74 protein-coding genes and 2 other annotated features (1 of these 76 running past the window's edge) are annotated in these 55616 nt (G+C 42.0%); of the genes, 3 read left to right on the forward strand and 71 right to left on the reverse strand.

Annotated features, from left to right (window positions below):
• Positions 1-376 precede the first annotated feature (376 nt).
• Positions 377-1141, forward strand: a complete 765-nt coding sequence (gene pdaB / locus ACSBQP_RS18365) for a polysaccharide deacetylase family sporulation protein PdaB (RefSeq protein WP_035389113.1) — start codon at positions 377-379, stop codon at positions 1139-1141.
• Here pdaB and ACSBQP_RS18370 read toward each other — a convergent pair.
• Positions 1134-1736 (reverse strand): KinB-signaling pathway activation protein, encoded by a 603-nt coding sequence (locus ACSBQP_RS18370; protein WP_008345196.1) that lies wholly within the window; start codon positions 1734-1736, stop codon positions 1134-1136. The two genes, pdaB and ACSBQP_RS18370, sit on opposite strands and share 8 nt — an antisense overlap.
• 90 nt (positions 1737-1826) lie before the next feature.
• Between ACSBQP_RS18370 and gerD the strand changes: the two genes are divergently transcribed.
• Complete coding sequence (gene gerD, locus ACSBQP_RS18375; RefSeq protein ID WP_017359176.1) at positions 1827-2405, forward strand: spore germination lipoprotein GerD; 579 nt, start codon at positions 1827-1829, stop codon at positions 2403-2405.
• Between the two features lie 38 nt (positions 2406-2443).
• Here the strand turns inward: gerD and ACSBQP_RS18380 are convergent, their stop codons facing one another.
• From ACSBQP_RS18380 to ACSBQP_RS18390, 3 genes are all read right to left on the reverse strand, one after another.
• Complete coding sequence (locus tag ACSBQP_RS18380; RefSeq protein ID WP_008345199.1) at positions 2444-3502, reverse strand: Mrp/NBP35 family ATP-binding protein; 1059 nt, start codon at positions 3500-3502, stop codon at positions 2444-2446.
• Between the two features lie 103 nt (positions 3503-3605).
• Complete coding sequence (gene cwlD, locus ACSBQP_RS18385; RefSeq protein WP_017359175.1) at positions 3606-4319, reverse strand: N-acetylmuramoyl-L-alanine amidase CwlD; 714 nt, start codon at positions 4317-4319, stop codon at positions 3606-3608.
• 58 nt (positions 4320-4377) lie between these two features.
• Complete coding sequence (locus ACSBQP_RS18390) at positions 4378-4821, reverse strand: YbaK family protein (RefSeq protein WP_065459689.1); 444 nt, start codon at positions 4819-4821, stop codon at positions 4378-4380.
• A gap of 147 nt (positions 4822-4968) precedes the next feature.
• Here ACSBQP_RS18390 and ACSBQP_RS18395 point away from each other — a divergent pair, with 147 nt between their 5' ends.
• Positions 4969-5541: a DUF4825 domain-containing protein gene (locus tag ACSBQP_RS18395; protein WP_435028694.1), complete on the forward strand. Its 573-nt coding sequence runs from the start codon at positions 4969-4971 to the stop codon at positions 5539-5541.
• Between the two features lie 28 nt (positions 5542-5569).
• Here the strand turns inward: ACSBQP_RS18395 and ACSBQP_RS18400 are convergent, their stop codons facing one another.
• The 67 genes from ACSBQP_RS18400 to radA all read right to left on the reverse strand — a co-directional run.
• Positions 5570-6043 (reverse strand): GNAT family N-acetyltransferase, encoded by a 474-nt coding sequence (locus ACSBQP_RS18400; protein ID WP_435028695.1) that lies wholly within the window; start codon positions 6041-6043, stop codon positions 5570-5572.
• Between the two features lie 36 nt (positions 6044-6079).
• Positions 6080-6826: an amidohydrolase family protein gene (locus ACSBQP_RS18405; RefSeq protein WP_435028696.1), complete on the reverse strand. Its 747-nt coding sequence runs from the start codon at positions 6824-6826 to the stop codon at positions 6080-6082.
• A gap of 97 nt (positions 6827-6923) precedes the next feature.
• A complete protein-coding gene (locus ACSBQP_RS18410) occupies positions 6924-7439 on the reverse strand; it encodes a GNAT family N-acetyltransferase (protein WP_046526522.1) in 516 nt (171 codons plus the stop codon).
• Between the two features lie 176 nt (positions 7440-7615).
• Positions 7616-8008, reverse strand: a complete 393-nt coding sequence (rpsI, locus tag ACSBQP_RS18415) for a 30S ribosomal protein S9 (RefSeq protein WP_007496354.1) — start codon at positions 8006-8008, stop codon at positions 7616-7618.
• A gap of 20 nt (positions 8009-8028) precedes the next feature.
• A complete protein-coding gene (rplM, locus tag ACSBQP_RS18420) occupies positions 8029-8466 on the reverse strand; it encodes a 50S ribosomal protein L13 (RefSeq protein ID WP_003217042.1) in 438 nt (145 codons plus the stop codon).
• A 164-nt stretch (positions 8467-8630) separates the two neighbouring features.
• Positions 8631-9374, reverse strand: coding sequence for a tRNA pseudouridine(38-40) synthase TruA (truA, locus tag ACSBQP_RS18425; RefSeq protein ID WP_046526523.1), 744 nt, complete (start codon positions 9372-9374; stop codon positions 8631-8633).
• An 11-nt stretch (positions 9375-9385) separates the two neighbouring features.
• Positions 9386-10183, reverse strand: a complete 798-nt coding sequence (locus ACSBQP_RS18430; protein WP_008345215.1) for an energy-coupling factor transporter transmembrane component T family protein — start codon at positions 10181-10183, stop codon at positions 9386-9388.
• The gene (locus tag ACSBQP_RS18435) at positions 10180-11049 is read right to left on the reverse strand and encodes an energy-coupling factor ABC transporter ATP-binding protein (protein WP_060780681.1); all 870 of its coding nucleotides are present in this window, start codon (positions 11047-11049) and stop codon (positions 10180-10182) included. The genes ACSBQP_RS18430 and ACSBQP_RS18435 overlap by 4 nt, the downstream gene beginning before the upstream one ends.
• Entirely contained in the window at positions 11025-11867 is an 843-nt protein-coding gene (locus tag ACSBQP_RS18440; protein ID WP_008345218.1) for an energy-coupling factor ABC transporter ATP-binding protein, read from the reverse strand. The genes ACSBQP_RS18435 and ACSBQP_RS18440 overlap by 25 nt, the downstream gene beginning before the upstream one ends.
• Before the next feature lie 124 nt (positions 11868-11991).
• Positions 11992-12354 carry a 50S ribosomal protein L17 gene (gene rplQ / locus ACSBQP_RS18445; protein WP_003216944.1) on the reverse strand — a complete coding sequence of 121 codons (363 nt, stop codon included), beginning with the start codon at positions 12352-12354 and terminating at the stop codon, positions 11992-11994.
• A 75-nt stretch (positions 12355-12429) separates the two neighbouring features.
• Positions 12430-13374: a DNA-directed RNA polymerase subunit alpha gene (locus ACSBQP_RS18450; protein WP_003217009.1), complete on the reverse strand. Its 945-nt coding sequence runs from the start codon at positions 13372-13374 to the stop codon at positions 12430-12432.
• 175 nt (positions 13375-13549) lie between these two features.
• The gene (gene rpsK / locus ACSBQP_RS18455) at positions 13550-13945 is read right to left on the reverse strand and encodes a 30S ribosomal protein S11 (RefSeq protein ID WP_003217231.1); all 396 of its coding nucleotides are present in this window, start codon (positions 13943-13945) and stop codon (positions 13550-13552) included.
• A 20-nt stretch (positions 13946-13965) separates the two neighbouring features.
• The gene (gene rpsM / locus ACSBQP_RS18460; RefSeq protein ID WP_003217023.1) at positions 13966-14331 is read right to left on the reverse strand and encodes a 30S ribosomal protein S13; all 366 of its coding nucleotides are present in this window, start codon (positions 14329-14331) and stop codon (positions 13966-13968) included.
• Between the two features lie 21 nt (positions 14332-14352).
• Positions 14353-14466: a 50S ribosomal protein L36 gene (rpmJ, locus tag ACSBQP_RS18465; RefSeq protein ID WP_003156543.1), complete on the reverse strand. Its 114-nt coding sequence runs from the start codon at positions 14464-14466 to the stop codon at positions 14353-14355.
• A 31-nt stretch (positions 14467-14497) separates the two neighbouring features.
• Positions 14498-14716 (reverse strand): translation initiation factor IF-1, encoded by a 219-nt coding sequence (infA, locus tag ACSBQP_RS18470; protein ID WP_003217190.1) that lies wholly within the window; start codon positions 14714-14716, stop codon positions 14498-14500.
• Between the two features lie 310 nt (positions 14717-15026).
• A complete protein-coding gene (gene map, locus ACSBQP_RS18475) occupies positions 15027-15773 on the reverse strand; it encodes a type I methionyl aminopeptidase (protein WP_007496338.1) in 747 nt (248 codons plus the stop codon).
• Positions 15770-16423, reverse strand: a complete 654-nt coding sequence (locus ACSBQP_RS18480) for an adenylate kinase (protein WP_046526525.1) — start codon at positions 16421-16423, stop codon at positions 15770-15772. The genes map and ACSBQP_RS18480 overlap by 4 nt, the downstream gene beginning before the upstream one ends.
• 55 nt (positions 16424-16478) lie before the next feature.
• Positions 16479-17771, reverse strand: coding sequence for a preprotein translocase subunit SecY (secY, locus tag ACSBQP_RS18485; protein ID WP_007496334.1), 1293 nt, complete (start codon positions 17769-17771; stop codon positions 16479-16481).
• A 1-nt stretch (position 17772) separates the two neighbouring features.
• Positions 17773-18213, reverse strand: coding sequence for a 50S ribosomal protein L15 (rplO, locus tag ACSBQP_RS18490; RefSeq protein ID WP_003216888.1), 441 nt, complete (start codon positions 18211-18213; stop codon positions 17773-17775).
• A 30-nt stretch (positions 18214-18243) separates the two neighbouring features.
• Positions 18244-18426, reverse strand: a complete 183-nt coding sequence (rpmD, locus tag ACSBQP_RS18495; RefSeq protein ID WP_003217067.1) for a 50S ribosomal protein L30 — start codon at positions 18424-18426, stop codon at positions 18244-18246.
• 13 nt (positions 18427-18439) lie between these two features.
• The gene (gene rpsE / locus ACSBQP_RS18500; protein WP_007496332.1) at positions 18440-18940 is read right to left on the reverse strand and encodes a 30S ribosomal protein S5; all 501 of its coding nucleotides are present in this window, start codon (positions 18938-18940) and stop codon (positions 18440-18442) included.
• A gap of 24 nt (positions 18941-18964) precedes the next feature.
• Positions 18965-19327 (reverse strand): 50S ribosomal protein L18, encoded by a 363-nt coding sequence (gene rplR / locus ACSBQP_RS18505; RefSeq protein ID WP_003216951.1) that lies wholly within the window; start codon positions 19325-19327, stop codon positions 18965-18967.
• Between the two features lie 32 nt (positions 19328-19359).
• Entirely contained in the window at positions 19360-19896 is a 537-nt protein-coding gene (rplF, locus tag ACSBQP_RS18510) for a 50S ribosomal protein L6 (protein ID WP_008345395.1), read from the reverse strand.
• A 31-nt stretch (positions 19897-19927) separates the two neighbouring features.
• Positions 19928-20326, reverse strand: coding sequence for a 30S ribosomal protein S8 (gene rpsH, locus ACSBQP_RS18515; protein WP_007496327.1), 399 nt, complete (start codon positions 20324-20326; stop codon positions 19928-19930).
• A gap of 31 nt (positions 20327-20357) precedes the next feature.
• Complete coding sequence (gene rpsN, locus ACSBQP_RS18520) at positions 20358-20543, reverse strand: 30S ribosomal protein S14 (RefSeq protein WP_008356542.1); 186 nt, start codon at positions 20541-20543, stop codon at positions 20358-20360.
• Between the two features lie 22 nt (positions 20544-20565).
• Positions 20566-21105, reverse strand: a complete 540-nt coding sequence (gene rplE, locus ACSBQP_RS18525; protein ID WP_003217159.1) for a 50S ribosomal protein L5 — start codon at positions 21103-21105, stop codon at positions 20566-20568.
• Between the two features lie 25 nt (positions 21106-21130).
• Positions 21131-21442 (reverse strand): 50S ribosomal protein L24, encoded by a 312-nt coding sequence (gene rplX / locus ACSBQP_RS18530; protein ID WP_007496325.1) that lies wholly within the window; start codon positions 21440-21442, stop codon positions 21131-21133.
• Positions 21443-21477: 35 nt separating this feature from the next.
• Positions 21478-21846, reverse strand: a complete 369-nt coding sequence (gene rplN / locus ACSBQP_RS18535) for a 50S ribosomal protein L14 (RefSeq protein ID WP_003216882.1) — start codon at positions 21844-21846, stop codon at positions 21478-21480.
• A 39-nt stretch (positions 21847-21885) separates the two neighbouring features.
• On the reverse strand, positions 21886-22149 hold the full coding sequence (gene rpsQ / locus ACSBQP_RS18540) for a 30S ribosomal protein S17 (RefSeq protein ID WP_003216906.1): 264 nt from the start codon (positions 22147-22149) through the stop codon (positions 21886-21888).
• Positions 22150-22174: 25 nt separating this feature from the next.
• Entirely contained in the window at positions 22175-22375 is a 201-nt protein-coding gene (gene rpmC / locus ACSBQP_RS18545) for a 50S ribosomal protein L29 (protein ID WP_003217155.1), read from the reverse strand.
• Positions 22365-22799 (reverse strand): 50S ribosomal protein L16, encoded by a 435-nt coding sequence (gene rplP, locus ACSBQP_RS18550; RefSeq protein WP_003225801.1) that lies wholly within the window; start codon positions 22797-22799, stop codon positions 22365-22367. Before rplP ends, rpmC begins: the two co-directional genes overlap by 11 nt.
• 1 nt (position 22800) lies before the next feature.
• Positions 22801-23457, reverse strand: coding sequence for a 30S ribosomal protein S3 (rpsC, locus tag ACSBQP_RS18555; protein WP_003217241.1), 657 nt, complete (start codon positions 23455-23457; stop codon positions 22801-22803).
• 3 nt (positions 23458-23460) lie between these two features.
• Positions 23461-23802 (reverse strand): 50S ribosomal protein L22, encoded by a 342-nt coding sequence (gene rplV / locus ACSBQP_RS18560; RefSeq protein ID WP_007496316.1) that lies wholly within the window; start codon positions 23800-23802, stop codon positions 23461-23463.
• A gap of 17 nt (positions 23803-23819) precedes the next feature.
• The gene (rpsS, locus tag ACSBQP_RS18565) at positions 23820-24098 is read right to left on the reverse strand and encodes a 30S ribosomal protein S19 (protein ID WP_003216920.1); all 279 of its coding nucleotides are present in this window, start codon (positions 24096-24098) and stop codon (positions 23820-23822) included.
• 57 nt (positions 24099-24155) lie between these two features.
• Positions 24156-24989, reverse strand: a complete 834-nt coding sequence (gene rplB, locus ACSBQP_RS18570; protein ID WP_007496314.1) for a 50S ribosomal protein L2 — start codon at positions 24987-24989, stop codon at positions 24156-24158.
• A gap of 28 nt (positions 24990-25017) precedes the next feature.
• Positions 25018-25305 (reverse strand): 50S ribosomal protein L23, encoded by a 288-nt coding sequence (rplW, locus tag ACSBQP_RS18575; RefSeq protein ID WP_003217016.1) that lies wholly within the window; start codon positions 25303-25305, stop codon positions 25018-25020.
• Entirely contained in the window at positions 25305-25928 is a 624-nt protein-coding gene (rplD, locus tag ACSBQP_RS18580) for a 50S ribosomal protein L4 (RefSeq protein WP_007496312.1), read from the reverse strand. Before rplD ends, rplW begins: the two co-directional genes overlap by 1 nt.
• 27 nt (positions 25929-25955) lie before the next feature.
• Entirely contained in the window at positions 25956-26585 is a 630-nt protein-coding gene (rplC, locus tag ACSBQP_RS18585) for a 50S ribosomal protein L3 (protein ID WP_007496311.1), read from the reverse strand.
• Positions 26586-26622: 37 nt separating this feature from the next.
• Positions 26623-26931 (reverse strand): 30S ribosomal protein S10, encoded by a 309-nt coding sequence (gene rpsJ / locus ACSBQP_RS18590; RefSeq protein ID WP_003156464.1) that lies wholly within the window; start codon positions 26929-26931, stop codon positions 26623-26625.
• 218 nt (positions 26932-27149) lie between these two features.
• Positions 27150-28109 carry an alpha/beta fold hydrolase gene (locus tag ACSBQP_RS18595; protein WP_046526526.1) on the reverse strand — a complete coding sequence of 320 codons (960 nt, stop codon included), beginning with the start codon at positions 28107-28109 and terminating at the stop codon, positions 27150-27152.
• Between the two features lie 109 nt (positions 28110-28218).
• Complete coding sequence (gene tuf, locus ACSBQP_RS18600; RefSeq protein WP_007496302.1) at positions 28219-29409, reverse strand: elongation factor Tu; 1191 nt, start codon at positions 29407-29409, stop codon at positions 28219-28221.
• 117 nt (positions 29410-29526) lie between these two features.
• Positions 29527-31605 carry an elongation factor G gene (gene fusA, locus ACSBQP_RS18605; protein WP_007496301.1) on the reverse strand — a complete coding sequence of 693 codons (2079 nt, stop codon included), beginning with the start codon at positions 31603-31605 and terminating at the stop codon, positions 29527-29529.
• Positions 31606-31659: 54 nt separating this feature from the next.
• Positions 31660-32130 (reverse strand): 30S ribosomal protein S7, encoded by a 471-nt coding sequence (gene rpsG / locus ACSBQP_RS18610; RefSeq protein WP_003216884.1) that lies wholly within the window; start codon positions 32128-32130, stop codon positions 31660-31662.
• 120 nt (positions 32131-32250) lie between these two features.
• Entirely contained in the window at positions 32251-32670 is a 420-nt protein-coding gene (gene rpsL, locus ACSBQP_RS18615; protein WP_003216962.1) for a 30S ribosomal protein S12, read from the reverse strand.
• Between the two features lie 113 nt (positions 32671-32783).
• Complete coding sequence (locus ACSBQP_RS18620) at positions 32784-33032, reverse strand: 50S ribosomal protein L7ae-like protein (protein WP_008345416.1); 249 nt, start codon at positions 33030-33032, stop codon at positions 32784-32786.
• A gap of 146 nt (positions 33033-33178) precedes the next feature.
• Positions 33179-36778 carry a DNA-directed RNA polymerase subunit beta' gene (rpoC, locus tag ACSBQP_RS18625; protein WP_057078723.1) on the reverse strand — a complete coding sequence of 1200 codons (3600 nt, stop codon included), beginning with the start codon at positions 36776-36778 and terminating at the stop codon, positions 33179-33181.
• A gap of 61 nt (positions 36779-36839) precedes the next feature.
• Positions 36840-40421, reverse strand: coding sequence for a DNA-directed RNA polymerase subunit beta (gene rpoB / locus ACSBQP_RS18630; RefSeq protein ID WP_007496297.1), 3582 nt, complete (start codon positions 40419-40421; stop codon positions 36840-36842).
• A gap of 255 nt (positions 40422-40676) precedes the next feature.
• Positions 40677-41282, reverse strand: coding sequence for a class I SAM-dependent methyltransferase (locus ACSBQP_RS18635; protein WP_007496296.1), 606 nt, complete (start codon positions 41280-41282; stop codon positions 40677-40679).
• 96 nt (positions 41283-41378) lie between these two features.
• A complete protein-coding gene (rplL, locus tag ACSBQP_RS18640; protein WP_008345418.1) occupies positions 41379-41744 on the reverse strand; it encodes a 50S ribosomal protein L7/L12 in 366 nt (121 codons plus the stop codon).
• A gap of 42 nt (positions 41745-41786) precedes the next feature.
• Positions 41787-42287: a 50S ribosomal protein L10 gene (gene rplJ, locus ACSBQP_RS18645; RefSeq protein ID WP_003217048.1), complete on the reverse strand. Its 501-nt coding sequence runs from the start codon at positions 42285-42287 to the stop codon at positions 41787-41789.
• Positions 42288-42356: 69 nt separating this feature from the next.
• Positions 42357-42497 (reverse strand) — a sequence feature (ribosomal protein L10 leader region).
• 46 nt (positions 42498-42543) lie between these two features.
• Positions 42544-43242, reverse strand: a complete 699-nt coding sequence (rplA, locus tag ACSBQP_RS18650; protein WP_017359164.1) for a 50S ribosomal protein L1 — start codon at positions 43240-43242, stop codon at positions 42544-42546.
• A 99-nt stretch (positions 43243-43341) separates the two neighbouring features.
• Positions 43342-43767, reverse strand: coding sequence for a 50S ribosomal protein L11 (rplK, locus tag ACSBQP_RS18655; protein ID WP_003216956.1), 426 nt, complete (start codon positions 43765-43767; stop codon positions 43342-43344).
• A gap of 171 nt (positions 43768-43938) precedes the next feature.
• Positions 43939-44472 carry a transcription termination/antitermination protein NusG gene (nusG, locus tag ACSBQP_RS18660; protein WP_003217197.1) on the reverse strand — a complete coding sequence of 178 codons (534 nt, stop codon included), beginning with the start codon at positions 44470-44472 and terminating at the stop codon, positions 43939-43941.
• Positions 44473-44643: 171 nt separating this feature from the next.
• The gene (gene secE / locus ACSBQP_RS18665; RefSeq protein ID WP_008345422.1) at positions 44644-44820 is read right to left on the reverse strand and encodes a preprotein translocase subunit SecE; all 177 of its coding nucleotides are present in this window, start codon (positions 44818-44820) and stop codon (positions 44644-44646) included.
• A 34-nt stretch (positions 44821-44854) separates the two neighbouring features.
• Positions 44855-45004 (reverse strand): 50S ribosomal protein L33, encoded by a 150-nt coding sequence (gene rpmG, locus ACSBQP_RS18670; RefSeq protein WP_008356502.1) that lies wholly within the window; start codon positions 45002-45004, stop codon positions 44855-44857.
• Between the two features lie 76 nt (positions 45005-45080).
• Positions 45081-45737 carry an RNA polymerase sporulation sigma factor SigH gene (gene sigH, locus ACSBQP_RS18675; RefSeq protein WP_008345424.1) on the reverse strand — a complete coding sequence of 219 codons (657 nt, stop codon included), beginning with the start codon at positions 45735-45737 and terminating at the stop codon, positions 45081-45083.
• 63 nt (positions 45738-45800) lie between these two features.
• Positions 45801-46313, reverse strand: a complete 513-nt coding sequence (gene rae1 / locus ACSBQP_RS18680; RefSeq protein ID WP_007496285.1) for a ribosome-dependent mRNA decay endonuclease Rae1/YacP — start codon at positions 46311-46313, stop codon at positions 45801-45803.
• Positions 46314-46315: 2 nt separating this feature from the next.
• Positions 46316-47065: a 23S rRNA (guanosine(2251)-2'-O)-methyltransferase RlmB gene (rlmB, locus tag ACSBQP_RS18685; RefSeq protein WP_017359163.1), complete on the reverse strand. Its 750-nt coding sequence runs from the start codon at positions 47063-47065 to the stop codon at positions 46316-46318.
• On the reverse strand, positions 47049-47480 hold the full coding sequence (locus tag ACSBQP_RS18690) for a Mini-ribonuclease 3 (protein ID WP_008345428.1): 432 nt from the start codon (positions 47478-47480) through the stop codon (positions 47049-47051). The genes rlmB and ACSBQP_RS18690 overlap by 17 nt, the downstream gene beginning before the upstream one ends.
• A gap of 3 nt (positions 47481-47483) precedes the next feature.
• Positions 47484-48884, reverse strand: a complete 1401-nt coding sequence (gene cysS, locus ACSBQP_RS18695; RefSeq protein ID WP_212357611.1) for a cysteine--tRNA ligase — start codon at positions 48882-48884, stop codon at positions 47484-47486.
• Positions 48881-49534 (reverse strand): serine O-acetyltransferase, encoded by a 654-nt coding sequence (gene cysE, locus ACSBQP_RS18700; RefSeq protein WP_017366453.1) that lies wholly within the window; start codon positions 49532-49534, stop codon positions 48881-48883. Before cysE ends, cysS begins: the two co-directional genes overlap by 4 nt.
• Positions 49535-49615: 81 nt before the next feature.
• Positions 49616-49845 (reverse strand) — a binding site (T-box leader).
• Complete coding sequence (gltX, locus tag ACSBQP_RS18705) at positions 49846-51297, reverse strand: glutamate--tRNA ligase (RefSeq protein ID WP_035391581.1); 1452 nt, start codon at positions 51295-51297, stop codon at positions 49846-49848.
• A 94-nt stretch (positions 51298-51391) separates the two neighbouring features.
• Positions 51392-51868, reverse strand: a complete 477-nt coding sequence (gene ispF / locus ACSBQP_RS18710; protein ID WP_007496273.1) for a 2-C-methyl-D-erythritol 2,4-cyclodiphosphate synthase — start codon at positions 51866-51868, stop codon at positions 51392-51394.
• Positions 51869-51871: 3 nt separating this feature from the next.
• Complete coding sequence (gene ispD / locus ACSBQP_RS18715) at positions 51872-52561, reverse strand: 2-C-methyl-D-erythritol 4-phosphate cytidylyltransferase (protein WP_008345432.1); 690 nt, start codon at positions 52559-52561, stop codon at positions 51872-51874.
• A gap of 13 nt (positions 52562-52574) precedes the next feature.
• Positions 52575-53675 carry a PIN/TRAM domain-containing protein gene (locus ACSBQP_RS18720; protein ID WP_003217214.1) on the reverse strand — a complete coding sequence of 367 codons (1101 nt, stop codon included), beginning with the start codon at positions 53673-53675 and terminating at the stop codon, positions 52575-52577.
• 153 nt (positions 53676-53828) lie between these two features.
• Entirely contained in the window at positions 53829-54908 is a 1080-nt protein-coding gene (gene disA, locus ACSBQP_RS18725; RefSeq protein ID WP_007496267.1) for a DNA integrity scanning diadenylate cyclase DisA, read from the reverse strand.
• Between the two features lie 2 nt (positions 54909-54910).
• Positions 54911-55616, reverse strand: partial view of a DNA repair protein RadA gene (radA, locus tag ACSBQP_RS18730; RefSeq protein WP_017359160.1) — the 3' portion only. It continues 674 nt past the right edge of the window; only the last 706 of its 1380 coding nucleotides appear in the window; its start codon lies off the right edge, out of view; the stop codon is at positions 54911-54913.

Raw genomic sequence — 55616 nt, forward strand, 5'->3', positions numbered from 1 at the left:
TTAGCATGTGATCATTTCCTGCCTCGTCAGCGTTTGACTGACTACCTATGATGTATCATAGGATTTTTTTATAAAAACTCGAATTAACAGGTACGTTTTGTCTTGTTTAGTTTTCAAAGATCATCTTTGCCGTTCTTAGCGGCTTTAATAATATAACATTTCGCTTCATCTTATGTCAACAACTTTTTTCAAGTTTATTTCCCGAAGCGTTTGTGTTTGTCACTGTGTGTCAGCGACGATTAATAATATATCACGAAAACATTCTGTTGGTCAACGCCTTTTCAGAACTTTTTTTAAAATAGTTTTATCGTGCATGCCAAACCCTTGTCCTGCATACAATCAAGTAACAATCTTGGACAAGGCAGGAGTGTTTGAATTGAGTCGATTATATGTGTTGCCTATTAAACGGCTGAAGCAAGTAGTCATTATTCTTGTAGCAGCCCTTGCAGCTGCAACCTTTTTTTATGTACAAAAGGCACCGCCGCTGTCGGTATTTAAAACAGAACAAGGACCCCGAGCGATTTATAAAGGAGAGACCTCATCAAAACATGCATCCCTTACGTTTAATATTGGCTGGGGAGACGAGAAGGCTGTTCCTATTTTAAATGTCCTCCGAGAGTACGATATAAAGAACGCCACTTTCTTTCTGTCTGCTTCTTGGGCTGAGCGTCACCCGGATATTGTGAAAAGGATTAAAGAGGATGGCCATCAAATTGGCAGCCTTGGCTATGCATATAAAAATTATAGCCAGCTTGAAGAAAACGAAATTAAGCGTGATCTTGTCCGTGCACAAAATACATTTCAAAAGCTTGGACTGGAAGACATTCAATTATTAAGACCGCCAACTGGGCAATTTAATGAAACGGTATTGAAAATTGCAACACAGTATGGCTATACCGTTGTCCATTACAGCATCAATTCTCAAGATTGGCTGAACCCGGGCGTCGACCAGATTGTTCATAATGTAAATGATCGAATGAAAAGCGGAGACATCATTCTCCTTCACGCCTCAGATTCAGCCACCCAAACCGCTCAAGCCTTACCAGCTATTTTAAAACACTTAAAAGATAAGAATTTAAGAAACATCACGGTTGGCGAACTTATCTCTAATACAAAAACAAAGTCAACTGAGGTTAAGTAGCTTTTGCTTTTGAAAACCGCGGCATAGCTAACAACTGAAACGCATTACAACCTAATAGCGGGAATAGCATTAAATACAGCCAGTCCTCTTCATTGACTCTAAGCGCCGGAAACCATTCTAACGACGTGATGACGACCATGAGAAACATTGCAGAAATAAATGTTTTCTTAGAGGACTGCTGCTGTTTAAAATAAGACACGATCAATGCAAACACACCGATAAAAACAGGCAGCCATAAGTATGGAAGAAATGATTCATTCTCCCCGAAAAACAAAAACCGCAAATAAGCTAAATCAAACAGCACGAAAATCACAAGGAATAACTGAATGGTATTCCATAAAGAATGCGACCTGAAAATCTCCAGTGCAAACCGGTGCACTGTCAAAAAGACAACAAACCCCATCTGACTGATTACACTAAAGATCATCCCCACACCAATAAACCAAAATAACACAGACGCAATCTCTAAAATCTCAAACGATACAAACAGCTTCTGATATTTCCCCCACTCCAGCGCAAAACCTACCACGCTTGTAATGACCGCTCCAACAGCCAGCACAGAGAAGAAAAAACGAACTAAATCCCGACTTTTCATTGAATTGACCCAACCCCTATTTTTGTTATGTATAAATTCACGTGAAACATTCATATTAAAAGTAAGACATGTAACGAAAGGAGCCACAGTATGTCAAAAGGCATCTTGCGTATAATGAGCTGTTTTCTTCTTTTATCTCTAACAGCTTGTGCTCCCAAAACCCAATCCTCATCTAATATGGACTATGACGAAACGAAAAAAATGGTCGTCGATATTTTGAAAACAGATGACGGTAAAAAGGCCATTCAACAGTTATTAAATGACGAGGCAATGAATGAAGCTTTGGTAATGGATGAACAAACTGTGAAAAAAACAATAGAGAAAACACTAACTTCTGATAAAGGCAAAGAGTTCTGGAAGAAGGTCTTTGAGGATTCTAAATTTGCCGAGACTTTCGCAAAATCCATGCAGCAACAGCATGAAAAGATGTTAAAACAATTGATGAAGGACCCTGACTATCAACAAATGATGATGGATATTCTCAAGGATCCTGAAATGGAAAAGAAATACGGTGAACTGGTCAAAAGCAAAGAGTTCAGAAAGCACTTAGAGAAAGTCATCACCGAAACATTGAGCAGCCCTCTTTATAAGAAGAAATTCGAAGATGAGCTAAAAAAAGCAGTCTCTGAAAGCAGCAATGATTCCGGTTCACAAGGAAACGGCAGTTAAACATCACCCGAGTGGCACAAGGTCCACTCGGGCTTTCATTATGCTTTCACTGTTAATTGTTCAATGACTTTATTGGCAATGTGTTGATACACTTCCCCTGTCGGATGACTCGCATCATAGACGGAAGGTGCAAAATCGTCCTCATTCCAATCAGGCTGTCTTAAAGGGATTTGACCAAGGACTGATACTCGCAGCTCCTCCGCCAGCTTGTCCCCGCCGCCCTTTCCAAAGACATATTCCTTCTCACCTGTTTTTTTGCTTTCATAGTAACTCATATTCTCAACGACCCCTAGCACCTCGTGATCTGTTTGCAGTGCCATTGCGCCTGCTCTAGCAGCAACGAAAGCCGCTGTTGGATGCGGTGTTGTCACAATGATTTCTTTACAGCTCGGAAGCATCGTATGAATATCAAGTGCCACATCACCTGTTCCAGGCGGAAGGTCTAATAGTAAGTAATCTAATTCTCCCCACTCTACTTCGTGGAAGAAATTATTTAGCATTTTACCAAGCATCGGTCCTCTCCAAATGACCGGTGCGTTTTCTTCAACAAAAAAGCCCATTGAAATCACTTTGACGCCAAAGCGTTCCACAGGAATAATCTTTTCCCCTTTAACTGTCGGTCTGACGGTGATTCCCATCATATCCGGTACGCTAAAGCCGTAAATATCAGCATCGATCAGTCCCACTTTTTTCCCTAGACGAGCCAGTGCCACAGCCAGGTTAACGGAAACAGTTGATTTCCCAACTCCGCCTTTTCCACTCGCAATCGCTAAGAACACAGGCGGATTTTTAGAGTTGAGCAAATTTTCTTCCTCATCCTGTGACGGCATAAATTTTTCAAGCGTTTCTTGAGGCAGTTCTTCAAAACGAAGTCCTACAGTGTTCGCGCCCGCTGCTTTTAAAGCTTGTACGATGTCTTGCTGCAGCTTCATCTGCTCAGCAGTGCCTGTCTTGGCAATCGCCACTTTTAAGCTCACATGTTCTTTTTCAGGCTTTAGGCTGATTTCCTTGATGGCATCCAGCTCACCAAGCGGTATATGAAGGAAAGGTTCGTCCATCTTCCCAACTAGTTTTCTCACATCATCTTGTCCGATCATAGCAGAACCTCACCCTTTATTGAATTCGTTTACAATCCAAGTATATCATACATATCCTTACAATGTCTGTCCTCTTTGCCTGCGATAAACAGGAAAAAGCCCCTTATTCAGGCGGCTCTTTTTGCTCTGTTAAATATCTTAAAATGCCTTTATAAATCGAAGCAGCAATTTGATCCTGATATTTAGGAGTCGCCAGCTGACCAGCCTCTTTTGGATTCGATAAAAATCCTATTTCGACAAGCGCTCCTGGCTTCGTGACATTTTGCATTAAATAAATCCCATTGATTCGCTTCGCCTTGCGATCTGTGTTTTCAAGGTTGTTGCGCAATTCATCTTGAATGAACTTCGCTGCTTTTTCATTCTCTTCATACTTTCCGTAAAAGAACGTCTGTGCCCCGCTCCATTTGTTCGATGGGATCGCATTTAAATGAATACTTAAATAGAGATCCGCTTCAGACTCATTGATGACTTTCACACGGTTTCTTAAATCCTCCGCTTTCTTTCGGGCATAACCCTTTGTATTCTTTGATGATAAATCAGAGTCATCCTCCCGGGTCATGAGAACAAGCGCTCCCTGCTCCTGCAAATAGTCTCTTATCTTCATGGACACATCTAGTGCAATCTCTTTTTCGAGCAGCTCTCCTCCTACAGCCCCGCCATCTGGACCGCCGTGCCCCGGATCTAAATAGATGATCTTGCCGCTCAAAGGCAAGTTCCACGATTTCCACGAATCATCATTTAGAAACTGAAATCTGAATAAGAATAAGAGGACAATAAACCCGATTAAAAACCCTGTCCATTTCAGCTTTCTTTTCATCCCTGTCCCTCCCATACACCATTATTTTATAGATATGGGACAAGGGCTGGAAATATGCTTAGTGCAGTCGAAGCTTATGCCTTTTTTCTGATTCCCGAAAGCCTTCCTTCCACCATATGCTTAAAAATTCCTTCGCAAATGGATACAGACACGACATCTTACGCTCCATTCGGAACATATTCCCCCACGATTGCAAACACCCTGCTAGCTCCTCAACCAGCTCATTTTCTTCATGAACTGACCGCTTCTTTATATCATCGAATGATTCACCATACTTACTCGACTCACCGTATCTCCCACCTGCTAAAAAAGCCTCAATGGCGAAATCAATACAGCCATCACTCATAATCCCAGCTGGATCATCTGCAAATGGGAACAGCTTCTTCGTGAATTTCTCGGAAGCGACCGTCACCTGTTGAAGAGACAATGTACGCAACAGCTTCTTTTCAAGCGTGACATCTCGTTTTGTTTTCAATTGATAAAATGAAAGCACTTCTGCCATGGACTGAACTCCTTTTTTTCTTTGTATTGTTCGTTGGTTTGAACAAAACATGCAGTTCAGTAAATGGAAATCAATGCGCTAACGGATTGGAAAATTGTGATAAAATGAACATTTATATATAGAAAGAATAGAAAAGGGGCAAAATTCATGAAGAAATGGATGTATATCCTGTTGCTACTAACAGTCGTCTTATCTGGATGCGGCAGTCAAGCGACCGAGCAGAAGAGCGACATAAAAGGTATAGAAGACATATCATTAAAACAGCTCTCCAAACACAAAAATTCTTATATTGGAGACAATGGAGCAGCCGGCGCTATTTTATCAGATCTTCCAGGTAACGTGATTCGCGAGTATGAAATCGTAGATGAAAAAGCGCTAAAAGTGACATACGGCGTGAAAGAAAATACCAATGATACAGAAGAACAATTTGATTCATTTTGGTTTGATAAGAAGGATACGATTGAAAAAAACTACTTATATAATGCATTGGCACTTTTTATTCTTATCGATAACGTGGAGCAAGTGACACTCCAGATGAACGCTAAAGACGAGCCATCCGTCACGTTTAAAAGAAAACAGCTAGAAAAAAAGCTGCCTCACTCTTTTAAAGTGTACAAAGACGATACAGCCCTTTGGCAAAAGGAACTGGTTGATGGAGTTGTGAAGTCAAAAGATAAACGTCAAGATGTATACAAAGCGTTTGCGGTGAAACAATCATAAAAAGCAGAGGGATGCCACCTTCTGCTTTTTATTTGAAATCAAGATGCAGTTTCATCCCATCATGCGTAGCTTCAAATCCCAACTTTTCGTAAAAACGGCGTGCTTCTGGCCTCTGTTTGTCAGTTGTCAGCTGAATCATATGACAGCCGCGGTCACTTGCGCGTTGAATAGCCCGTTTGATCAACAATGTGCCAATTCCTCTTCCTCTATGAGTCGTGGCTGTACGAACTCCTTCTATTGAAGCTCTCCATCCTCCTTGATACGTTAGAAATGGACTCATTGTTAATTGGAGAACACCGACTACCTCTTCCCGATCACAAGCCACGATTAGTTCAATATTGGGATCCGCTTCGATCGAATGAAAGGCATTGAGGTAGCTTTCTAATAATGGACGAGTGTAACGTTCTCTCTTTTGGCCTAATTTGTCGTCTGAAAGCATCAAAACGATGTTGTCGAGGTCTCCTTGGACGGCTTCTCTAAATGTCAATTGATTCAGATTCAATGAACACACCTCCTATCACGGAATGGAAACCTTTATTCATTTGCCAAAATACCAATTGATAGCGTTCTCATATAAAATTTTATCCACCGCTTCCTCATCAAACATCTGTTGAACCAATTCAACATCACCGGATTCAAATGGACGTTTCGCCCTTGTAGATGGAAGATCTGTACCAAACATCAGTGCATCAGGATTCGTTTGATAAATAGACGTCAATGCCTGTTCGACCTTTAAATCAACACGCCCAAAGCCCGTTGCTTTCACACGAACCCCTTTATCAACCAGCTTGAGCAAATGCGGCAAGCCTTCTTCCGATAAGCCTAAATGATCAATCGAAACGGCCGGCAGCTGTTCAAGCGTAGAGGAGATGTCAGGGAGATGCTTGGCGTCTATGTAGAGCTCACTATGCCAGCCCACCAGCTCATACACCCTTCTCGCAAAATAGTCGAGCTTTGAAATATCCTCCGAACCGCCCCGCTTCACATTAAAACGTAAAGCCTTTACCCCTTGTTGATTCAATTGAACAATCTCATCATCAGTTGCTGTAAAAGGTAATTGAGTCACACCGCAAAAAGCCGGTCCCATTTCATCTAGTGCTTTCAACAAATAGCCTTGATCAAAACCCTGAAATGAGCCTGACACAATCGCTCCACCTACAATCCCTAAATCAGCCGTCTCTCTCCTATAATCATTCACCACATAACTCGGCGGTGTATACCCTTGGTTTTCTTGAATGGGAAAATCAAAATCAATGATATGAAAATGTGCATCAAAGATCCTCATGCCCGCGCCCCTCTTCTGCTTATTTGACCTGATTATATCAATAGAGAAAGCCAAGGGATATTTGGAATGACGAATTACTTCATATCATGAAAACTTATCAAGTTTTCCATTCCTCTCGTAAGATGGCATAATAAAACTCATCCCACCACTCATTTCCTTGTGGTATACATTTTTTAAAATATCCCTCTCTTCTCATCCCCATTTTCTCCATCACTCTCCATGACGGCACATTTTCAGGCTGACAAGTGGCAATGATTCGATGTAAATTCATTGTGTGAAAACCATGATGTAGGACAGCAAATGCAGCTTCTGATGCATAGCCTTTGTTTTGATATGCAGAATTGAAGACCCAGCCAATTTCATATGTGTGCTCACCAAAGTAAGGATGAAACACGATATGCCCGATGCATGTATGATCTTCTTTTAATAGAACAGCAAAATTCTTGGCCGTCTCAAGACGATTATTTTTGACAAAATCCCGCGCCTCTTCTTTAGAAAAAACACCTTCTGGCATATACTTCATCACCACCGGATCAGATGTATATGCATAGACATCCTGCCAATCATCCTCAATAAACGGTCGAATGAGAAATCTTTCTGTCGTTAGATTCATAAATGCCATCCCCCTTTAACATCATTTTTTAAACAGAAACCTGACTATGATCCTATTTTATATGTTTCCAGACAGAAAAAAACACAAATAAAAAAGCACCAGCAGGATGCTGATGCTTTTCATATATGGTTTGTCTGTACAAACCCTTGTAAAACGTCCATACAATATAAAATTGATTAACGTTTTGAGAACTGAGGTGCGCGACGTGCGCCTTTAAGACCGTATTTCTTACGCTCTTTCATACGAGAGTCACGAGTAAGAAGTCCAGCACGTTTAAGTGGTGTACGGTACTCAGGATCTACTTCTAGAAGAGCACGAGAGATACCGTGACGAATTGCTCCAGCTTGACCAGAGAATCCACCACCGTGAACATTTACAAGAACATCGTAGCTGTTAGCTGTTTCTGTGATGTTCAAAGGCTGTTTCACGTCTTCGATTAAAGCAGCGAATGGAATGTATTCAGTAATTTCACGATTATTAACGACGATACGGCCTTCACCTGGAACTAAGCGAACGCGCGCTACAGAACTTTTACGACGACCTGTACCGTAATATTGAACCTGTGCCAAATTGTTAACCTCCCTTATAATTAACCGCGAAGTTCGTAAACTTCAGGTTGTTGTGCTTGATGTGGATGCTCAGAACCACGGTACACATTTAATTTTTTGAACATTTGACGACCTAGTGGACCCTTTGGAAGCATACCTTTGATAGCAAGCTCCAACATTTTTTCAGGGTAGTTTGTACGCATCTCAAGAGCAGTTCTTTGTTTCAAACCACCTGGGTGCATCGTATGACGGTAGTAAATTTTGTCCGTCAATTTCTTACCTGTTAATTCAATTTTCTCAGCATTGATGATGATCACGTGATCACCTGTGTCAACGTGTGGTGTATAAGTTGGTTTGTGCTTACCGCGCAAAAGTGATGCTACTTCAGTAGAAAGACGACCTAGAGTCTTACCTGCCGCATCAACCACTAGCCATTTGCGCTCAATTGTGCTTGCGTTCGCCATTGGTGTTGTACGCATGAGTTTCCCTCCTAAATAAATCAATGAATTTTCCTGAATCAAATGCTACGTTCTATTTCAAAACACAGATAAGTCTTCCGGGGCTTATTTGTGGGGTTGAAATACATACCATATGATATCTTATAACTTTCTGCTTCCTGTGTCAAGAACATGTTACACCTGGTTTAGTTGTCATAGAAAACTTCCCATAAATACAGTCCGTGACTGGGCGCAGTCTTGCCTGCCGCTTCGCGATTTCGGGCGGCAAGCATGGCTTTTATCTCCTCAGGGTGAAATTTACCAGAACCAATTTCAAGTAACGTGCCTGCTATAATTCGCACCATGTTGTATAAAAAGCCATTCCCTCTCACACGCATTTCAAGCCCGTCTGAGACGTTTTTCCACTCAAGGGCGTAAATCTCCCTCACCTTGTCTTGAACCTCTGTATTGGCCGCACAAAAGCTTGTGAAATCGTGTGTGCCAATGAGGTGCCCAGCAGCTTCTCTCATTTTGTCGACATCCAACGGGTAAGGATAGTGACAGGCATACTGTCTCGTAAACACATTTTGGTGCGTTTCCGTTGAGACCCTATAACGGTACTCCTTCGAAACGACACTAAAACGTGCATGAAACGATTCATTCACTTTCTCAGCCTTTAGAACCCTGATGTCATCAGGCAGGAGACTATTAAGGGCAAAAGGCCATCTTTCCATCGGGATGGCAAGCGGGGTGTCGAAATGGATGACCTGCCCCTTTGCATGAACACCACTGTCTGTCCGGCCAGAAGCCACAATCGGAATCAGTTCGTCTTGTTTATGCATTCTAGCAAGGGCAGATTCAATCTCCGTCTGAATGGTTCGCTGTCCTGGTTGCACTTGATACCCTTTAAAATGTGTCCCATCGTATGATACGGTACATTTTACTTTCATCTAGGCATCACCTAATTTCTAAGCAGCACAAGGAGTGCTGTTAACAGGATGAATAAAAGCAACGTGAACGTGTCTTTCATGCCCCAGACAAGCTGACGGTATTTCGTACGCCCTTCTCCCCCGCGGTAGCCTCTCGCTTCCATAGCGGTCGCCAATTCCTCCGCACGCTTAAACGCACTGACGAAAAGCGGGACAAGCAATGGAACAATCGCTTTTAAACGATCTTTCACGGGTCCGCTTGTAAAATCAACACCTCTTGCCATTTGGGCTTTCATGATTTTGTCTGTTTCTTCGAGTAAAGTCGGAATAAATCGAAGAGAGATAGACATCATAAGAGCAAGCTCATGAACAGGCAGCTTGATTTTACGGAAAGGATGCAGCAACTTCTCCATACCGTCTGTCACTTCAATAGGTGTTGTGGTCAACGTAAGAAGTGTTGTCATCATGATGAGATAGACAAAACGGAGTGAAATGAAAATCCCCTGTTTTAGACCTTCTTCATAAATATTCAGAAAACCAAAGTGAAAGAGCAAAGCGCCATCCTTTGTCATGAAGATATGCAGAATAAAGGTAAACAGAACAATCCACAGGATGGGTTTCATTCCTTTGAGAATAAAGTACAGCGGCACCTGAGACACCATCACCACAAGAATAGTGAAGACACCTAAAAGCCCGTAAGTGATGTAGTTATTCGCAAAAAAGACAATAAAGACAAAAAAGAAAATTGATAACAGCTTTGTCCTTGGATCAAGACGATGGACAAAAGATGTACCCGGCACATATTTGCCGATAATCATACTATCCATCATGATGTCGTGTCCCCCTGATATAAAGCTGTTAAGGCTTCTGCCATTTCATCCATGGTCAGAAGCGGTCTCGGAAACGTCATCCCAAGCTTTTCTTCGACAGCCTGCTGGAATTTGATCGTTTCCGGGAGGTCCAGTCCGAAAGAAGACATGTCTGTACGATTGGCAAATAGCTCCCTCGGCGTACCTGTCGCTTTTACTGTTCCTTTGTGCATCACAATCATTTGATCCGCATAATGAGCGGCATCTTCCATACTGTGTGTCACAAGGATCGTCGTCAGGTTGGCTTTTTGATGAAGCTCATAGAACATGTCCATGATTTCTTTACGTCCGCGTGGATCTAATCCCGCAGTCGGCTCATCAAGCACAAGCACTTCTGGCTCCATCGCTAGAACACCTGCAATCGCCACACGTCTCATTTGACCACCGCTTAATTCAAAGGGCGATCGAGATAACAAGGATTCAGGAAGGCCTACAAGCTGCAGCATCTCTTTAGCCTTGGCTTCTGCCTTTTCTTTTGGAACGCCGAAGTTCATCGGACCAAAACAGATATCCTTCAGAATCGTCTCCTCAAAGAGCTGATGTTCAGGAAACTGAAACACGATACCTACCTTTTTGCGAAGAGATTTCAGTTCCTTCTGCTTCTTATTGGCTTGTAAGACCGTATCTCCAAGCGCAATGCTCCCCTTTGTTGGTTTGAGCAGTCCATTTAAATGCTGCAGCAATGTCGACTTGCCAGAACCCGTATGACCAATGACAGCAACATAGCTGCCTTCTTTGATGGAAGCATTGACATCATACAAAGCGAGACGCTCAAACGGCGTTTTCATTTGATAACGATGCTCTAATTCTTTGATCGTAATGTCCATAGCTCTTTCACCAATCCTTCTTGTGTCAAATGGGCATTTGCAAGCGGCACACCTTGCTGCTTCAATTGCTTACTCAACCGGTAGGAAAATGGCAGATCAAGTCCAATCTGAACCAGCTGTTCATCTAGTTCAAATACTTCCTCTGGTGTTCCCTCGGCAAATTTCTTCCCGCCATTCATCACAATGACACGGTCTGCCTTCGCAGCCTCGTCTAAATCATGTGTGATGGAAATGACCGTGACCGTTCCTTGTTCCTTCAGTAGTCTGACGGTTTCTAACACTTCTTCACGGCCAATCGGATCAAGCATTGATGTTGCTTCATCCAAGATCATGATGTCAGGGCTTGCGGCAAGTACACCAGCGATCGCTACTCTCTGCTTTTGCCCGCCTGATAGATGGTGCGGCTCTTGATCAAGAAACTCCTGCATATTGACCTGTTTGACAGCCCAATCTACACGCTCTATCATCAATTCCCGCTCAACCCCGTTATTTTCTAAACCAAAAGCCACATCATCACGAACCGTTGAGCCAACGAATTGGTTGTCTGGGTTTTGAAAGACCATGCCGACCTTTTTGCGAATATCCCAAACACTTTCTTCTTTCAGCTCAATCTCACCAACCTTGACCGTTCCTGCATCCGGTAAAATGAGCCCATTCAGTACACGGGCAAGTGTGGATTTACCTGAACCGTTGTGGCCAACAATGGCAAGCCATTCATTTTGATTCACATGCAATGACACTTGGTCTAAAGCGGGCTTGTCCGCATCTTTGTGATAACGAAATACAATGTCTTTTACGTCAATTAATGTCTTCTCCATCTCTACCGGACCTCCTCTCAGCTCAACCTCTACTTTGCCTATTGCTAAAAAGCCGTAGTATCTAAAAAAGGGCATAGATCCAGTTATGAACTGTCCCGCCCTTTCTTAGATACACGATATGTGATTAAACTAATTCAATGACAGCCATTGGTGCGCCATCGCCGCGACGAGGTCCAAGCTTCATGATACGAGTGTATCCACCTTGGCGATCTTCGTAGCGAGTTGCAACGTCAGCGAATAATTTTTGAAGTGCATCTTGGTTTGTTTCAGCGTTAGCTACTTCGTTACGAATGTAAGCTGCAGCTTGACGGCGAGCATGAAGATCTCCGCGTTTGCCAAGAGTGATCATTTTTTCAACTACAGAGCGAAGTTCTTTCGCACGTGTTTCAGTTGTTTCGATGCGTTCGTTGATGATCAAATCAGTCGTTAGGTCACGAAGCATTGCTTTACGTTGTGCACTAGTGCGTCCTAGCTTTCTGTATGCCATGTGATGTCCCCTCCTTAATTAGAGATGCTGTATGAATAAAAAACACACGAAAATCCTAGTTCACAATGAAACTAGTCAATCGTCTTTACGAAGACCCAGTCCAAGTTCTTCTAGTTTCGCTTTCACTTCTTCAAGAGATTTACGTCCAAGGTTACGAACTTTCATCATATCCTCTTCTGTCTTGTTAGCAAGCTCTTGAACAGTGTTAATACCCGCACGCTTCAAACAGTTGTAAGAACGAACAGAAAGATCAAGCTCTTCAATTGTCATTTCAAGCACTTTTTCTTTTTGGTCTTCTTCTTTTTCAACCATGATTTCTGCATGCTGAGCTTCGTCAGTTAACCCAACGAAAATATTTAGGTGTTCAGTTAAAATCTTAGAACCTAGAGCGATCGCTTCTTTCGGTCCTGTGCTTCCATCAGTCCATACATCTAGTGTTAATTTATCATAGTTTGTGATTTGCCCAACACGGGTGTTCTCCACTTGATAAGTTACACGAGATACAGGTGTATAGATTGAGTCGATCGGAATCACGCCGATAGGCTGATCGTCTCTTTTGTTTGCATCAGCAGGATTATACCCGCGACCTCTTTGTGCAGTCAAACGAACACGGAAGCTCGCATTTTTGCCAAGAGTTGCGATGTGAAGATCTGGATTTAAGATTTCAATATCGCTGTCGTGTGTAATATCAGCAGCTGTTACAGTTCCTTCATCTTGTACATCAATTTCAAGCGTCTTCTCTTCTTCAGAGTAGATTTTGAGTGCAAGCTTTTTAATGTTTAAGATAATCGTTGTAACATCTTCAACCACGCCTTCGATCGTTGAGAATTCGTGTAAGACACCATCTATCTGGATCGATGTTACAGCTGCACCAGGAAGTGAGGATAAAAGGATACGACGAAGGGAGTTCCCTAAAGTGGTACCATATCCACGCTCAAGTGGCTCTACGACAAACTTGCCATACTTGGCATCGTCGCTGATTTCAACCGTTTCGATTTTTGGTTTTTCAATTTCGATCATCTAATAAAACCCTCCTTCAAAACGTCGAAACCTCGAATAGAATCATATGAGATTCCATCCGAAATTCCTCATTGTTTAGTCCCGTATGTGCTCAGGCAACGAGTCGTGTATTCGTCTCATAAATAACTGTATCATAACCCATTATTGACAGGGACACAAAATCTATACAAACAAATTACACGCGGCGACGTTTTGGTGGACGGCATCCGTTATGAGGAACTGGAGTTACGTCTCTGATTGCAGTAACTTCAAGACCTGCAGCTTGAAGCGCACGAATTGCAGCTTCACGACCAGAACCAGGACCTTTAACAGTTACTTCAAGTGTTTTAAGACCATGTTCGATAGAACCTTTAGCAGCAGTTTCAGCAGCCATTTGTGCAGCGAAAGGAGTAGATTTACGAGAACCTCTGAATCCTAATGCACCAGCACTTGACCAAGAAATTGCGTTTCCATGAACATCAGTAATCGTTACAATCGTGTTGTTGAAAGTGGAACGGATATGAGCGATTCCAGCTTCAATATTCTTTTTCACGCGACGTTTACGCGTATTTTGTTTACGAGCAGCAGCCATTCTTTAACTACCTCCTTTACTTATTTTTTCTTGTTAGCTACAGTACGACGCGGACCTTTACGAGTGCGCGCGTTGTTTTTTGTGTTTTGTCCACGAACAGGAAGTCCTCTACGATGACGGATTCCGCGGTAGCTTCCGATTTCAATTAGACGCTTAATGTTAAGTGAAACTTCACGACGAAGGTCACCTTCTACTTTAAGTTTGTCAATGATATCACGGATTTTACCTAGTTCGTCTTCAGTTAGATCGCGAACGCGAGTGTCTTCAGAAACACCTGCTTCTTTAAGGACTTGTTGAGCCGTCGTACGACCAATTCCAAAAACATATGTTAAAGAAATGACAACACGCTTATCACGTGGAATATCTACACCAGCAATACGAGCCATGATTTGGGCACCTCCTTGTTATTAGCCTTGTTTTTGTTTATGTTTTGGGTTTTCACAGATCACCATTACTTTTCCTTTTCTGCGAATCACTTTACATTTTTCACAGATAGGTTTAACAGATGGTCTCACTTTCATGTGTTTCCAACCTCCTTCTTCCGGAGTTGCTTTATTTGTAACGGTACGTAATTCTACCACGAGTTAAGTCATATGGAGATAATTCTACCGTAACTTTGTCTCCAGGTAAAATGCGAATGAAGTGCATACGGATTTTTCCTGATACATGAGCCAAAACTGTATGACCATTCTCTAGTTCAACTTTGAACATTGCATTTGGCAAAGTTTCTGCTACAGTACCTTCCACTTCAATTACATCGTCTTTCGCCATTCAAGTGTTCTCCCTTCTTCAAATCAGTAACTTGCTCTCTGATAAATGTCCAAATGAGATGTTCTCAATTGTCCATCTATCACCCGACCTGTTTTGAATATACTGTTCTGAACTTCCGGAGATACGCAATCATAAAAGGTTAAATGATTGATATTTTTTCTTAGGAGAATGAATTTACGCTTTTCTCCGTCTGCGATTAGTACATGGCAGCCATCGAACACGCCGATGACAACTGTATACTGATCTTGTTCTTTCCTTGGACTATACAGACAACCTGCCCGATTTGGGCCTGAAAGGCTTCAGTGAAGACCTAAATCTTAGTCAGTATATCAAAACCTGTATCTGTAATCGCAATCGTATGCTCAAAGTGAGCACACTTTTTCCCATCAACCGTTACAACCGTCCAGTTATCAGCCAGTGTTTTTACATATCGGCTGCCTGCGTTCACCATCGGTTCGATGGCCAACACCATTCCAGGTTTGAGCCGTGGGCCTTTGTTCGGCGGACCATAATGAGGAATTTGAGGGTCCTCATGAAGATCCTGTCCGACCCCATGTCCAACATATTCTCTAACAACTGAGAAATTCTCACCTTCAACATACGTTTGTATGGCATGGGAAATGTTTGACAGACGTTCACCTGGCTTTGCTTCCTGTAAGCCCTTATATAGAGATTCCTCTGTGACTTCCAGTAGTTTGCGGTCCTCATCACTGATTACCCCAACTGGATAAGTCCAAGCAGAGTCACCATGATAGCCATTTAACTTTGCGCCGATATCAATACTAATGATGTCTCCATCACGTAAAACCCGTTTACCAGGAATACCGTGAACGAGTTCTTCATTCACCGAAACGCAAATGCTCCCGCGAAAACCATTATACCCTTTAAAAGATGGGATTGCACCCTGCTTTGTAATAAAACGTTCGGCAATTTGATCCAATTCTTTTGTCGAAATACCTGGTTTTATGTGTTTCTTCAGCTCTTCATGAGTCAGTGCGACAATGCGTCCAGCTTCTCTCATAATTTCAAGCTCGCGAGGAGTTTTACAGATAATCATTTATTTAATCCCCCAAGCAGGTCCTTGATATCAGCGTAAACATCGTTAATGTGCTTCGCACCATCAATGTTTACAAGATATCCTTTTTCTGAATAGAAGTTCAGTAAAGGTTCAGTCTGCTTTAAGTTCACTTCAAGTCTTGTCGAAACGGTTTCTGCATTATCATCTGCACGTTGATAAAGCTCGCCTCCACACTTGTCACAAACATTTTCTTTCGCAGGTGGATTGAATACTAAATGATATGTTGCTCCGCAATCTTTGCAAATTCTTCGGCCAGTCAGACGCTCCATCAAAGCATCTTTATCGACTTTAATATTAATGACATAATCAATCGTTCTGCCAAGGTCATTTAGAATGTCTTCTAAAGCTTCAGCCTGAGCGACTGTTCGCGGAAATCCGTCCAGAAGAAAACCTTGTTCACAATCATTCTTGCCAAGTCTTTCTCTAACAATACCGATTGTGACCTCATCAGGAACAAGCTCTCCTTTATCGATAAAGGATTTTGCTTCGAGCCCAAGTTGTGTCTCCTCTTTCATAGCAGCACGGAACATATCTCCTGTTGAGATATGAGGGATCCCATAATCATCAACAATTCGTTCTGCCTGAGTGCCTTTACCAGCACCCGGAAGCCCCATTAAGACTAAGTTCATTTCGGATTTCCCCTTCCTTACTTAGAGAGGTTGGGCAGGAGCCCAGCCCTCTGTTTTATTTCATAAATCCACGGTAATTTCGTTTCACTAATTGGCTTTCAAGCTGTTTCATTGTTTCAAGTGCAACACCTACAACAATGAGAAGACTTGTGCCGCCAATTTGTGCAGCGGAAGGTAATCCAGCGAATTGAATGAAAAAGATAGGAAGTATTGAAATCACGGCTAAGAAAATGGCGCCCACAAACGTGAGTCGGTACAAAATGCTCGTAATTCTATCTTGAGTCATTTTCCCTGGACGAACTCCCGGGATATAGCCACCCTGCTTTTGCAGATTTTCAGCCATTTGTTCAGGGTTTACTTGGACAAAGGCATAAAAATATGTGAAAGCAACAATCAGTGCTACATAAATCGTCATACCGATTGGCTTAGTATAGTCAAAGTTGTTAGTTATCCAGGTTGTCACATTATTTGTTCCGAAGAACGATGCGATCGTCTGCGGAGTAATAATGAACGAAACGGCAAAGATGACTGGAATCACCCCTGCTGGATTCACTTTCAATGGAAGGTGCGTTGCTTGACTAGCAGACATTTGTGCACGGCCAGTTCCTTTTGAATACTGAATCGCAATCTTTCTCACTGCCATTTGAATGTAAATAACACCGATAACAATGACAAGAATAGCAATCACAATAAGGGCAATTTTCAGGATTTGCATGAACAGCTGTCCATCTCCACCTACAAATTGCTGAGCGTACACTTGCTTTAATGTTTGAGGGATACCTGCGATGATACCGGCAAAGATAATAATCGAAATACCGTTACCAACACCGTGAGCAGTAATCTGCTCTCCCAGCCACATTAAAAATGCTGTTCCCGCAGTGAGTACGACCGCAATTAAGAGATACGTTGAAACACCTGGGTTTTCAATCAGCATGCCTCCTGCCATATTGTTAAATCCATATGACATTCCTAACGCCTGGATAAATCCTAGAACAATTGTAAAATACCTTGTGAATTGTGCTAATTTTCGGCGGCCAACCTCTCCTTGCTTTGACCACTCAGTAAACTTCGGTACAACATCCATCTGCAAGAGCTGGATGATGATCGAAGCAGTGATATACGGCATAATCCCCATTGCAAGAATGGAGAATTGGAAAAGTGCCCCGCCCCCAAACGTGTTGAGGATTCCGAAAACACTCATTTGATCCTGTGCCTGGAGAACTTCGGCGTTCACATTAGGCACAGGGATGAAGGCACCTATACGAAAGACGACTAACATTAAAAGTGTAAATATAATCTTATTCCGTATATCTTTCACACGCATAAAATTGGAGATTGTCTTAAACAAGTTAGATCACCTCGGCTGTACCGCCAGCAGCTTCAATCGCTTCTTTAGCAGAAGCAGAGAATTTATTGGCTTTTACAGTTAATTTTTTTTCTAATTTACCGTTGCCAAGAATTTTTACTCCTGCTTTTAACTTGCTTATTGCACCAGTCTCTAGAAGAAGTTCAGGAGTGACTTCCGTTCCTTCGTCAAAACTGTTTAATCTGTCTAAGTTGATTACCGCGTAATCTTTACGGTTGATGTTTGTAAAACCACGTTTTGGAAGGCGTTGGAATAAAGGCATTTGACCACCTTCGAATCCAGGGCGTACACCGCCGCCAGAACGAGCGTTTTGACCTTTATGACCTTTACCAGAAGTTTTACCGTTACCTGATCCAATACCACGACCAACACGGTTGCGTACTTTACGTGAACCTTCTGAAGGCTTCAATTCATGAAGTTTCATTTGGGCACCTCCTTATCGATTAAAAATGTTTTATTGTTCTTTAACAGAAACTAAATGAGACACCTTGTTAATCATGCCGCGGATCGCTGCATTGTCTTCATGTACGACTGTTTGGTTTGTTTTCTTTAGACCAAGAGTACGAACAGTGACACGCTGATCTTCCGGGCGACCGATTACACTGCGTTTGAGGGTAATTTCTAATTTATTTGCCATTATTGTTCCCTCCTTATCCTAACAGGTCTTCTACAGATTTTCCACGAAGCTTCGCTACATCTTCAGCACGTTTAAGTTCACTTAAACCTTGAAGTGTTGCGCGGATCATGTTGATCGGTGTATTAGAACCTAGAGATTTAGAAAGGATATCAGCTAGACCAGCAAGCTCAAGTACCGCACGCACTGGGCCTCCAGCGATAACTCCTGTACCTTCTGAAGCAGGCTTCAATAGAACGTTTCCTGCACCGAATCGACCGATGATTTCATGTGGAATTGTAGTTCCAACCATTGGTACTTCAATTAAATTCTTTTTCGCGTCTTCAACAGCTTTGCGGATCGCTTCTGGTACTTCTTGTGCTTTACCAGTACCGAATCCTACATGACCGTTTTTGTCACCGACAACAACTAAAGCTGCAAAACGGAAACGACGTCCACCTTTAACAACTTTCGCTACCCGGTTAACCGTAACTAAGCGTTCTTCTAACTCTAATTTGCTTGGGTCAATACGACTCATTCGGATGTGTCCCTCCTTCTTTTATTAAAATTTAAGTCCAGCCTCACGAGCAGCTTCAGCTAGAGCTTTTACACGTCCATGATATAAGTATCCTCCGCGGTCAAATACCACGTTAGAGATGCCTTTTTCAACAGCACGTTTTGCAACAAGTTCGCCAACTTTAGTAGCAGCTGCAGCGTCAGAACTATTCTCGATCTTTAACTCTTTATCAAGAGTAGAAGCACTTACAAGTGTTACACCGTTAACATCATCAATTACTTGAGCGTAGATGTTCTTGTTAGAACGGAAAACGTTAAGGCGAGGTCTTTCAGCAGTACCTGAAAGTTTCGCACGAACACGAGCGTGTCTTTTAAGACGAGTAGCGTTTTTGCTAGTTTTCGTAATCATCCGAGTCACTCCTTTCTTCACATTAAGCGATCTTACTTACCAGTTTTTCCTTCTTTACGGCGAACGAATTCACCTTCGTAACGAATTCCTTTACCTTTGTAAGGCTCTGGAGCACGGACAGCGCGGATGTTAGAAGCTAGAGCTCCTACACGCTCTTTATCGATACCTTTAACGATTACTTTCGTTTGAGATGGAACTTCTACTTCAACTCCAGCCTCAGGAACGATTTCAACTGGGTGAGAGTATCCAACGTTAAGAACAAGTTTGTTTCCAGATTTAGCTGCACGGTAACCGACACCGATTAGTTCTAAACCTCTTTCGAAACCTTTAGATACACCTTCAACCATGTTTGCAATTAAGCTACGTGTTGTACCATGTAATGCACGGTGTTCTTTATTTTCAGACGGACGGCTTACAGTTAAGACGTTGTCCTCAATTTTAATTTCCATATCAGGGTGAAATGCACGAGTTAGTTCACCTTTTGGTCCCTTTACTGTCACTGTGTTATCGTTGTTTGTCACAGTTACTCCTGAAGGGATCTCGATTAGCTTTTTACCTATACGAGACATACCAAGCACCTCCATTCATCTTAAACTTTTTTTACCATACGTAAGCAAGTACTTCTCCACCAGCTTGTTTAGCACGGGCTTCTTTGTCCGATAAAACACCTTGTGATGTAGAAATAATTGCGATTCCAAGTCCGTTAAGTACACGTGGTACTTCATTTGATTTCGCATATACGCGTAAACCAGGTTTACTGATTCTTTTAAGACCAGTGATAACACGTTCGTTGTTTTGGCCGTATTTAAGGAACAAACGGATAATTCCTTGTTTGCTGTCTTCGACGTACTCAACGTCACGGATAAAACCTTCACGCTTTAAGATTTCAGCAATTTCTCTTTTGATTTTTGAAGCCGGTACTTCTAGCTTCTCATGACGTACCATGTTCGCATTGCGAATACGAGTCAGCAAATCTGCAATCGGATCTGTCATAACCATTATTTAATAACCTCCTTCCCATTTATGGGGATTACCAGCTGGCTTTTTTAACGCCAGGAATTTGTCCTTTATATGCAAGTTCGCGGAAACAAATACGGCAAAGTTTAAACTTGCGAATTACTGAATGTGGACGTCCACAACGTTCGCAGCGCGTATACTCTTGAACTTTAAACTTTTGTTTGCGTTGTTGTTTCGCAATCATAGACTTTTTAGCCACGATTTCGCCTCCCTTTCATTGATTATTTCTGGAACGGCATACCTACTTGAGTTAATAACTCACGTGCTTCTTCATCCGTGTTGGCAGTCGTAACGATAACGATATCCATACCGCGGACTTTTGTTACTTTATCGTAATCAATTTCTGGGAAGATTAACTGTTCTTTAATACCAAGCGTGTAGTTTCCACGACCGTCGAAAGATTTCTTAGAAATCCCGCGGAAGTCACGTACACGTGGTAAAGATACAGAAATAAGTTTATCAAGGAAATCGTACATGCGCTCTCCGCGAAGTGTTACTTTCGCACCGATTGGCATTCCTTCACGTAGACGGAATCCAGCAATAGACTTCTTCGCACGAGTAACGACAGGTTTTTGACCAGCGATAAACGTTAATTCTTCAACAGCAGTATCGATTGCTTTAGCGTTTTGAACGGCGTCACCAACACCCATGTTGATCACGATTTTTTCGATTTTTGGCACTTGCATTACTGATTTGTATTCAAACTTAGAAACTAATGCAGGTGTAATTTCTTTTACATACTTTTCTTTAAGGCGGTTCATGAGAAAGACCTCCCTTCCTTATTTACTATTTATCTAGAACTTGCCCAGATTTTTTCGCTACACGGACTTTCTTTCCGTCCTCAACTTTATATCCAATACGTGTCACTTCACCCGTTTTAGGATCAAGCGGCATTACGTTTGATACGTGGATCGGCGCTTCTTGTTCAGAAATTCCGCCTTGAGGGTTAGCTTGGGTTGGTTTAGAGTGTTTTTTCACAAGGTTAATACCTTCTACTAAAACACGGTCCTTTTTAGGGAAAGCAGCAAGGATGACACCTTGTTTACCTTTATCTTTACCAGAGATAACCACTACTTTATCGCCCTTTTTAACATGCATTTAATCGCACCTCCTTGAGTCGCGGATTGTATTCATTAAAGTACTTCTGGTGCTAAAGAAACAATTTTCATATAGTTATTTTCACGAAGTTCACGTGCTACTGGTCCGAAGATACGAGTTCCACGTGGGCTCTTGTCGTCACGGATGATGACACATGCATTTTCATCAAAACTGATGTAAGATCCATCGTTTCTGCGAGCTCCGCTCTTAGTACGAACGATAACTGCTTTCACAACTTCACCTTTTTTGACAACGCCTCCTGGTGTTGCTTGTTTAACCGTACAAACAATGACATCACCGATGTTAGCCGTTTTACGTCCAGAGCCACCAAGAACTTTAATCGTTAGTACTTCGCGTGCGCCAGAGTTGTCAGCTACTTTTAAACGAGTCTCCTGTTGAATCATTAATGTTACCTCCCTTCGGAAAAAGAAATCCGAACTTTATTAGATAATAACAGCTTCTTCGACAACTTCAACTAGACGAAAGCGTTTAGTCGCAGATAATGGACGAGTTTCCATGACCTTTACGATGTCTCCGATTTTTGCTTGGTTGTTTTCATCATGTGCTTTGAACTTTTTAGAGTATCTTACACGTTTGCCATAAAGTGAATGCTTTTTGTATGTTTCAACTACAACAGTGATGGTTTTATCCATTTTGTCAGAAACAACACGACCTTGATACACTTTACGTTGGTTACGTTCGCTCATGTTTGCGGGGCCTCCCCTCTAATTATTATTTATTAGCAGCGATTTCTCTTTGACGAATCACAGTTTTCATGCGTGCGATTGATTTACGCACTTCACGAATGCGAGCAGTGTTTTCAAGCTGCCCAGTCGCTAATTGGAAACGAAGATTGAAAAGTTCTTCTTTAAGAGACTTTACTTTTTGTTCAATTTCAGCAGTGGTAAGGTCACGAATTTCATTAGCTTTCATTTGATTCACCACCAATTTCTTCACGTTTTACGAACTTCGTTTTAATTGGCAATTTGTGAGATGCAAGACGAAGAGCTTCACGAGCAACTTCTTCAGACACACCAGAAATTTCAAATAAAACTTTGCCCGGTTTTACTACAGCTACCCAGCCTTCTGGAGCACCTTTACCGGAACCCATGCGGACCTCTAGAGGTTTAGCTGTGTATGGCTTAGAAGGGAAAATTTTGATCCAAACTTTACCGCCACGTTTCATGTAACGAGTCATAGCAATACGAGCAGCTTCGATTTGACGGTTAGTGATCCAAGAAGCTTCAAGAGCTTGGATACCGAACTCACCGAAATGTACTTCAGTACCGCCTTTTGCACGACCACGCATTTTTCCACGATGTTCTCTGCGATACTTCACGCGTTTTGGCAATAACATATTATTTTCCTCCTTCCGCAGTATTCTTCTTAGTTGGAAGGACTTCTCCACGATAGATCCATACTTTTACGCCAAGCTTACCATAAGTAGTATCAGCTTCAGCAGTAGCATAGTCGATGTCAGCACGAAGTGTGTGCAATGGAACAGTACCTTCACTGTAATATTCAGAACGAGCAATATCTGCACCGCCAAGACGACCAGAAACCATTGTTTTGATTCCTTGTGCTCCAGCACGCATTGTGCGTTGGATTGTTTGTTTTTGTGCACGACGGAATGAAATACGATTTTCAAGTTGACGAGCGATGTTTTCAGCAACTAGCTGAGCATCAAGATCTGCTCTCTTGATTTCAAGAATGTTGATGTGTACACGTTTGCCAGTTAGGCTGTTAAGAGCTTTACGAAGTGCTTCAACTTCAGATCCGCCTTTACCAATTACCATACCTGGTTTAGCCGTGTGGATTGTGATATTTACGCGGTTTGCAGCACGTTCGATTTCTACTTTAGAAACAGACGCGTCAGACAAACGCTTGCTGATGAATTCACGGATTTTCAAGTCTTCATGTAAGAAGTCAGCGTAATCTTTTCCTGCGAACCATTTAGATTCCCAATCACGAATGACGCCAATACGAAGACCTACTGGATTTACCTTTTGACCCACGGATTATCCCTCCTTCTTTTCTGATACAACGATTGTAATGTGGCTAGTACGTTTGTTAATTGCGCTCGCACGACCCATAGCACGTGGACGGAATCTCTTAAGTGTTGGACCTTCGTCAACGAATGCTTGAGTAATCACTAGGCTGTTAGCGTCCAACTCGTAGTTGTGCTCAGCATTTGCGATAGCAGATTTTAATACTTTTTCAATAATTGGTGAAGCAGCCTTAGGTGTAAGGTTTAAGATAGAAACTGCTTCTCCTACTTGCTTACCTCGGATCAGGTCCATTACTAGACGTGCTTTACGAGGAGCAATACGGACTGTTCTTGCGACAGCTTTAGCTTGCATTTAAAAGCCTCCTCTCATTAGCGTCTTGTTTTTTTATCGTCACTAGCATGACCTTTGTAAGTACGGCTTGGTGCGAATTCGCCCAATTTGTGACCTACCATATCTTCAGAAATGAAAACAGGTACATGTTTGCGTCCGTCATAGACAGCGATTGTGTGACCGATGAATTGTGGGAAAATTGTAGAACGACGAGACCAAGTTTTTACGACTTGCTTTTTGTCAGTTTCATTCAATTTCTCGACTTTAGCCATCAAATGATCATCAACAAATGGTCCTTTTTTTAAGCTGCGAGCCATTGTGGAACCTCCCTTCGTGATTGAACTACGGTCCTAAATGAACCGTAGACAACCCCGTTACTTGTTTTTACGACGACGTACAATGAATTTATCAGACTTGTTGGTTTTCTTACGAGTCTTGAATCCAAGAGTCGGTTTACCCCATGGAGACATTGGTGATTTACGTCCGATTGGAGCGCGTCCTTCACCACCGCCGTGTGGGTGATCGTTAGGGTTCATTACAGAACCACGAACTGTTGGGCGTACGCCTTTCCAGCGAGAACGTCCAGCTTTACCGATGTTGATTAGTTCGTGTTGTTCGTTTCCAACTTGACCGATAGTCGCACGGCAAGCAGAAAGGATCATGCGTACTTCACCAGAGTTCAAACGTACAAGAACGTATTTACCTTCTTTACCTAGAACTTGAGCAGAAGTACCAGCAGAACGAACTAATTGTCCACCTTTACCTGGTTTTAATTCAATGTTATGCACAACTGTACCAACTGGGATGTTGATAAGTGGAAGAGCATTACCTGGTTTGATGTCAGCTTCTGGTCCAGAAGTAACTTCAGTACCAACTTGGATTCCTTTCGGAGCAAGAATGTAACGTTTCTCACCATCTGCATAGTTTACAAGAGCGATGTTCGCTGAACGGTTTGGATCATACTCGATTGTAGCAACGCGTCCAGGTATACCGTCTTTATCACGCTTAAAGTCGATGATACGGTATTGACGTTTGTGACCGCCACCTTGATGACGAACAGTCAATCTACCTTGGTTGTTACGTCCGCCTTTTCTGTGAAGCGGTGCAAGCAACGATTTTTCTGGTTTGTCAGTCGTGATTTCAGCAAAATCTGAAGTAGTCATGCCACGACGACCATTACTGGTTGGTTTATACTTTTTAATCGCCATTTTGAATTTCCCTCCTTCTTTTTAAGATTTACGCTTCAAAAATTTCGATTTCTTTGCTGTCAGCAGTTAATTTCACGATCGCTTTTCTGCGACGGCTAGTCATACCAGTGTAGCGTCCAACGCGTTTTGATTTACCTTTGTAGTTTTGAACGTTGACTTTCTCAACTTTCACTCCAAAGATTTCTTCAACAGCGTCTTTCACTTCTGTCTTGTTAGCTCTGACATCAACTTCGAACGTATACTTCTTCTCTGTCATTAGATCAGCAGAACGTTCAGTAATGATAGGGCGCTTTAGAACATCACGAGGATCTTTCATTATGCAAGTCCCTCCTCTACTTTTTCAACCGCTGCTTTAGTGATCAGAAGTTTGTCGTGGTTGACAACGTCAAGAACGTTGATACCGTTAGCTTCAACAACTGTTACTCCAGGGATGTTACGAGCAGATAAAGCAACTGTTTCGTTTGCATCCGCAGTGACGATCAACGCTTTCTTCTCAACAGATAACCCTTTAAGGATGCCTGCGAATTCTTTCGTTTTCACTGCATCAAGAGTAAGATCTTCAAGAACGATGATGTTGTTGTCGATTACTTTAGAAGACAATACTGACTTGATAGCCAAGCGGCGAACTTTTTTAGGTAATTTATAAGAATAGCTGCGTGGTGTTGGACCGAATACGATACCGCCTCCGCGCCATTGTGGTGAACGGATAGAACCTTGACGAGCACGACCTGTACCCTTCTGTCTCCAAGGTTTACGACCTCCGCCACGTACTTCAGAACGAGTTTTTACTTTGTGAGTTCCTTGACGTAAGGAAGCTCTTTGCATAAGAATAGCATCGAATACTACGCTTTCGTTTGGCTCAATTCCAAACACAGAAGCGTTTAATTCGATTTCACCGTTAGTAGAACCGTTTTGGTTAAATAATGCTACTTTTGGCATGACTTGTTTCCTCCTTTCCTAAGAGAGTTATTTAGTTTTAACTGCACTCTTTACAGTTACTAGAGATTTTTTAGCTCCTGGTACGTTACCTTTGATCAAAAGAAGATTGCGTTCTGCATCAACTTTAACGATCTCAAGATTTTGGACAGTGATTTGCTCTCCGCCCATACGTCCTGGAAGAAGTTTACCTTTGAATACTCGGTTTGGATCAACAGGTCCCATTGAACCAGGACGACGGTGGTAACGTGAACCGTGAGTCATTGGTCCGCGTGATTGTCCGTGGCGTTTGATAGCCCCTTGGAATCCTTTACCTTTTGATGTTCCTGTTACATCTACGATATCTCCATTTGCGAAAATATCAACTTTGACTTCCTGACCAACTTCATACGCATCTAACTCCACACCGCGTAATTCTTTTACGAAGCGCTTAGGAGCAGTTTCCGCTTTAGCAACGTGGCCTTTCTCTGGTTTGTTAGAAAGCTTCTCACGTTTGTCGTCAAAACCGATTTGGATTGCTTCATAGCCATCCGTGTCAGTAGTCTTCTTCTGAAGAACAACGTTAGCAGCAGCCTCAACAACAGTTACAGGGATAAGATCACCGTTTTCTGCGAATACTTGCGTCATACCAATTTTTCTACCTAAGATTCCTTTGGTCATTCGTCACACCTCCTATAATATGTGTTTTCTATTTGAATTAAAGTTTGATTTCGATATCTACACCGGATGGTAAATCTAAACGCATAAGTGCATCAACTGTTTGCGGAGTTGGATTCACGATGTCGATTAGACGTTTGTGAGTACGCATCTCGAATTGCTCACGAGAATCTTTGTACTTATGCACCGCACGAAGGATTGTGTAAACTGATTTTTCAGTTGGAAGCGGGATTGGACCAGATACACTAGCACCAGAACGCTTAGCCGTTTCAACAATCTTCTCAGCAGATTGATCAAGAATTCTATGATCATATGCTTTTAAACGAATACGAATTTTTTGTTTTGCCATTATTTTCCCTCCTTTTCGCCTACTTACGTTAGACAGTTCTCCGTGAGAAAAACCTGATCACCTTGCCATGGCAAAGCGGCCGGGTGTGTCAGCAACCTCTCACTTCATCGCAGTCAAAGACCAACATGCACTATTGTACCAAATTGGCCTGCGTGTTGCAATAATAAATCGGATAAATTTATGATTTGCACACTTTTCATATTATACAGGGGTTCAGCCTATAAATCAAGCTTTCCCTGAAGATGATGTGTAGCTGTCTTCCTGACGATACGAATAAATTCTTCTGGCTCTTCAATATGCGGAGAATGTGCAGATTCTTTAAAAGTAAACCACTCTTTTATTGGTGCTGTAAGTTGATCAACATATGGTTTTGATACAGCAGCTGGTGTAATCATGTCATGTTCACCGATGATAAAGTAGCAAGGTATTAATATAGAAGAAACTCGGTATTGAATACTTTCCTTCATCAGCTCGTCCCACAGCAAATCCTGGCTATACTTCTGTCCCATAAGGAATTTCCACTTATCTTTTAGCTGATAATGCTTACTAACAAGAAATGCATACAGCATTTGAAAAAGTGGCTTCCACCTATGCGTGAGCCCTACTTTTGCGAACTCTTTATATAGTGAGAATAAAGCATGAGCAGAGGTGCGTTTCCAAGGGGGTGGTGTCAGCAATTTTAGGCATCTAGTGAAGAAATGCTTTCCTTGATATTTTTTTAGAAGAAGTTCGTACGATACAATATCCTCTTTTAATACATCAACCACCTGACTAATTCCATAATAGGCATGATACAAATCTGGTCGTTTATGTACAGCTTGTATCGCTATTAATGATCCCCATGAATAACCTGCAATGTATATTTTCGTTTGATCATTATAAGAAAGCAGTTTTTCTGTAAGCTCAATCGTATCCTCTATGAATTGCCCAATGGTCATAGAAGACTCAGGAATGTTTTTTTGATAAGACAGTCCTGCACCGCGCTGGTCCCAATGAACAACAGTGAAGTCTTGATCAAGTTCCTTATGAAAGGAATCGATATAACTCATTTGAGCTGACCCTGGGCCACCGTGTAAAAATAATAATACAGGTTTTGTTTTTTCTACTTGATCTTCTTTTATCATAATCCATTGATCAAGCCCGCCAATCAGCCACTTTTTCAACATTGTCTTCGCCATTCCAGTGATCCTCTCGGTTCCATTTAGATTCTATAGCTTATAGTAGCCGTTATGCACTAGAAAAGCAAAAAAAAGAGACCCTTTTGCAAGGAGTCTCTTTTAACTGTTATTACTTAATGATAGTAGAAACGACGCCAGAACCTACAGTACGTCCACCCTCACGGATAGAGAAACGAGTTCCTTCTTCGATAGCGATAGTAGAGATAAGTTCAACTTCCATCTCAGTGTTATCGCCAGGCATTACCATTTCAGTACCTTCTGGAAGATGTACGATACCAGTTACGTCAGTTGTACGGAAGTAGAACTGCGGACGGTAGTTAGTGAAGAATGGAGTATGACGTCCACCCTCTTCTTTAGAAAGTACATAAACTTCAGCTTTGAAACGGCTATGTGGAGTGATTGTACCTGGTTTAGCAAGTACTTGACCACGTTGGATATCTTCACGAGATACACCACGAAGTAGTGCACCGATGTTGTCACCAGCTTCAGCATAGTCAAGAAGTTTACGGAACATTTCAACACCTGTAACAGTTGTTTTACCGTTTTCTTCTTGAAGACCGATGATTTCAACTTCGTCACCGACTTTAACTTGTCCACGCTCAACACGACCAGTAGCAACTGTTCCACGACCAGTGATTGAGAATACGTCCTCAACTGGCATCATGAATGGCTTCTCAGTGTCACGCTCTGGAGTTGGGATGTACTCATCAACCGCATCCATAAGTTCGAAGATTTTTGCTTCGTAATCAGCATCACCTTCAAGAGCTTTAAGAGCAGAACCTTTGATAACTGGTACATCGTCACCAGGGAAGTCATAGTCAGAAAGAAGGTCACGAACTTCCATTTCAACAAGTTCAAGTAACTCTTCATCGTCAACCATGTCACATTTGTTAAGGAATACTACGATGTAAGGAACACCTACGTTACGAGAAAGTAGGATGTGCTCACGTGTTTGTGGCATTGGACCATCAGCAGCAGATACTACTAAGATCGCGCCGTCCATTTGAGCAGCACCAGTGATCATGTTTTTAACATAGTCAGCGTGTCCTGGGCAGTCTACGTGTGCATAGTGACGAGTTTCAGTTTCATACTCAACGTGTGCAGTTGAGATTGTGATTCCACGCTCGCGCTCTTCTGGAGCACCATCGATTTGGTCATAAGCCATAGCTGTACCTTTACCAGATTTCTTATGAAGAACTGTTGAGATAGCAGCAGTTAGAGTTGTTTTACCATGGTCAACGTGTCCAATTGTACCAATGTTAGCATGCGATTTGGAACGGTCGAATTTTTCTTTAGCCATTCTAAAAATCCTCCTTAAAGGTTCATTGTATTTGGTATGAGTGATAGAAAGTGAAGAGTTACCTCCCACTTTCTGATCTTCAATAGTAGTTATACTTTAGTTTAAAGGCAAAATCAATTATTCACCTTTATTTTTTTTGATGATTTCTTCACTGATGCTCTTAGGCACTTCTTCGTAGTGATCCATGTGCATAGTGAAAGTACCGCGTCCTTGTGTGTTAGAACGGAGTGCAGTTGCATATCCGAACATTTCAGAAAGTGGAACCATAGCGCGAACAACTTGAGCGTTACCGCGAGCTTCCATACCTTCTACACGTCCACGACGAGATGTGATATCACCCATGATGTCTCCCATGTATTCTTCTGGGATAACGACTTCTACTTTCATCATTGGCTCAAGTAGAACTGGGTTACATTTGCTGACAGCATTTTTCAATGCCATAGATGCAGCAATTTTAAACGCCATTTCGTTAGAGTCAACATCGTGGTAAGATCCATCGAATAATTTTGCTTTGATGTCGATTAATGGGAATCCAGCTAATACACCATTTTCTAGTGAATCTTCAAGACCTGCTTGAATTGCTGGAATGTATTCACGTGGAACAACCCCACCGACGATTGCATTTGTGAATTCGAAGCCTGCACCTTCTTCGTTTGGTTCGAATTCGATCCAAACGTGTCCGAACTGACCGCGTCCACCAGACTGACGTACGAATTTACCTTCAACTTTTGCACTAGAACGGAATGTTTCACGGTACGCAACTTGAGGAGCTCCTACGTTAGCTTCAACCTTGAACTCACGCTTCATACGGTCAACAATGATATCAAGGTGAAGCTCACCCATACCAGAGATGATCGTTTGACCAGTTTCAGTGTTTGTTTGTGTACGGAATGTTGGATCCTCTTCAGCTAGTTTAGCTAAAGCGATACCCATTTTATCTTGGTCAGCCTTAGATTTAGGCTCGATTGCTACATCGATAACTGGCTCTGGGAATTCCATAGACTCAAGGATAACAAGATTTTTCTCGTCACAAAGAGTATCACCAGTAGATGTATCTTTAAGACCAACAGCTGCTGCGATATCCCCTGCATATACAGTAGAGATTTCTTCACGGCTGTTTGCGTGCATTTGAAGGATACGTCCAACACGCTCACGCTTGTTCTTAGAAGAGTTCTTCACGTAAGAACCAGAATCAAGTGTTCCAGAGTATACGCGGAAGAAAGTTAGTTTCCCAACATAAGGGTCAGTCATAACTTTAAATGCAAGAGCTGCGAATGGTGCGTCATCAGTAGACTCACGTACAACCTCTTCATTTGTATCTGGCAATGTACCTTTGATTGCAGCAACATCAGTTGGTGCAGGAAGGTAGTCAAGCACAGCGTCAAGTACAAGCTGAACACCTTTGTTTTTGAAAGCAGATCCAACAAGAACTGGGTAGAATTCAACATTCAAAGTTCCTTTACGGATTGCAGCTTTCAATTCAGGAATTGTGATTTCTTCACCCTCAAGGTATTTTTCCATAAGCTCTTCATCAAGCTCAGCGACAGCTTCAATTAAGCTGCTGCGAAGCTCTTCAGCTTTGTCTTTATACTCAGCAGGGATTTCTTGTGCATCAGAGCGAGTTCCAAGGTCATCTTCGTAGAAGTATGCTACGTTTTCTACAAGGTCGATGATTCCTTCGAATTGATCTTCAGCGCCGATCGGCAATTGAATTGCATGAGCGTTCGCTTGAAGACGATCTCTTAATGTGCTTACAGAGTAAAGGAAGTCCGCACCGGTTTTATCCATTTTGTTAACGAATACGATACGAGGTACTCCGTAAGTTGTTGCTTGGCGCCAAACTGTTTCAGTTTGAGGCTCTACACCTGATTGTGCATCAAGAACAGCAACCGCACCATCAAGTACACGCAAAGAACGTTCAACTTCAACAGTGAAGTCTACGTGTCCTGGTGTATCGATGATGTTTACACGGTAACCTTTCCATTGTGCTGTAGTAGCAGCAGAAGTGATTGTAATACCACGTTCTTGCTCCTGCTCCATCCAGTCCATTTGTGAAGCTCCTTCGTGAGTTTCACCAATTTTATGGATACGACCAGTGTAGTACAAGATACGCTCAGTCGTTGTCGTTTTACCGGCATCGATGTGAGCCATGATACCAATATTACGAGTTTTGTCTAAGGAGAACTCTCTTGCCATTGGGTAATTTCTCCTTCCTTATTAGGGAATAGTTTTTTTAGTTTGGTATAAATCCTACCAGCGGTAGTGAGCGAATGCTTTGTTCGCTTCTGCCATTTTGTGTGTATCTTCACGTTTCTTAACAGCAGCACCAGTGTTGTTAGCTGCGTCAAGGATTTCGTTAGCAAGACGCTCTTCCATCGTTTTTTCTCCACGAAGACGAGCGTAGTTTACTAACCAGCGAAGACCTAAAGTCGTACGACGGTCTGGGCGAACTTCTACAGGAACTTGGTAGTTAGCTCCACCTACACGACGTGCTTTAACTTCAAGAACTGGCATGATGTTTTTCAAGGCTTGTTCGAAAACCTCCATCGCTTCATTACCAGTACGTTCTTTGATGATATCAAATGACTTGTAGAGAATAGTTTGTGACTTTCCTCTTTTACCGTCGATCATCATTTTGTTGATCAAACGAGATACAAGTTTAGAATTGTAAATTGGATCTGGCAAAACGTCTCTTTTTGCTACAGGACCTTTACGTGGCATCTGAATAGCCTCCCTTCTCTTTTAAAAGGATTTCTATCTGTCTTCCATCTCAATTTCATTGTCAGCTGCCTGACTCCACTGATCTGAACTCAACTTCTAAAAACCCTTATGTTTGTTATATTATTTGCTTTGTTTAGGGCGTTTTGTTCCGTATTTAGAACGTCCTTGCATACGACCGTCAACTCCGGCAGTATCAAGCGCACCACGAACGATGTGGTAACGTACACCCGGTAAGTCTTTTACACGTCCGCCACGGATAAGTACTACACTGTGCTCTTGTAGGTTATGTCCGATACCAGGAATGTAAGCTGTTACCTCAATCAGGTTAGACAAACGTACACGAGCATATTTACGTAGTGCTGAGTTTGGTTTTTTCGGTGTCATTGTACCGACACGAGTACAAACCCCGCGCTTCTGTGGAGATGTTACGTTAGTGTGCTCTTTTTTGAAACTGTTGTATCCTTTGTTAAGTGCAGGAGACTTTGAGTTTTCAACTTTACTCACGCGTCCTTTGCGTATTAGCTGATTAATTGTAGGCATGTTGTTATTCCTCCCTTCATTACTTTTTTTATAACCCACATACCCAGGTGGTTCATCAAAAGGCAAAAAACAATGCTTTTGCATTTTAAGCATGCAAAAACAAAACAAGTACGCTATAACATAATGGCAACAGCTGCTGCCCCAACTTCAATTCCGCAGGCCTTGCCGAGCTTTTTCATGGAATCTACCACTAAAATGTCTACACCCTTCTCTTGCGCTAGTTTCATTACACTAGCGGTTAAAGCAGGATCAGCATCTTTCGCTACGACGATTTCCTTCACTGAATCTCGTTTCAGAGCTTTTACTGTTTGCTTCGTACCAATAATAATGGATTGAGCCTGTGATACTTTATCATAAGACATCGAATATCCTCCAAAGTAACAGGTTTTATTTTGAGCACCTTGGTTATATTATCATCATGGCAGAAGGATGTCAATATCGTTTGACAGATTATCTTGACATCCTTCACCATTTTTTGATGATTTTTATAGAAATCTTAAGAGAAAGATTACTCTACAGGAACCATATCGTCAGACGGCTGCACTTGTGAAACCGGCTTAACTTTACGGTAGTTTGGCATTCCAGTTCCAGCAGGAACAAGTTTACCGATGATGACATTCTCTTTCAAGCCAAGCAGTTCATCACGTTTTCCTTTGATCGCCGCATCTGTTAGGACACGAGTCGTTTCTTGGAAGGATGCTGCAGACAAGAATGAGTCTGTTTCAAGCGATGCTTTTGTAATACCAAGAAGAACTGGACGGCCTGTTGCAGGACGTTTGCCTTCGAATAGTACTTTTTTGTTCGCTTCTGTGAATTGGTGTACATCAAGAAGTGTGCCTGGTAATACATCTGTATCCCCTGCATCAGCGACACGCACTTTACGAAGCATTTGGCGAACCATTACTTCTACGTGCTTATCTCCGATTTCTACCCCTTGCATACGGTATACTTTTTGTACTTCATGAAGCAGATATTCTTGAACAGCTGTCATGTCAGTCACTTTAAGAAGTTCTTTCGGATCGATTGAACCTTCTGTCAGTACTTGACCACGAGTGACTTTGTCACCTTCAACAACTTTCAGACGTGCATTGTAAGGAGCTGTGTAAGAGCGAGTTTCAACTTCGCCTTGAACCACAATTTCCTGCTGCTTGTCACGAACATCGTTAATTTCAGCAACGACACCATCAATTTCAGAAATGGTTGCCTGCCCTTTCGGATTACGCGCTTCAAATAACTCTTGGATACGAGGTAAACCTTGAGTGATATCGTCTCCTGCTACCCCACCGGTGTGGAACGTACGCATTGTAAGCTGTGTTCCTGGCTCACCGATCGATTGTGCAGCGATGATTCCAACTGCTTCACCGACTTCAACGTCAGTACCAGTTGCAAGGTTACGGCCGTAGCATCGTTTACATACACCATGAGGCGTGTTACATGTAAATGCAGAACGGATCCATACTTCCTCGATTCCTGCTTCAACCACTTCAAGTGCTTTATCTTCATCAATTAGTTCGTTTTCGCCAACAATGACTTCGCCCGTTTCAGGATGAATAATTGGTTTTCTTGCAAAACGTCCGATAAGACGTTCTTCAAGTTTCTCAATAATTTCATTTCCTTCTTTAATGGACTTCGCCAAGATTCCACGGTCTGTACCGCAATCTGTTTCACGGATAATAACATCCTGTGCAACGTCAACGAGACGACGCGTGAGGTAACCTGAGTCAGCTGTTTTAAGAGCTGTATCGGCAAGACCTTTACGCGCTCCGTGAGTGGAAATAAAGTATTCCAATACTGTTAAACCTTCACGGAAACTAGATTTAATCGGAAGTTCAATGATACGTCCAGCCGGGTTGGCCATCAGACCACGCATACCAGCCAGCTGAGTGAAGTTAGATGCGTTACCACGCGCTCCAGAGTCACTCATCATGTAGATAGGGTTGACTTCATCAAGGGACTTCATCAGTTTACCTTGGATGACATCTTTAGAAGAACTCCAGATCGAAATGACTCTCTCGTAACGCTCTTCTTCAGTAATCAAACCACGTCTGAATTGCTTCATGACGTTATCTACTTTTGCTTGCGCTTCTTCAAGGATTTTTTGTTTATCGTCTAGTACCACGATATCAGATACACCAACCGTAATACCGGCTTTAGTAGAATATCTGAAACCAAGATTTTTCATGCGGTCAAGCATTTTAGATGTTTCAGTGATATGGAATCTCTTAAAGATTTCAGCAATGATTTTACCTAAAATACCTTTTTTGAACGGCGCATTGATTTCTTGTTTCTCGATCGCAGCTTTGACATCTTCACCTTTTTCAAGGAAGAAGCGGTCAGGCGTTTTTTCTTCAATATTGCTCTTAGTCGGTTCATTCATGTATGGGAATGATTCCGGTAAGATTTCGTTAAAGATTAGTTTTCCAACTGTTGTAATCAACAATTTAGAACGCTGTTCATCAGTGAATGTCACATTCTTCAACGAGTTAGCTGCAACAGCTACACGTGTATGAAGATGCACATACCCATTTTGATAAGCTAGAAGGGCTTCGTTCGTATCTTTGAAGACCATACCTTCTCCGATAGCACCTTTACGCTCAAGTGTAAGGTAGTAGTTACCTAGCACCATATCCTGAGATGGCGTAACAACAGGTTTTCCATCTTTCGGGTTCAAAATGTTTTGAGCAGCAAGCATTAAGATACGAGCTTCAGCTTGAGCTTCAGCAGATAATGGTACGTGAACCGCCATTTGGTCACCATCAAAGTCAGCGTTGTAGGCAGTACATACGAGTGGATGCAAACGAATTGCGCGTCCTTCCACAAGTGTAGGTTCAAACGCTTGAATACCAAGTCTGTGAAGAGTTGGTGCACGGTTTAGTAAGACTGGATGCTCACGAATCACTGATTCTAAAACATCCCAAACTTCCGGCTGCACGCGCTCAATCTTACGTTTCGCGCTCTTAATGTTGTGAGCTAATCCTTTTTCAACAAGCTCCTTCATCACGAATGGTTTGAATAGTTCAAGAGCCATTTCTTTCGGAAGTCCACACTGATACATTTTCAAATGTGGTCCAACGACGATAACGGAACGTCCAGAATAGTCAACACGTTTACCAAGCAAGTTTTGACGGAAACGCCCTTGTTTCCCTTTCAGCATGTGAGAAAGAGATTTCAATGGTCTATTTCCTGGTCCTGTTACTGGTCGGCCTCTACGTCCATTATCAATCAAGGCATCGACAGCTTCTTGAAGCATACGCTTCTCGTTCTGAACGATGATGCTTGGCGCGCCAAGATCTAATAAACGTTTCAGACGATTGTTACGGTTGATGACACGACGATAAAGGTCGTTCAAGTCAGAAGTAGCAAAACGTCCGCCATCAAGCTGAACCATCGGACGTAATTCTGGTGGAATCACCGGAAGTACATCAAGGATCATCCAAGACGGTTTGTTTCCTGAGTTACGGAAAGCTTCCAACACTTCAAGGCGTTTGATCGCACGTGTACGACGCTGTCCTTGAGCTGTTTTTAGCTCTTCTTTGAGTGTATCTACTTCTTTCACAAGATCGATATCTTGAAGAAGTTTGTTAATTGCTTCTGCACCCATAGCTGCTTGGAAGGTGTTACCGTATTTATCTAAATAAGCACGGAATTCTTTCTCAGAAAGAAGTTGTTTCTTCTCAAGCGGTGTGTTGCCCGGATCAGTCACGACGTAAGAAGCGAAGTAAATCACTTCTTCTAACGCACGTGGTGACATATCTAGAACAAGACCCATACGGCTTGGGATACCTTTGAAATACCAAATGTGGGAAACTGGGGCAGCCAGTTCGATATGCCCCATTCTCTCACGACGGACTTTTGCCCGTGTTACTTCTACACCACAACGGTCACATACAACACCCTTATAACGAACGCGTTTATACTTTCCACAATGACATTCCCAGTCTTTTTGCGGTCCGAAGATACGTTCACAAAAGAGACCATCTTTTTCCGGTTTCAGTGTACGATAGTTAATCGTTTCAGGCTTTTTCACTTCACCAAAAGACCAAGAACGGATTTTATCAGGTGATGCGAGACCGATGTTCATATACTCAAAATTGTTCACATCTAGCAAGGGGCCTACCTCCCTTTTAATCTTCGGGTTATACCCTAGTCACTTGCTCTAATCGTTTCTGCTATTCTTTTGTGACTGCGTCACGTTCAAGATCGACAGGTGCGAGGTCTGCAGCATCTTCGTCATTAGATAACGCTAATCCGTCTGCTTTCTTCGTTTCCTCATCGTCTTCTAAATCTCTCATTTCTATCTCTTCTTCATCGCCAGATAGAATTTTCACATCCATACCTAAACTTTGAAGTTCTTTAATTAATACTTTGAATGATTCAGGGACACCTGGTTCAGGTACGTTATCCCCTTTGACGATCGCTTCGTATGTTTTCACACGACCCACAACGTCATCCGATTTTACAGTTAAGATTTCTTGAAGTGTATATGCTGCACCGTAAGCTTCAAGTGCCCATACTTCCATCTCTCCGAAACGCTGTCCACCAAACTGTGCTTTACCGCCCAGTGGCTGCTGCGTAACAAGTGAGTATGGTCCAGTTGAACGTGCGTGAAGTTTATCGTCAACCATGTGAGCCAGTTTGATCATATACATGATTCCAACAGATACACGGTTGTCGAATGGTTCACCAGTTCGACCGTCATAAAGGACTGTTTTCGCATCACGGGACATACCTGCTTCTTCAAGCGTTTCCCAAACATCTTCCTCACGAGCACCATCAAATACTGGTGACGCAATGTGGATGCCTAGGTAACGTGCAGCCATACCCATATGAAGCTCAAGTACCTGACCGATATTCATACGAGATGGTACCCCTAGAGGGTTTAACATGATATCAATCGGTGTTCCATCTGGAAGATACGGCATATCTTCTTCTGGAAGTATTTTGGAGATAACCCCTTTGTTACCATGTCGTCCGGCCATTTTGTCACCTTCAGAAATTTTACGCTTCTGAACGATGTATACACGGACTAACTGGTTAACACCTGGTGGTAATTCATCTCCATCTTCACGGTTAAAGACTTTGACATCGTGGATGATTCCGCCGCCGCCGTGTGGTACACGTAGAGACGTATCACGTACTTCACGAGCCTTTTCACCGAAGATTGCATGTAATAGACGTTCTTCAGCTGTTAGTTCTGTTACACCTTTAGGCGTTACTTTCCCGACAAGAAGGTCTCCGTCTTTTACTTCTGCACCAATACGGATAATTCCACGCTCGTCAAGGTTGCGTAAAGCATCTTCCCCAACGTTTGGAATATCACGCGTAATTTCTTCTGGTCCAAGCTTTGTATCACGAGCTTCTGATTCATATTCTTCAATATGAATAGAAGTGTAGACGTCATCTTTTACAAGGCGCTCACTCATAATGATCGCATCCTCATAGTTGTAACCGTCCCAAGTCATGAAGCCGACCATAACGTTACGTCCTAGAGCCAATTCACCTTTTTCCATAGAAGGACCGTCTGCAAGGATTTCTCCTTTGACGACTTCATCTCCAACACTTACAATTGGGCGCTGGTTGTAGCAAGTCCCTTGGTTAGAGCGGACAAATTTCAGCAAGCTGTATTTGTCTAGGTTTCCTTTGACTTGTTGTCCGTCAACGTCTTCATAACGGCGAACCCAAATATTCTTCGCTTCAACACGTTCTACAACACCTGGGTAACGGCAGATCACAGCAGCACCAGAGTCTTTACCTGATACATACTCCATACCTGTACCAACAATCGGTGATTCCGGCTGCATCAAAGGCACAGCCTGACGTTGCATGTTTGCACCCATTAGAGCACGGTTAGAGTCATCGTTTTCTAAGAATGGGATACATGCTGTCGCTGCAGAAACAACCTGCTTCGGCGAAACGTCCATGTAGTCAACGCGGTTTCGAGGAACAACGGTGTTTTCCCCTCTGAAACGAGCAATGATATTATCATCAATAAACGAACCATCTTCACCTAATATAGCGTTCGCTTGTGCTACTACGTAGTTATCCTCTTCATCAGCCGTTAAGTAATCGATTCTCGGCGTCACTTTACCCGTTTCAGGATCAACCCGACGGTAAGGTGTTTCGATAAATCCGAAGCGATTCACTTTCGCAAATGAAGATAGAGAGTTGATCAAACCAATGTTTGGACCCTCTGGTGTTTCAATCGGACACATACGACCATAGTGAGAATAGTGAACGTCACGAACTTCCATTCCTGCACGCTCACGTGTCAAACCACCCGGTCCAAGCGCTGATAGACGACGTTTGTGTGTCAATTCAGCAAGCGGGTTTGTTTGATCCATGAACTGAGAAAGCTGAGAGCTACCAAAGAACTCTTTGATAGAAGCGATCACAGGACGGATGTTGATCAGCTGCTGAGGTGTGATCGTGTTCGTGTCTTGAATCGACATTCTTTCACGAACAACACGCTCCATTCTGCTTAAACCAATACGGAATTGGTTTTGCAGAAGTTCACCTACAGAACGCAGACGACGGTTACCAAGGTGATCGATATCATCTGTGTCGCCTACTCCATGAAGTAGGTTAAAGAAGTAACTGATTGAAGCAATGATGTCAGAAGGCGTGATGTTCTTCACAGCTTCCTCTACATATGCATTACCAATCACGTTGATCACTTGCTCGCCTTCTTGATCAGTTGGTGCATAAATCTTGATAGATTGAAGTTCTACTTCATCCTCTACTACGCCACCGTTTGGATAAAGCTTTCTAAATCCGATGCCGTTTTCTAAGTATGGAAGAACTTTATCAAGCACTCTTCTATCTAAAATTTGACCTTTTTCTGCTAGGATTTCACCTGTTTCAGGATCAACTAGCGTTTCAGCCAATTTTTGATTGAATAGTCTATTTTTAATATGAAGCTTCTTATTAATCTTGTAGCGACCAACATTTGCTAAGTCATATCTCTTCGGATCAAAGAAGCGAGAGTCTAGCAAGCTTTTCGCATTTTCAACAGTTGGCGGCTCTCCGGGACGAAGACGCTCGTAGATTTCGAGAAGTGCTTTATCAGCATTCTCTGTATTGTCTTTTTCCAACGTGTTGCGTAAGTATTCATTCTCGCCAATGAGGTCAAGAATCTCTTGATCAGAGCTGAAGCCGAGAGCACGCAAAAGAACCGTAACCGGCAACTTACGTGTGCGATCGATGCGTACATAGACTACATCCTTCGCATCAGTTTCGTATTCTAACCATGCGCCACGGTTTGGAATGACAGTCGCAGTAAAACCTTTTTTACCGTTTTTGTCTACTTTACCACTGAAATATACACTTGGAGAACGTACTAACTGAGAAACGATTACACGTTCCGCACCATTAATGATAAAAGTACCTGTGTCTGTCATGATTGGGAAATCACCCATAAACACATCTTGGTCTTTTACTTCTCCAGTTTCTTTGTTAATTAAACGAACTTTTACTCTTAGTGGAGCAGAGTAAGTTACATCACGTTCTTTTGATTCTGCTACAGGATACTTAGGATCCCCTAGGCTGTAATCAATGAATTCAAGAGAAAGGTTACCAGTAAAATCCTCAATTGGGGATATATCTTGAAACATCTCTCTAAGACCCTCATCAAGAAACCACTGATAAGAAGAGGTTTGAATTTCAATGAGATTTGGTAATTCTAACACTTCGCTTATGCGTGCGTAGCTTCTGCGCTGGCGGTGTCGTCCATACTGAACTAGTTGACCTGTCAACTGATTCACCCCTCAAATCATGCGTATTATATGTGTAAAAAGTATTTCTGTCTTTCAAATGTCAGTAAAGAAATACTTTTACAAGACAAAAGAAAAAAGGGTTTCTAAAATAAGAAAACCACATCCAAAAACAAATACCGATTTTATTAGTTTTCCCAAGTATGCATAATTTATACAAAATAGTTGTTTTTTAAGCCTATCAAGCAAAATATACACATTGGCATTTTATAATGTTAACACAGCTAGGAAACTGCGTCAAACTTTTTTAGCTTTGATAATATAGTAGCCCTTTTTTTTCATAACGACCGTCACTTCTCCAAAAAGTTGCTCTAATTTCTCAATCGCAGATGGTCCACCTTGTTTTTTCTGAATAACCACCCACAACTCACCTTCCGGCAATAAATGATCAGCACTTTTTTCAAAGATCGCATGTACTACTTTCTTCCCTGCCCGTATTGGGGGATTGGTCAGTATAGAGGCAAAAGCAGCTGATGAATGAACATTCGAGAACAAATCACTTTGATAGATGCGGACATTATCAATGCGATTATGCTTAGCGTTTTCCTTTGAAAGTTCGACTGCTCTTTCGTTCACATCAATCATATGAATGGTGCGGCCTGTCATTTCGTTTGCTAACGATAAGCCGATCGGTCCATAACCGCAACCGACATCTAAGACGTCGCCATCCAAGTCAGGTTCTTCAAAAGCTTCAATTAAAAGCCTCGAACCATAGTCGACTTCTTTCTTAGAAAACACTCCACTGTCACTTGTAAAAGTAAAGCTACGGTTTCTCAAGGTGAAGTCCCATGTCTGTTTATTGCTTTTCACTGATGGCTTTTCCGTATAATAGTGGTCACTCATGGTGAATGGACCTCCTCTGGATTCAATCGTTTCAGGAGATAAGAAAAGAAAAAGCCCGCCAGTAAAAGCGAGCTTTCCCAAAAGATTAGGCGAAGATTACTTAACTTCTACAGAAGCGCCAACTTCTTCAAGCTTAGCTTTAAGTTCTTCAGCTTCTTCTTTAGCAATACCTTCTTTAAGTGGTTTTGGAGTGTTGTCAACAAGTTCTTTAGCTTCTTTCAAGCCAAGACCAGTGATTTCACGAACCACTTTAATAACTTTGATTTTTTGGTCTCCAGCACCAGCAAGTACTAGATCAAAATCAGTTTTTTCTTCAGCAGCAGCACCGCCACCAGCAGCTACAGCTACAGGAGCAGCAGCAGTTACGCCAAATTCTTCTTCGATTGCTTTTACTAAGTCGTTTAACTCAAGTACAGTTGCTTCTTTAACTGAAGCAATGATTTCTTCGATATTTAAAGCCATTTGTAATTCCTCCATTTTAAGTTTTTTTACGTCAAGTACGCATTAAGCGCCTTGTTCTTCTTTTTGATCTGCAACTGCTTTAGTAGCAAGAGCAAGGTTACGAACTGGAGCTTGAAGAACGCTAAGCAACATAGAAAGTAAGCCTTCGCGAGACGGAAGTTCCGCAAGAGCCTTCACTTCTTCTACAGTCGCTACGTTTCCTTCGATAACACCAGCTTTGATTTCTAAAGCTTCGTGGCTTTTCGCAAATTCGTTGATGATTTTCGCAGGTGCGATAACATCTTCGTTACTGAATGCGATAGCGTTTGGACCTGTTAAGAAATCGTTTAAACCCGTTAGTTCAACTTGTTCAACTGCACGGCGAGTCAAAGTATTTTTGTAAACTTTGAATTCTACGCCAGCATCACGAAGCTGTTTACGAAGTTCAGTCACTTCAGAAACTGAAAGACCGCGGTAATCTACGATTACAGTAGACATACTGTCTTTAAACTTAGAAGTAATTTCATCAACGACAACTTTTTTAGTATCGATTGCATTGCTCATGGTTACACCTCCTGTACATTCTTTGTGTAACACTTATACCGATCAGGCCATCACGTTCCTAACGAACGGTTCTCCATATAAAAAGCCTCCATTAAGACATGGAGGCTGTATATACAAGCATACGTTTACGTAAGACTGTGACATATACACCTCGGCGGGTTAATTAAGCCATAAGGCCCCTGCTGTCTACGGTATAAATGATTATTCTATTTTACAACATTTTGATATTATCAAAACGATTGTGATAAGTCAAGAATTATTTTGCAGAGAAAGAAGATGGATCCACTTTCACGCCAGGGCCCATAGTAGATGTAACAGAAACGTTTTTCACGTATACACCTTTAGCCGCTGCAGGTTTTGCTTTAAGGATTGTGTCATAGATTGTTGCAAAGTTCTCAACAAGCTTTTCGTCCTCGAAAGAAACCTTTCCGATTGGCGCGTGGATGTTACCAGCTTTATCAACGCGGTATTCTACTTTACCAGCTTTGATTTCATTGATTGCTTTTTCTACTTCGAAAGTTACAGTTCCTGTTTTAGGGTTTGGCATAAGACCTTTTGGTCCAAGTACACGACCGATCTTACCAACTTCACCCATCATGTCAGGTGTCGCAACGATTACATCGAATTCGAACCAGCCTTGTTGGATTTTAGTGATGTAATCAGAATCTCCAACGTAGTCTGCTCCAGCAGCTTCTGCTTCTTTTGCTTTTTCGCCTTTAGCGAACACAAGAACGCGTTGAGTTTTACCAGTTCCGTTAGGAAGTACAACTGCACCGCGGATTTGTTGATCGTTTTTACGAGGGTCTACGCCCAAACGAAAAGCAACTTCTACAGTCGCATCAAATTTCGCTGTATTTGCTTTTTTTGTAAGAGAAACAGCTTCAGCAACATCATACGCTTTTGTACGATCGATCAGCTTAGCAGCTTCTACATACTTTTTACCTTTTTTAGCCATTATAAAAATCCTCCTTATGTGGTTTTAGCGGAATAACCTCCCACGAATAAGGGTTGCGAACTTGTCAAAACCAAACTCGCAACCCAACAAGACAAAAAATTAATCTTCGATGACAATACCCATACTGCGTGCAGTACCTTCAACCATGCGCATAGCTGATTCAACGCTAGCAGCGTTTAAGTCAGGCATTTTTGTTTCCGCGATTTCGCGTACTTTATCACGCTTAACAGTTGCCACTTTATTACGGTTAGGTTCACCAGAACCAGACTCAATACCAGCTGCTTTTTTAAGTAATACTGCAGCAGGTGGAGTTTTAGTAATAAATGTAAATGAACGGTCTTCAAAAACCGAAATTTCAACAGGAATGATAAGACCAGCTTGGTCAGCTGTACGAGCGTTAAACTCCTTACAGAATCCCATGATATTAACACCGGCTTGACCTAGTGCAGGTCCAACTGGTGGAGCTGGGTTAGCTTTTCCAGCAGGAATTTGCAATTTAACAACTTTTACTACTTTTTTAGCCACGAGACACACCTCCTTAAAGTCCGTGATGTGGTAATAGGGGAATCCCCCTCCCACTCAACAACTTCATTCTTTATATGAATGACGAAATAACTAGCTAGCGATCTTGAGCGAACTCAAGACGTACCTTTGCTATATTACCACTTCTATACACTCATTTCAAGCTCTTTTAAATTACAATTTATCGATCTGTGTGAACTCAAGTTCCACAGGAGTTTCTCTACCAAACATATTAACGAATACTTTGACTTTGCTTTTATCATAATCAATCTCTTCGATAGAGCCTGTGAAGTTAGCAAATGGTCCATCGATGACCTTGACTGTTTCTTTTAGTTCAAAGTCGATTTCTGTCTTGCGCTCTTCAAGTCCCATTCTCTTCAGAATGGTTTCTGCTTCGCCAGGTAATAACGCTGTCGGCTTAGAACCTGATCCAGCTGATCCAACGAATCCTGTCACACCTGGTGTATTACGAACGACATACCAAGAATCGTCAGTCATGACGATTTCTACTAGCACATATCCAGGGAATACTTTCTTTTTCACTACTTTTTTCTTACCGTTTTTAATGTCCGTTTCTTCTTCTTCTGGTACAACAACGCGGAAAATCTTATCCTGCATGCCCATTGATTCAACACGCTTTTCCAAGTTTGCTTTCACTTTGTTTTCATAGCCAGAGTACGTATGCACAACATACCAATTCTTTTCCATTTTCGTTCAGGACTATTTAGTCCTTCCCTCCCCACATTTCGTAATGTCTATTTGACGAATCTCGAGTACCGGTAAATATTTTCAAGCAATTGAAAAAACCCGTAAAACGGGTTTTTTGGCAAGTCATATTATGATCTATTATAGCACGTTCAGCAGACCATTATTCAAGTATTAATGAATTAATTCGATTAATTGTGAGATTCCTATATCAAGAAAAGAGAAAAAGATGGCAAAAAATACGACTGTTAAAATAACAGTGATCGTGTAGCGGACCATTTCGTTTTTCTTTGGCCAGCTGACCTTTTTCATTTCTTTCCCGACACTTTTTAAGAAACTGATAATACGCATGTAAAAGACCTCCACAGATTAAAGAACGCAAATCCTACTTCGTTTCTAAATGTGTTTTATGTGAATTACAAGTCTTGCAATATTTCTTAACTTCTAATCTTTCAGCTGCTGAAGCAACACTTTTCATTGTCGTATAATTGCGGCTTCCGCAGTCTTTACAGGCTAGAGTAATCTTTTTCCTCATATTTACACCTATTTTCTCGACATCATTTCCTTAGTACCTTATCACAGTGTCGAAAAAGCTGTCAATATAGGTTTGATTAGAGACTGATCTCGCGCAGCTCTAAATATTTCTCTAATTTTCTCTTTACTCTTTGGAGTGCGTTATCAATTGATTTCACATGACGGTTTAAATCTTCAGAAATCTCCTGATAGGACCTACCATCAAGATAAAGCACAAGTACCTTTCTTTCCAGCTCGCTTAGTAATTCACCCATTTTCATTTCAATATCATCAAATTCTTCTTTGCTAATGATTAAATCTTCTGGGTTAAGCGCTTTAGCACCGGAAATGACGTCCAATAATGTTCTGTCCGATTCTTCATCGTATATCGGCTTGTCTAATGATACATAGGAATTTAACGGGATATGTTTTTGGCGAGTAGCTGTTTTAATTGCGGTGATAATTTGGCGGGTAATACATAATTCTGCAAAAGCCTTAAATGAAGTAAGCTTGTCCTCTCTGAAATCGCGGATAGACTTATAAAGTCCGATCATCCCCTCTTGGACAATGTCCTCTCGATCCGCTCCAATCAAGAAATAAGATCTTGCTTTCGCACGTACAAAATTGCGGTATTTCGTTATTAAATAATCTAGCGCATCACTATCTCCGACATGAACCCTTTCAATGACTTGTTCATCTTCCAACTGGCAAAATTGCTCTCTGATGGACTTACCCTTGCTGTTGTTTAGATTCACTTCGATCCCCCCGACCGCACCTAGATAGAAATATTATACAATAATGGTTGAAATATCGTCAAGCTATTCCAAGTTTCCCCGCCGCCATTTTTCAAACGTTTTCAATACATCTTCTGACAATTCAATTTTGGATGCTGGTTTATCAGAAGTAATCTTTTTGACACGTGTTTCAATCTTTCGTTCAATCACTTCTATCTCTCTTAATAGCTCACGTGCTGACTTACGAAGTGCACCCTGTCCAAAAATTGCCCATTGTTCTGTATAATCAGAGGTCGCCACATGAATTTGCGTCCGAATGTTATTCAAGTCTTGTGCCAGTTTTTCAATCCGCTCATCAGCCGTTTCATTTTCTCTTGTAAAGATGACCTCTACTCGGTGGTTTGTCCGCTTCTTTTCGATTCCTTTGACCATATGGGCATCGAATACGACAATGACTCGATACCCTGTATATGCTTGATATTCTGCTAAATGTTGAATCAGCACGTCTCTGGCTTCTTCAAAGCTGTTTTCTTTTAAGTGCTGCAAACGAGGCCATGCACCTATCATGTTGTATCCATCGACTAAGAGGATGTCCATCTCTATTCTCCTAACGGATAACGTTTTCGATACACTTCATACATCAATAGACTAGCTGCAACTGATGCATTTAATGAAGTGACCTTCCCGGCCATTGGCAATTTAATCAAGAAATCACATTTTTCCTTAATCAATCGGCCAATTCCTTTTCCTTCACTGCCAATGACAAGAGCGAGAGGCATCGTGCCATCAAATTGTCTGTAGTCCTGCTTCGCAGATGCATCTGTTCCTGCGACCCAAATTCCTCTTTCTTTCATTTCATCAAGAGCTCTGGAAAGATTGGTTACTTTTGCGACCGGGATATGTTCAATGGCTCCAGTAGATGCTTTCGCAACAGTTGTCGTCAAGCCTACCGCTCGTCGTTTTGGAATGACGATTCCATGTGCACCAACAGCATCGGCCGTACGCATGATCGACCCTAAATTGTGCGGATCTTCAATTTCATCTAAGATGATGAAAAATGGTTGTTCATTCCGCTTTTCAGCAATTTGATACAGATCGTCCAATTCTGCATATTCATATGCTGCTACTTGTGCAACGATTCCCTGGTGCTGACCTGTTACCATCTGATCAAGCTTTTTCCTCGGAACATACTGAATGGTGATATTTTGCTTTTTCGCGAGTTCAATGACCTGCTGGGCTTGTCCTTTTACAGTGTTTTCTGCCATCCAGAGCTTGTATAACTCCCGATCTGACTTCAGTGTTTCAATCACTGCATTTTTCCCAATCACATAATCATGTTGCTGACTCATTTGTCTTCCTCCCTGACGTTCCAATTTCAATCGCCTGACTAATCAACTCTTCTAAGCGTTCGTCCTGCTTCTCAATAAATAAATAACCCATGAGCGCTTCAAACGCTGTACTATAACGATACGTTTGAACGTCTGTGTTTTTAGGCACTGTGCCTGATTTTGCATTTCTTCCTCTTTTCAGCACCGCTTCTTCCGCTTCTGTGAAAAAGCCCTTCTGCTGAAGCTCAAATAAAATAGCGGCCTGAGATTTAGCTGAAACGATCTTACTTGCACGTTTATGAAGCTCATTTGGTTTGGTCGCCCCCGTTTGGAGGAGGTGATGCCTCACGTATACTTCAAAAATGGCATCACCCATATAAGCAAGTGCAAGTCCGTTCAACTGTTTTCCGTCTTTCAGCTTTTCAAAATTCAACATGACCTATTCTCCTCTTTTCCAGCGCGTACCTTGAGGAGTGTCCTCCAATACAATATTCATGCTCTTTAACTGGTCACGAATTTGATCAGACAATGCGAAGTCACGATTCCTTCTAGCTTCATTCCGCTTCTCAATTAATGCTTCTACCTCTTCGTCAAGCGTGTGCTTTTCTTCTAGTGAGAAGCCGAGGACGGATGTGATTTCTTGGAACAATCCGATAAATGCCTTGATCACTTCCTCCGAAGTATGATCATTTTCCATATAATAATTCGCCTGTTTCGCAAGTTCGAATAAAACAGAGATCGCATTTGCCGTATTGAAGTCATCATTCATTTCAGAAATAAACGTCGCTCGCTGCTCTTCAACCTTCGTCAGCCATTCAGCATTATCTTCTGTGATATTCGTGCTGCTTTCAAGGCGATGATGTAAATTAGCATACGACGTTTTGAGTCGGTTAAACGCACTCTTTGTACTCTCTAGTAAGTCCATTGAGTAGTTAATTGGATGACGGTAGTGAACCGACAACATAAAGAATCGAAGTACGTCAGGATCTTGTTCTTTCACAATGTCATGCACGAGCACAAAGTTGCCTAGTGATTTTGACATTTTTTCATTCTCAATATTAATATATCCGTTATGCATCCAATACTTTGCAAAAGGTTTGCCTGTCAAAGCCTCAGATTGAGCGATCTCATTCTCGTGATGAGGGAACGTTAAATCCTGTCCGCCAGCATGAATGTCAATCGTATCGCCTAAATACTTTTTGACCATCGCAGAACACTCGATGTGCCAGCCTGGACGCCCTTCGCCCCACGGGCTATCCCAAGAAATCTCCTGATCCTTTGCGGCCTTCCATAATGCAAAGTCGAGTGCATCCCTTTTCTTTTCACCTACACGAATACGGGCACCTGTCTTTAATTCATCAATCGATTGGTGAGACAGTTTTCCGTAGCCTTCAAATGAGCGTGTGCTGTAATACACGTCACCATCTGCCTCATAGGCGTAGCCTTTTTCAATCAATGTGGCGATAAACGCAATGATATCATCCATATTTTCTGTCACTCGCGGGTGAAGGTCTGCTTTTTTGCAGCCTAATGCACTGACGTCCTCAAAGTATGCTTGGATAAATCGATCAGCAATCGTTGGGACATCTTCGCCTAATTCATTTGCTGCTTTGATGAGTTTATCATCCACATCAGTAAAGTTGGATACGAAATTCACATCATAGCCGCTATATTCTAAATACTTACGTACCGTGTCATATACAATGGCCGGTCTTGCATTCCCGATATGAATGTAGTTATACACGGTTGGTCCGCATACATACATTTTGACCTTTCCTGGTTCAAGTGGGACAAACTCTTCCTTCTTACGTGTCAATGTATTATAAATATTGATTGTCATGATTGTTCTTCCTTTCTGCTCAATGAAGCCAGCTCACGTTTTAGCTTTTCCATTTCTCGCTCCAATTCTTTGAAACGATCAGAAACGGGATCTGGCAAATCTTGATGATTGAGATCACGATTGATTTTCTTTCCATTTTGAACGACCACTCGCCCAGGTATACCTACAACAGTGGAATGGTCTGGTACGTCTTTTAACACAACAGACCCCGCACCAATCTTGGACCCTTTTCCAACGGTAATGGAACCGAGCACCTTAGCACCAGTCGCAATCAAGGCATCGTCCAAAATGGTTGGATGCCGCTTTCCCTTTTCTTTCCCTGTTCCCCCTAATGTCACGCCTTGGAAAACAGTGACGTTATCGCCAATTTCACATGTTTCCCCAATAACGACGCCCATGCCGTGATCAATAAAGAACCGCCGGCCGATGGTTGCTGCTGGGTGAATCTCAACCCCTGTGAAAAACCGGCTGACCTGAGAAATGATCCGCGCAAGAAAATACAGCTTACGCTTGTAAAATGCATGCGCAACACGATGAGCCCAAATTGCATGAAGCCCTGAATAGGTTAGCACTACTTCAAGATAGCTTCTAGCAGCAGGATCTTGATCAAACACAGTATCAATATCTTCTTTCAGCATTTTGAAAAACACATGCTCCCCCCGTTCTTCCCCATCAATCTCTCTTAGGACTTGCTCTCTTTTTTGGACAAATAAAAAACGCCTCTGCCATATGACAGAGACGTTTTGAAAACGCGGTTCCACTCTGTTTAGAAAGCCCTCATTTCGCAGCCTTCTCAACTTCATCCCATAACGGAGGGTACCGCCCTTGCATACTAACATACGTGTTCCTCAAGGGTCTTGAGGGTGCATTTCCAACGTCTGCCCATAAGTCTCTTTCAGCCGGTGAAGACTCTTTCTGTGATAGGCGAAAACATTGTACTTCTCCCTCGCAACGATTTTCCTTATATTTGTTTAATGCGGTTTAATACCGTCTCTTTACCTAGTAGTTCAATACTTTGCGGAAGCTCTGGGCCATGCGTTTGTCCAGTGACAGCCACACGAATTGGCATGAATAGTTTCTTACCTTTATGCCCTGTTTCTTTTTGTACCGCTTTAATGGCAGCTTTGATTTCATCAGGTGTGAAAGACTCAAGACGTTCAAGCTGACCTGCAAACGAAGCCATCACTTCTGGTACTTGCTCTTCTGCAAGAACTTCCTTTGCCTCTTGATTATACTCAATTTGTTCCTTAAAGAACAACTCTGTTAACTCAACAATTTCTGCTCCGTAGCTCAATTGCTCGTGGTATAGAGAAATGAGTTTGCGCACCCACGTGTTTTCTTCTTCTGACAGCTGCTCGCTTACCTTGCCTGCCTTTTGAAGATGTGGAAGTGTAAGTGCCACAACTTGATCAAGATCAAGTGCTTTTACGTATTGGTTATTCACCCATTTTAGTTTATGCATATCAAATAGAGCTGGTGACTTAGAAAGTCGATTGACATCGAAAATATCGATGAACTGCTCTTTTGTAAATAGTTCCTCTTCGCCAACTGGAGACCATCCAAGTAGTGCAATGAAGTTAAACAAAGCTTCTGGTAAATAGCCCAAGTTCTTATACTGTTCGATGAACTGGATAATTGATTCATCACGCTTGCTTAATTTCTTGCGGTTCTCGTTTACAATCAGCGTCATATGTCCGAACAGCGGAACATCCCAGCCAAATGCATTGAAGACCATAATTTGTTTAGGTGTATTCGAGATGTGATCCTCACCACGAAGAATGTGAGTCATTTTCATCAAATGATCATCCACCGCTACAGCGAAGTTATACGTTGGTGTACCATCTTTCTTCACAATAACAAAGTCACCGATGCCGTCTGTTTCAAATGAAATCTCGCCTTTGACCATATCGTCAAATTTGATGATTTCTCCTTTAGGCACTCGGAAGCGGATGCTTGGCTCTCTTCCTTCAGCAATCAGCTTGTCCTCTTCTTCTTTTGATAAATGACTGCATTTACCAGAGTATCGAGGCATTTCACTGCGGGCAATTTGTGCTTCACGCTCTTCTTCTAGTTCTTCAGCCGTACAATAGCACTTATACGCCAAATCTTTCTCTAGCAGCTCGTCATAATATTTTTTGTAAATATCATTACGCTCTGATTGTCTGTAAGGACCGTAGCCCCCATCTTTATCAATGCTCTCATCCCAATCAATTCCGAGCCACTGCAGGTGGCGAAGCTGGCTTTCTTCTCCGCCTTCTACATTACGCTTTTGATCCGTATCCTCGATTCGAATAATAAATTTGCCGCCTTGGCTGCGTGCGAACAAATAGTTGAAAAGAGCCGTTCTAGCATTCCCAATATGTAAATGACCAGTTGGACTCGGTGCATAACGAACACGCACTTCATTTCCCATGAGTTTAACTTCCTTTCATCTGCATCATGTTGTCTGACACCAATTTTTTATAAACGTATTTTATCATCAAAACCCATTCTCATCAAAATGGATTTTACTTTTTCTGAAGAAGTACGGTTGCTTGAGAGGCAATTCCTTCGCCTCTTCCTGTAAATCCAAGTTTCTCTGTCGTTGTTGCTTTGACATTCACCTGTGTGACATCTGCCTCAAGGGCTTCTGCGATTTTCTCACACATTGGCTGAATGTATGGTGCCATCTTTGGTTTTTGCGCCATGATCGTGCAATCGATATTCACCAGTGTATAGCCTTTTTCTTTTACAAGTGCCCACACGTGCTGAAGTAATTTAAAAGAGTCTGCATCTTTAAACTCAGGATCCGTGTCTGGGAAATGTCTGCCGATATCTCCTTCTGCAATCGCACCTAGGCAGGCATCCGCCACAGTATGAAGCAGTACATCCGCATCTGAATGCCCAAGTAGACCCTTTTCATAAGGGATCGTCACACCGCCAATAATAAGAGGTCTTCCCTCTGTTAATTGATGTACATCAAAACCTTGTCCTATTCTAAACATGTTCTAGTACCCTCTTTCCGCATCCATAATTGCCTTGGCAACCAATAAATCATCCGGTGTTGTCAGTTTAATATTGGTATAGTCTCCTTGGACAATATACACACTCTCACCGTGTAATTGTTCCACAAGACTGGCGTCATCTGTTCCAAGAAAACCTGTCCGCTCCGCATGTTCATGCGCTTCTTTTAAAATAGAATGACGAAAAGCTTGTGGGGTCTGGACTGCCCACAAGCTCTGACGTTCAATGGTTTGTTCCACTTTGCCTTCTTGAACGCGTTTGATTGTGTCTTTCACTGGTACCGCTACGACTGCGGAGCCTTTTTCAATCGCTGCTTTAACGAGCAAGTCAATCTGTGTATGCTTAATAAAAGGCCTTGCGCCATCATGAACAAGCACGATGTCCGCATCTTGCACAGCCTTCAATCCTTCGTATACACTTTGCTGCCGTTCTTCACCGCCAGTGACAAGTGAAACAGGCGTTTGAAAAGCGTGTACCTTCAGTAGCCTTTCAAAGTCACGACGCTCTTCTTCATTGATCGCTAAGATCATGCGTCTGCATTGTGAATGAGCGTCAAACACCTTCAGTGTGTGGATGATGACCGGCATTCTTTTCAATTCAATAAAAAGTTTATTGCGGCCGGCCTTCATTCGCTTCCCCTGCCCCGCAGCCGGAATAACTACTTCATAATACATGTTCGTTCTCCCTTTAGAGCGCCTTCTCCAGAAGTTTTGGCTTCGCAAAAATCATTCTTCCAGCAGCAGTTTGCAGCACACTCGTGACGAGCACATCAATGTCTTTTCCAATATAATTGCGTCCTTCTTCGACCACAATCATCGTACCGTCATCTAAGTAAGCAACACCTTGGTTATGCTCTTTCCCATCTTTGATGACCTGTACCTTCATTTCTTCCCCAGGCAGTACAACCGGTTTGACTGCATTGGCTAGATCATTGATGTTTAACACTGCTACTTTTTGAAGTTCGCATACTTTATTTAAATTAAAATCATTTGTCACAACAACACCTGAAGTTAACTTAGCGAGTTTCACAAGCTTGCTGTCAACCTCTTGAATATCCTCAAAGTCACCTTCGTAAATTTCAACTTTAATATCCAGTTCTTTTTGAATACGATTTAAAATATCAAGACCTCTTCGGCCTCTATTTCTCTTTAATACATCAGAAGAGTCTGCAATATGTTGTAATTCCTCGAGTACAAATTGAGGAATGACCATCACACCTTCTAGGAATCCAGTTTGACAAATATCTGCGATTCTTCCATCAATGATAACACTTGTGTCTAAAATTTTCAGCTTTTTATCTTCTATTTCAGGTTCATCATCAGCTGCTCCTTTTTTCTTTGTGACCTTTGCAGATCGGGAGAACAGCCCCATCATTTCATCCTTCTTCTTAAACCCTACCTGAAATCCAAGGTATCCTAAAAAGAAAGCCAGGAAAATCGGAATAATGGTACCAAAAATATGATATGGGATATTGTTTAGCGGGATCACGTTTACAATAAGATATGCTAGAATAAGTCCAAATACTAAACCGAAACTTCCAGATATAAGATCAGGAAGAGGCGCCTTCAATAGAGAATCCTCGATCCATTTCACCCAATTAACCACATAGCCTGTGCACCATTTACCAATGATAAAGAACACAGCGGCTCCTATTAGTGCTGAAGAGTAAGCATTTGTTATGAAAGGTATGTCCTTCACATTTAACAGCAGAAATAACTCTGGAATGATAAAAATCCCTACAACTGCACCGAAAATGATAAAAAACGCCTGAACGATTCTTTTTAACATACCTTCACCTCCTTTATTTTTCATCTGTCAATCCACCTTCATCTGACATTGATATATGCTTAAGTTTCCTATCATCATGAACAGAAAACAAAACCATCATTAATATACCCATATTCATCCATTTTTAACCGTATTTAAGAAAAATTTCTCTTTTTATAGCTGACGGTCGATATAATGTTTTTCTTGCAGTCTTTTTAATCCTTTTTTTATCTTTTTCGCTCTTACTTCTCCAATTCCTTCTACTTCATCCAAATCTTGTACATCTGCTTCCATAATTCGATCTAGCACACCAAATGCTTCGACCACGTTTTCAACGATTGGCATAGGCAGTCTAGGGATTTTATGAAGTAATCTGTATCCTCTAGTGTACACATATTCGTCAATATTTGTAGATGCTGGATAGCCGAGTAACTTGTACAAAATAGAGTCATCTAAAAGTTCAAAGCTCGACATATCTTGGAGCTGTTTCAGCAGCACATATGGATCTTTGATCTTTTCTTTCACGTAATCTTTAATAAATAAAGCCGCTTCCTGCTCCATATCTGTAATCAGCTCATTGACTTGCAGACGGATCAAGTGTCCTTCTGTCCCAAGCTCTTTGATATACATATTGATTTCATTTTTGATTCTAAGTACCATTTCATAACGATGCAGCACGGATAATACATCACCAAAGGTCACAAGCTCTTCAAATTCTAAGGCGCTTAACGCAGAAATGGCGTGATCTAAAATGGTTTTATATTTCTCAAGTGTTTGTATCGCTTGGTTAGCCTTCGTCAAAATAAAACCAATATCTTTCAGCGTATATCGTCGATTCCCTTGGTATAAGGTAATGACATTCCGACGTTCAGAAATGGCAATGATTAAGCAGCCTGTCTGCTTTGCTACACGTTCAGCCGTTCGGTGTCTCATGCCTGTTTCTGATGAATGAATGGTTGCATCCGGCATGAGCTGTGTATTCGCATACAAGATTTTTTGACCAGAGTCACTTAAAATAATCGCCCCATCCATCTTCGCCAATTCATATAAATGTGCTGGGGAGAAAGCAGAATTAATATGAAATCCTCCATCTACCACACTTTTCACTTTATCGTTATAACCAACAACAATGAGCCCTCCAGTATTGGCTCTTAGGACGTTTTCAATCCCTGCCCGCAGGGGTGTCCCCGGTGCCACAAACTGGACAATATCTAAGAGATCGACTTCTCTCGCTCCTTTTTTCTCTTTTTCCATTTCTATGATCCCCCTAGTGAAATACGAAGTGCCTCTGCTACATTTTCTACACCGACTAATTCAATCCCTCTCGGTTTTTTCCATCCATCTATATTCGCCTGAGGAATAAACATTCGTTTAAATCCTAGTTTAGCAGCTTCCTGCACACGCTGTTCAATTCTTGATACTCTTCTGACTTCTCCCGTCAGACCCACTTCTCCTATAAAGCAATCTGCTTGATGCGGCGCTGCATCTTTAAAGCTTGATGCAATGCTGACGGCAATAGCCAAATCAATCGCTGGTTCGTCAAGTTTCACACCACCTGCGACCTTTAAATAGGCATCTTGGTTTTGCAGCAGCAGCCCTACCCGTTTTTCTAAAACGGCCATAAGCAATGACACTCGGTTATGATCAAGGCCAGTAGCCATTCTCCGTGGATTCCCAAAGCTCGTCGGTGAAATAAGTGCTTGTATCTCCACTAGAACAGGTCTTGTTCCTTCCATTGAGGCAACAACACACGATCCAGATACACCTGCTGACCGCTCTTCTAAGAAGATTTCTGATGGGTTTAATACCTCTGTGAGCCCTTCCTCCCTCATTTCAAAAATCCCTAATTCATTCGTTGAACCAAAACGGTTTTTCACTGCCCGTAAAATACGAAACGTATGATGGCGCTCCCCTTCAAAATAAAGAACTGTATCCACCATATGCTCTAAAAGGCGCGGCCCA

It is taken from the genome of Bacillus sp. G402, assembly GCF_051172515.1.
GTDB lineage: Bacteria > Bacillota > Bacilli > Bacillales > Bacillaceae > Bacillus > Bacillus altitudinis.

Bases quoted from the DNA above. Each gene is read 5' to 3' on its own strand.
- ACSBQP_RS18370 (WP_008345196.1), bottom strand. From the start codon at position 1,736: ATGAAAAGTCGGGATTTAGTTCGTTTTTTCTTCTCTGTGCTGGCTGTT.
- gerD (WP_017359176.1), top strand. From the start codon at position 1,827: ATGTCAAAAGGCATCTTGCGTATAATGAGCTGTTTTCTTCTTTTATCT.
- ACSBQP_RS18380 (WP_008345199.1), bottom strand. From the start codon at position 3,502: ATGATCGGACAAGATGATGTGAGAAAACTAGTTGGGAAGATGGACGAA.
- cwlD (WP_017359175.1), bottom strand. From the start codon at position 4,319: ATGAAAAGAAAGCTGAAATGGACAGGGTTTTTAATCGGGTTTATTGTC.
- ACSBQP_RS18390 (WP_065459689.1), bottom strand. From the start codon at position 4,821: ATGGCAGAAGTGCTTTCATTTTATCAATTGAAAACAAAACGAGATGTC.
- ACSBQP_RS18395 (WP_435028694.1), top strand. From the start codon at position 4,969: ATGAAGAAATGGATGTATATCCTGTTGCTACTAACAGTCGTCTTATCT.
- ACSBQP_RS18405 (WP_435028696.1), bottom strand. From the start codon at position 6,826: ATGAGGATCTTTGATGCACATTTTCATATCATTGATTTTGATTTTCCC.
- ACSBQP_RS18410 (WP_046526522.1), bottom strand. From the start codon at position 7,439: ATGAATCTAACGACAGAAAGATTTCTCATTCGACCGTTTATTGAGGAT.
- rplM (WP_003217042.1), bottom strand. From the start codon at position 8,466: ATGCGTACAACACCAATGGCGAACGCAAGCACAATTGAGCGCAAATGG.
- truA (WP_046526523.1), bottom strand. From the start codon at position 9,374: ATGAAAGTAAAATGTACCGTATCATACGATGGGACACATTTTAAAGGG.
- ACSBQP_RS18430 (WP_008345215.1), bottom strand. From the start codon at position 10,183: ATGATGGATAGTATGATTATCGGCAAATATGTGCCGGGTACATCTTTT.
- ACSBQP_RS18435 (WP_060780681.1), bottom strand. From the start codon at position 11,049: ATGGACATTACGATCAAAGAATTAGAGCATCGTTATCAAATGAAAACG.
- ACSBQP_RS18440 (WP_008345218.1), bottom strand. From the start codon at position 11,867: ATGGAGAAGACATTAATTGACGTAAAAGACATTGTATTTCGTTATCAC.
- rplQ (WP_003216944.1), bottom strand. From the start codon at position 12,354: ATGGCATACAGAAAGCTAGGACGCACTAGTGCACAACGTAAAGCAATG.
- ACSBQP_RS18450 (WP_003217009.1), bottom strand. From the start codon at position 13,374: ATGATCGAAATTGAAAAACCAAAAATCGAAACGGTTGAAATCAGCGAC.
- rpsK (WP_003217231.1), bottom strand. From the start codon at position 13,945: ATGGCTGCTGCTCGTAAACAAAATACGCGTAAACGTCGCGTGAAAAAG.
- rpsM (WP_003217023.1), bottom strand. From the start codon at position 14,331: ATGGCTCGTATTGCTGGTGTAGATATTCCACGTGATAAGCGTGTTGTC.
- rpmJ (WP_003156543.1), bottom strand. From the start codon at position 14,466: ATGAAAGTGAGACCATCTGTTAAACCTATCTGTGAAAAATGTAAAGTG.
- infA (WP_003217190.1), bottom strand. From the start codon at position 14,716: ATGGCGAAAGACGATGTAATTGAAGTGGAAGGTACTGTAGCAGAAACT.
- map (WP_007496338.1), bottom strand. From the start codon at position 15,773: ATGATTATCTGTAAAACTCCTCGCGAGCTTGAAATTATGAGAGAAGCT.
- ACSBQP_RS18480 (WP_046526525.1), bottom strand. From the start codon at position 16,423: ATGAACTTAGTCTTAATGGGGCTTCCGGGTGCTGGTAAAGGCACTCAG.
- rplO (WP_003216888.1), bottom strand. From the start codon at position 18,213: ATGAAACTTCATGAATTGAAGCCTTCAGAAGGTTCACGTAAAGTACGC.
- rpmD (WP_003217067.1), bottom strand. From the start codon at position 18,426: ATGGCAAATAAATTAGAAATTACCCTCAAACGCAGTGTAATCGGTCGC.
- rpsE (WP_007496332.1), bottom strand. From the start codon at position 18,940: ATGAGTCGTATTGACCCAAGCAAATTAGAGTTAGAAGAACGCTTAGTT.
- rplR (WP_003216951.1), bottom strand. From the start codon at position 19,327: ATGATTACGAAAACTAGCAAAAACGCTACTCGTCTTAAAAGACACGCT.
- rplF (WP_008345395.1), bottom strand. From the start codon at position 19,896: ATGTCTCGTATAGGTAAAAAGCTAATCGAGATCCCTTCAGGAGTAACT.
- rpsH (WP_007496327.1), bottom strand. From the start codon at position 20,326: ATGGTTATGACAGATCCGATTGCAGATTTGCTGACTCGTATTCGCAAT.
- rplE (WP_003217159.1), bottom strand. From the start codon at position 21,105: ATGAACCGCCTTAAAGAAAAGTATGTAAAAGAAATTACACCTGCATTA.
- rplX (WP_007496325.1), bottom strand. From the start codon at position 21,442: ATGCATGTTAAAAAGGGCGATAAAGTAGTGGTTATCTCTGGTAAAGAT.
- rplN (WP_003216882.1), bottom strand. From the start codon at position 21,846: ATGATTCAACAGGAGACTCGTTTAAAAGTAGCTGACAACTCTGGCGCA.
- rpsQ (WP_003216906.1), bottom strand. From the start codon at position 22,149: ATGAGCGAACGTAACCAACGTAAAGTGTATCAAGGTCGTGTTGTTTCT.
- rpmC (WP_003217155.1), bottom strand. From the start codon at position 22,375: ATGAAAGCTAATGAAATTCGTGACCTTACCACTGCTGAAATTGAACAA.
- rplP (WP_003225801.1), bottom strand. From the start codon at position 22,799: ATGTTATTGCCAAAACGCGTGAAGTATCGCAGAGAACATCGTGGAAAA.
- rplV (WP_007496316.1), bottom strand. From the start codon at position 23,802: ATGCAAGCTAAAGCTGTCGCAAGAACAGTCCGTATTGCTCCTCGTAAA.
- rpsS (WP_003216920.1), bottom strand. From the start codon at position 24,098: ATGGCTCGCAGCTTAAAAAAAGGACCATTTGTTGATGATCATTTGATG.
- rplB (WP_007496314.1), bottom strand. From the start codon at position 24,989: ATGGCGATTAAAAAGTATAAACCAACCAGTAATGGTCGTCGTGGCATG.
- rplW (WP_003217016.1), bottom strand. From the start codon at position 25,305: ATGAAAGATCCTCGTGATGTTCTAAAGCGCCCTATCATTACTGAACGT.
- rplD (WP_007496312.1), bottom strand. From the start codon at position 25,928: ATGCCAAAAGTAGCATTATTTAACCAAAACGGTTCTACTAACGGTGAA.
- rplC (WP_007496311.1), bottom strand. From the start codon at position 26,585: ATGACCAAAGGAATCTTAGGTAGAAAAATTGGTATGACGCAAGTATTC.
- rpsJ (WP_003156464.1), bottom strand. From the start codon at position 26,931: ATGGCAAAACAAAAAATTCGTATTCGTTTAAAAGCATATGATCATAGA.
- ACSBQP_RS18595 (WP_046526526.1), bottom strand. From the start codon at position 28,109: ATGGCGAAGACAATGTTGAAAAAGTGGCTGATTGGCGGGCTTGATCAA.
- tuf (WP_007496302.1), bottom strand. From the start codon at position 29,409: ATGGCTAAAGAAAAATTCGACCGTTCCAAATCGCATGCTAACATTGGT.
- fusA (WP_007496301.1), bottom strand. From the start codon at position 31,605: ATGGCAAGAGAGTTCTCCTTAGACAAAACTCGTAATATTGGTATCATG.
- rpsG (WP_003216884.1), bottom strand. From the start codon at position 32,130: ATGCCACGTAAAGGTCCTGTAGCAAAAAGAGACGTTTTGCCAGATCCA.
- rpsL (WP_003216962.1), bottom strand. From the start codon at position 32,670: ATGCCTACAATTAATCAGCTAATACGCAAAGGACGCGTGAGTAAAGTT.
- ACSBQP_RS18620 (WP_008345416.1), bottom strand. From the start codon at position 33,032: ATGTCTTATGATAAAGTATCACAGGCTCAATCCATTATTATTGGTACG.
- ACSBQP_RS18635 (WP_007496296.1), bottom strand. From the start codon at position 41,282: ATGAGTGACCACTATTATACGGAAAAGCCATCAGTGAAAAGCAATAAA.
- rplL (WP_008345418.1), bottom strand. From the start codon at position 41,744: ATGGCTTTAAATATCGAAGAAATCATTGCTTCAGTTAAAGAAGCAACT.
- rplJ (WP_003217048.1), bottom strand. From the start codon at position 42,287: ATGAGCAATGCAATCGATACTAAAAAAGTTGTCGTTGATGAAATTACT.
- rplA (WP_017359164.1), bottom strand. From the start codon at position 43,242: ATGGCTAAAAAAGGTAAAAAGTATGTAGAAGCTGCTAAGCTGATCGAT.
- nusG (WP_003217197.1), bottom strand. From the start codon at position 44,472: ATGGAAAAGAATTGGTATGTTGTGCATACGTACTCTGGCTATGAAAAC.
- secE (WP_008345422.1), bottom strand. From the start codon at position 44,820: ATGCGTATTATCAGTTTCTTAAAAAGTGTCGGGAAAGAAATGAAAAAG.
- rpmG (WP_008356502.1), bottom strand. From the start codon at position 45,004: ATGAGGAAAAAGATTACTCTAGCCTGTAAAGACTGCGGAAGCCGCAAT.
- rae1 (WP_007496285.1), bottom strand. From the start codon at position 46,313: ATGGACATCCTCTTAGTCGATGGATACAACATGATAGGTGCATGGCCT.
- rlmB (WP_017359163.1), bottom strand. From the start codon at position 47,065: ATGAGTCAGCAACATGATTATGTGATTGGGAAAAATGCAGTGATTGAA.
- ACSBQP_RS18690 (WP_008345428.1), bottom strand. From the start codon at position 47,480: ATGTTGAATTTTGAAAAGCTGAAAGACGGAAAACAGTTGAACGGACTT.
- cysS (WP_212357611.1), bottom strand. From the start codon at position 48,884: ATGACAATCAATATTTATAATACATTGACACGTAAGAAGGAAGAGTTT.
- gltX (WP_035391581.1), bottom strand. From the start codon at position 51,297: ATGGGAAATGAAGTGCGTGTTCGTTATGCACCGAGTCCAACTGGTCAT.
- ispF (WP_007496273.1), bottom strand. From the start codon at position 51,868: ATGTTTAGAATAGGACAAGGTTTTGATGTACATCAATTAACAGAGGGA.
- ispD (WP_008345432.1), bottom strand. From the start codon at position 52,561: ATGTATTATGAAGTAGTTATTCCGGCTGCGGGGCAGGGGAAGCGAATG.
- ACSBQP_RS18720 (WP_003217214.1), bottom strand. From the start codon at position 53,675: ATGTTAAAAAGAATCGTTCAGGCGTTTTTTATCATTTTCGGTGCAGTT.
- disA (WP_007496267.1), bottom strand. From the start codon at position 54,908: ATGGAAAAAGAGAAAAAAGGAGCGAGAGAAGTCGATCTCTTAGATATT.